The organism is Aureimonas sp. SK2 (genome assembly GCF_029813115.1).
Lineage (GTDB): Bacteria > Pseudomonadota > Alphaproteobacteria > Rhizobiales > Rhizobiaceae > Aureimonas.
This window is the reverse complement of sequence record NZ_JAPZDS010000002.1, coordinates 1-57,671: the sequence shown is the minus strand read 5'-3', so window position 1 is coordinate 57,671 and position 57,671 is coordinate 1. Positions and strand designations below refer to the sequence as shown.

The following is a 57,671-nucleotide window of genomic DNA, read 5'->3' as shown; positions in this document are numbered from 1 at the left end:
CGCCCTGTCGCGGTGGAGCGGCGCGCGGAAGAAGAAGGCCTTCTCCTCCGGCTCGCCGTGGCAGGAGAGATAGAGGTCGGCGACGAGATCGAGCTTGGCGATGATGCGCTTCTGCGTGGCCTGGAACTCGGCCGGGTCTACCGCATAGGTCGAGCCGACCTCGCGCCGCAGCGAGAAGGTGACGCGCTTCGGCCCGCCTTCCTTGTGGCGGAGCGCCATCGCGCGGTCGCGGGCGCGGAACATGGAGGGGCAGCCGACGATCTCGAGATTGTGGATGCCGTTGCGGTGCAGCGTCTCGGCCGAGAAGGCGCCGCGCACGCCGATCGTGGCGCGCTCGGCGATCATGCGCCACAGGCGGCGCCCCTCGGGCGGCAGGATGATCGGACGCTCGGTCTCGGCTTGCGCGCCCACCCCGATGCACAGGACCGGCAGCTCCAGCGCCTCGATCCACTGCGGGAAATGGCCCCAGTCCATCTCCTCGTGGATGTAGTTGGAGCCGCGCAGGAGGATGAAGTCGCAGGCGCCCTTGATGCGGCGCACCTCCGCCTCCGTCACCGGCTCGTCGATGTTGAGGAGCGCGCCGTCGCTGTAGTCCACGAGGCGCAGCGTGGAATCGTACACGCAGATATCGCCGGTGTTGTAATAGTCCTCCAACGTGTTCCGGAAGGGGACGTCGAACCACACGGCCTCATGGTTGTTGAGCCGCCGGCCGGAATACTTCACCAGGGCTGCACGCATGGGGGCTCAACCTTTGCTTGTGGTCATGCGATGAATAAAGGCCAGCGCATCATGGCCGGGAATGATTAAGCTTTGATGGGGATGCCCCGTCAGCCGCCGCCGAAGAGCCCGGCCTCGAAAGCCGGCGGGCGGCGCGGAACGGCGGTCGGCGCATGGATCAGGCGCATGGCCTGCGGCACGCAGAGGCTCGCCATGTCGTAGCGCGAGACCACGGTGCGGCGCGCGGCCGCACCCATGGCGGCGAAGCGTTCGGGCTCCGCCAGGACCCGCGTCACCGTGGCGGCCAGCGCCTGCGGGTCGTGGAAGGGGACGAGATGGCCGTTCGTCCCGTCGATCACCTCGCGCACCGGCGGCGTGTCGGAGGCCACCATCACGCAGCCCGTCGCCATCGCCTCCAGGCACGACCAGGACAGGACGAAGGGATAGGTGAGGTAGACATGGGCACGCGACACCTTGAGCACGTCGAGATAGCGCGCGAAGGGCAGATGCCCGAGGAAATGGACGCGGCCGAGGTCGATCTCGCCCGCCACCTCGTTGAGGAAGATGCGGTGCCAGCTCTCGCCCGTGGGCGGTCGCTGGCCGTAGGACACGTCGAAGCCGCCGACGACGAGCACGCGCGCCTGCGGCCGGCTCTTCAGGATCGCCGGTAGCGCCCGGCAGAAGACGTGGTAGCCGCGCAGGGGCTCGAGGTTGCGCGCCACGAAGGTGACCGTCTCCTCGCCGGCCCGCAGGATCGTCCCGTCGTCGAGCCGGAGCGTCGCGGAGGGATCGGGCGCGACGAGGCGCGTGTCGACGCCCTCGTGGACGGTGCGGATCTTCGGCCGGAACTCGGCCGGAAAGGTGGAGCGCTGCCAGAGCGTCGGCGAGATGGCGAGGTCGCAGTCGGACAGGGCGAGGAGGCTCGCCGCGTTGCGTGCATGGAGGCCCACCAGCCCGTCGAGGCCGAGTTCGGGGAACTCGGGGTCGAAGTTCACGTCGGAATCGCGCGGACGGTAGAAGTATTCGCAATAGACGACGAGGCGCGCGTCGGGAAAGACCGAGCGCAGCGGCATGGCCTCGCCCCAGCCGGAATGGACGACGACGATGTCGGGCGTGAAGCCCGAGGCGCGCAGCATGGTGGCGACGTAGAGCGCCTGCTCGGCCCGCCGCGCCTCGCCGTCGAAGCGCCGGGCGAACGGGTGCGTGGCGGCAAGCGAGCCGGGGGGCAGCGTGTAGCGGTGGAGGGTGACGCCGGGCAGCGGGCGCGAGCCCTCCGCCCCGATGGCGCGCACCTCGTTCTTCGGATCGGCGCCCAGATGCAGCGCGAGATGCCGGAACTGGGCGGGGAAGTTGTTGTGGACGAAGAGATACTTCATGCCGCGGCGGAGGCCCGCGCCTCCCCTTCTTCCGGCAGGTCGGGCGGCGGCGGGGCCGCGAAGTCCGACAGGTCGCCGAAGGCGAGGACGTCGAACAGGTCGCTGCCGTCCAGCGCGAAGTTCATCGCCTCCAGCGAGGCGAGCACGATGTCCGCGGGCTCGGCGAGGCGCGGCTGGGCGGCGACGGCGCCCGGCAGGCCCGGCGCGGGGCGCGCGGGAGGCAAGGGCAGGCGCTCGGGCCGGAAATGGCGGCGCGAGAAGAGGATCGCGCCGGCCACGTCCAGCGGCAGGAAGGAGCGCGTGGCGAGCGCGGCGGCGGCCCCGTCGTCGAGCGCGGCGAGGCGCGCGGCATCCACCGTGTGGTCGGCCGCGGGGTTGCCGGCGGGATCGCGCAGCGGCACCAGGACATTGGCGATGCGCAGGAGCTCCAGCGCCGCCGACAGCTTCACCGCGCCCGCCCGCATGGCGACGAGCGCCTTGTGGATGCCCGCCATCTCCTGCGACAGGACGGCGCCCGCCGGGTCGGCGCAGACCGGGATGCCCCAGGGGCCGACGAGACCGGCCTCCGCCACGACGTCGATCTCGTCGATCGGCCGCCCGCCGCGCCGATTCGACAGGACGAAGGGGTGCGTGCGCAGCGCCAGCGGCTTGTAGCTCGCGGCCCAGGCGCCCTGCTGGTCCAGGACCGGCCGCCACACGAAGGCGGGATGCACCAGCGCGCCGAGGCGCGGCATGCCGCCGAGCATGCGCACGGCCAGCGGCAGGTGATGGGCGGTGAGGTGGAACTCGGTGTCGTTGACCGGAATCCAGGCGAGCGAAGCGGCGAAGCCGAAATGCTCGGGCGGGCGGAAGCGCGCGCCCGCCATGGACGACAGGGGGGTGAGCGTCATCGTCATCGCGGCGCGCTCCCCGAGGCGGCGGCACGCGCGGCCGTGAGGAGCGCCGCGGCGCGAAACAGCGACAGCCGGTGCGAGGAGAGGAGGCGCGCCGCCGCGATGCCGAAGCGCGCGACCACCGGCTCGAGGCGCGGCGTGTCGAAGGCGGCGGCCGTGACGACGACCAGTCCCTCGATGTCGCAGCTCCGCCCGCCGCCGAGATCGAAGCGCAGCGGCCAGGGCTCCAGGAGCCCGAGTTCGCCGAGCGTCCGGCCGATCGCGGAGGTGCGGGAAAAGTCGCGCTCGAAGAGGGACAGGGCGCGCAGCCGCAGCTCCGCCCCCTTGGTGAGGCGCCCGTCGGCGGAGGTGATGGGTGCGCCGGCATCCGTCGGCAGGTCGGCGCCCGCGACGTCGAGGAGGCGCGGGTTGTCGCTCTCGCGCAACGGGCCGGTCGGGAACACGAAGGGATAGGCTTGGAGAAGAAGTGGCAGGAGCGGCAGCGCCTGCCCCGTGCCCGGCGCGAAGCCCGAGCCGTCCTCGAAGAAGGATCGCAGGACGCAGAGCCGCGGCCCTTCCTCGCCGCGCTGCCAGACGACGGGAAAGGCCGGGGCCAGCCGCTCGGCCTCGGCGGCGACGATCGGCACCAGCCCGGCCTGGCGCGGCAGCGGGTAGGAGAAGGGCGAATAGATGCGCGAGACCATGCGCTCGCCCGTCAGCGGCTCGGCGCGCTCGGAGATCACCGCCGCTCCTCCGGCCGGCAGGGCACGAAGGCGGTGAAGGGCATCGAGCCGTCGCCGGCGCGAAAGCCCGACGTGGCGTCGAGGTCGAGAAGCAGCAGCGTGCGGCCGCCGAAGGCGTATTCGAGCCCGGCCGAGACATCCGCCGGGGCGCCGCCGAGATGGGAGCCCTCGACCACGTCGATGCGGCGCTCGGCCGGCGACCAGAGGCCGATGGCGGGGGGCGCGTGAGGGAAGGCCTCGCGCACGGCGCGGCGGATGGCGGGCAGGTCGTGGCCGCGCACCCCCTCGCGGATCTCGCAGTCGATCGTGGTCTGGAGGTAGAGCTCCAGAAGGTCGGCCGCCTGGAGGGCGACCTCGTCGCAGACCGCGCGCGCGTCGCGGCCCCGGCGCTCGAGGCCGAGCGTCATGGGGTGGGCGCCGAAGCGGGCAAGGCCCCGCAGCGCGTCGTGCTGCGCCTGCGCCAGCCAGCCGCGCCCGAGCATCCAGGACAGGGCGGCGGGATCGCGCCCCTGGCGGCGGCGATCCTCGGTGAGGGACTCGCGCGGGGCGAGCGCGGAAGAACCCTGCTTCAGGAGCAGCGTGCCCCCGTCGAGGCGCACGTCGATGACGCGCGGATCCTGGCCGGGGCCGAGCGCCACGGGAAAGCCGAAGCCGACGAAGCCGTCGCCGAGCCCCGCATCGGCGAGATCCTGGCGGAACACCTCCACCGTGCCGCCGCCCACGCACTGGTCGTCGTGGAAGGCGAGCACCGTCGCCCCGCGCAGGCGCAGCCGGTCCGAATGGATCCAGCCCTCGACGCGCGCGCGCGTGGCGAGGTCGATATGGCCGCGGATCACTCGGCCGCCTCCAGGAGCGGGGGCGCGACCTCGATGCCGAAAGCCCCGCAGTAGCGGCGCGCCATCTCGGCCGCCGAGATCACGGGCGGCAGGCCGGCGCGCAGCACGGCGGCGTTGTTGGGGTCGGCGGCGAGCCGCAGCGCGCGCAGGAGGTCGGCGGCGTCGCCCAGGCGGAAATGGAGGCCGGCCACCCCGTCCGGCACCTTCTCGGCCATGCCGCCTATCCCGGTGCAGATGACGGGCGCGCTGGCGCCGAACGCCTCCTGGATCACGACGGGCGAGTTTTCCCACCACTTGGAGGGAATGACGACATAGTCGCATTCGCTCATGAGACGATGCACCGAGCGGTTGTCGTAGGCGCCGGCATAGGAGAGGAACGGATGGGTCTTGAGGCTCTTCTCGAAGCGCTCGGTGAACTCCGCCGTCTGGCCGATCAGGTTGCCGTGGATGCGCAGGCGCATGGACGAGGCGAGCGCCTTGTCGGCACCGATGAGGTCGGCGACGTCCAGCAGCACGTCGACGCCCTTGAACGGGTTGATCTGGCCGAAGAAGCCGAAGGTCCAGCTCTTGTCGCGCTTCGGCTTGCGGATGGGCTCGGCCATCGCCAGAAGCCCGTTCTCGATGACGCTCATGCGGGCGGCATCGAGGCCCCAGTCGGTGAAGCGGTCGGCAAGGAAGCGGCTCGGCGAGACGAAGCCGTCGAAGTCGCCGAAACTGTCGAGCATCGTGTCGCGGCGCATGGCGAACTGCGAGCGCAGGTGCTCGGGGAAGCAGGTGGCGCAGGCCTCGTTGGAGGCGCCCTCGCACAGGATGCGGGCCTGGCGCGTGATCATCTGCCCGTGGTTCTGGCAGATCGCTAGGAACTCGTGGATCGTGAGGTAGGTGCGCATGCCCGGCATCGCCTTGACGGCGCGCAGGGTCCCGAGGCCGAGATGGTAGAAGTGGTGGAAGTTGGCGAGCGTGACGCCCTCGCGCGTCAGGATCTCGACGAGCTGGTCCGACACCGAGCGCGGGGCCAGATGGTAGAAGTGGTCGTAACGCTCGGCGTCGTGGAAGACGGCGAACTCGTTCTCGTCGGCAAAGGCGAGGCGGTGGCGCGTCGAGGAGGCGCAGGCGCCGATATAGATCGCGTCCACCCCGATCTGCCGCAGGCCCCGGAAGAGGGCATAAGCCGAGATCTCGGCGCCGCCCTTGGAGAGCGAGGGATGGCTGTGGGAGATGACCGCGACCTTGGGAGCGCCGCGACCGGCTTCCATACCGACGAGATTGACGTTGGCGGGGATCATGCGGCCTCGTCTCCCCGACCGGCGAGAAGGTCGGCGTCGATCATGTCGGCAAGCCGCGAGACGGCGGCGCGCTCGATGCGCAGCGCGCAGGAGGCGTGGCGCCGGTCGCGGGCGGGCGAGACCGGCAGTCCGCTGTCGCCGAAGAGGCCGCGCGTCAGCGCCGGGGCCTCGGCCGCGAAGGCGAGGTAAGCCGGCGCACTCCAGCCGAAGCAGGCGGCCCCATAGGCGCCGTCGACCCGGTCGGGCCGGCCGGCGTCGTCCAGGATCTCGAAGCGGTCGAGCCCGTGGCCGGCGCGCGAAAGGCTCGCGGCCATCGCCCGCCAGCCGGCCGCGTTCGGCACGACGCCCCGCCCGACATGGACGAAGCGCTCCGGCGTCAGACGGGCGAGAACGAAGGGCAGCTCGGTGAGGATGTCGTGGCCGTGCGGCACGGCCAGAAGCGAGAGCGGCGCCTGCGTGCCGGCGCGCAGCTCCTCGAAGCGCATCAGCGCCTCGGCCCGGCCGCGCCCCTGGTCGGCGACGACGCACAGGCCCGTGTCCGGTTCGAGGTCCGGCAGGTGCCGGGCCAGCCGGTCGAAGACGAGGTTGAGATTGCCGATCTCGCCGGGCAGGCGCACCACGACGAGGCGCGGGGCGGGCTCGGCCCGCAGCACCGCCGGCTCGCGCCGGGCCTGGCCGAGATTGCGGCGCTGGGCGGCGAGGAACGCGTCCCAGAAGGGCTCGTGGCGGATCGCGGGGAAGAGGGTGAGCAGTTCCTCGCCGTCGGCGACGGGATCGAGCCGGCGCAGGAGCTTGGGCTCGACGCGCAGGACGGCGCCCGTGTCGTCGTCGTGGACGACGCGCAGGAGCGGCGCGCCGCCGGCATCCCTCGGGAGCGCGCCCTGGAGCACCGTGGAGAAGCCGGCGCGCGCCGTGGTGCCGCCGCCGCCGAAGACGGAGGCGAGGTCGGCGCGCGGGCGAAAGCTGGTGGCGGCCTCGTCGGCGGTGAGCACGCAGTCGCCGATGCGCATCTGGAAGGTCTCGATGCGCTTGGCGGGGCTCACCGCCCAGCCGTCGGCGAAGCACCCGAAGCCCGGCACCATGAGGAGCTTGTCCAGCCCGCCCTCGGCGGCGATCCCCGCGGCCGCGGCGTTGCCGGCCATCCAGTTGGCGCCGGAATGGAGGACGGCCGCCAGCGCTTCCGGGTGGCCGCCGATGGCGAGCGGTTGCGCCTGGCCGAAGGCCGCCAGGAACGCGTCGGCCTTCAGCACCCGCGTATAGGCGCCGAAGCGCATGTGGTACTGCGCGCCGAAGCCGAGATAGACGAACCCGTCCCGCAGGGCGGGCGGCGGTTGCCAGCCTGTGTCGAACAGGCCGACGACGCCGACGCAGGTGGAGTTGAGGTCGGGCCGCTCGTAGCGGAACACGGCGCCGCCCGCCGGCAGCTTCTCGCGGTCGGCGATGACGGCCGAGAAGTCGTTCTCGGCGCCGCGCTTCATCCAGCCGACGAACCAGACCTGACCCTCGGCGCCGGGATGGATCGCGTCGATCTGGCCGATCTCGTTGTCGGAGATCGGGCGCAAGGGGCGCTCGCGAAGGCCGAGCGCCTCGGCGCGCAGGCCTGCGAGCCGGCGCAGCATCCGGCCGCCGCGCGTTTCCTCGGGGCCGGTTCCCGACAGGCTGGCCAGGACATGGTCGCGCCAGGCGGCGACGAGTTCGCCCACCGTCGGGTCGCGCCCGCCCGGCGGCATGAGCCGCACGTCGCTGCCCGCCACCCGCACGCCGACGCGAAGGCCCGCGCGGCGGGGCGACAGGCGCGCCAGCCGGGCGAAGACCTCGGGGCCGAACCGGAAGGCGGCGCGCGTGGTGCGGCCGAGGCGCAGGTCGCTCGGCGGATGGGGCAGGCCGCTGGAGCCGAGTGCGAAGGCGTCTTCGCCGACGGTCAGTTCGAGCTCGGTCGCCGCTTCCGGCGCCTCCACCGACAGGACCCAGCCCGACAGGCCCTCGGCGGGGTCCACGCGCTCGATCCGCCCGCACCAGCGCCCGGTTTCGAGCTCCACCAGATCGGTGGGCGCATAGGCGGAGAGGGGAAGGACTTGCAGCATGGGGCGTGGCGCCGGTGGGGAACAGGCCGCTGGGCGTGGGGCTGGATCGTCAGACGGCCGGTTCGGCGCGCACGATCTCGACGCTCGCGCCCTCGCCCATCTGGATCTCGGAGCGCGCGCGCGCGTCGAGGATCAGGAGCTGCTCGCCCGTCAGCGGATAGTCGGTGAAGGGGGCGGCCTGCGCGCCCTCCGAGTCGGCGACGTGCGAACCCTCCGCCACGCGCACCGTGGCGCGGCCCGACACGAAGAGCGCGACGACCGGCGACGCGCCGGGGCGGGCCGCGATGTCCGCGAGCGCGGCGGAGAACTCGGCTGGCGTGCGCACCGTCTCGGACGCCGTGCGGACGTCGGTGCCGGCATAGGACTCCAGGAGCGCGGCCGCGACGGTGGCGGGCTTGTCCACCACCACGGCCTCGTCGCCCGCGCTGCGGCGCAGGAGGCCGCGCTCGTAAGCGCCGAAGGACCAGAGGATGCGCAGGAAATCGAAGTCGGCCTGCGACACGCGGCCGTGCTTGAGCGCCCATTTCAGGGAGGCGAGGCGCTCGCGCACCTCGTCGCGCGACAGGCCGGCGCGGGCGGCGGAGGCGCTGGCGACGAAGGCGTTGCCCTGCAGGATCACCGCGTCGCCGCCCTCGAGACGCAGGACCACCGAGCCGACCCGGTCGGGCGCGACGGAGATCGGGAAGCTGAAGCCGAGATGCCCGTCGCCGATGCCGGCGTCGGCGAGGTCGCCGCGGAAGGTGTTGACCTTGCCCGCGCCCACGCACTGGTTCCCCTCGAAGGCGAGGAGGGTATAGTCGCGCACCCGGCCGTCCGATGTATGGATCCAGCCCTGGATCTGATCGGCACTGACGAACTCGATGCTTCCCCGGATCATGACTCAGGCGCTCCCAAACGGAATTCGTCTACATTATGAAAGTCATTCCTTACATATCCGTAACCAAGAATTACCGGCGCACCGGCGTCCGGCCGCCGTCCCCGGCGCCGCTCCGGAATGGTCACCGAACCATAAACTTAAGACGAATTTGACATCACCTTTCACGAGACCTAATCCTCGCGCCGTTGCTTCATATGTTGTTTTCCTCGACTCGATGAAGAGCTTTCGTTAACTTGAATATCGTCGCCCATCCGCGTTTCCTGCAGCAGACGAAATGGATGGAGCGGACTGTGAGCGGATCCGAGCGACGCGCGACCTTGAGAGTGGAACGGGGCCTATCGGCCCTCTCCTATCGCGGGGATCCGCTGGCGGCGGGCGAGGCGCCGGAGGTGGAGGTGCTGGCCGTGTCGCCGGGCGTCTCGCTGCTCTGCGCGCCGGGCGAGCGGCCGGGCATCCTGACGACGCCCGGCCAGGTCCTGGTCGTAGTGGCCGAGACGGCGGGCGCGATCGACGTTGTCATGCGCGCTTCGGGCGCCACCGGAACGCTGCCGCTGGGCCTCGACCTCAAGCGCATGGGCGCGGACGCCGACGCGGCTCCCGCTCCCAGTCCCGCGCTGCGGCTCCGGCCGGACCTTCCCGAGGGCGGCGTCGAGTTCCTCCTGCGCGCCCACGTCTCGCTGCGCGGCGACATCGCCGCCCCGCGCGGCCACTGGATCTGCGGGCCGGACACGCCCGGCCGGATCGAGGGCATCGAGATGCGGGGCGTGGCGGCCGAGCTGCCGGTGGAATACCAGGTGGCGACGGGCGGGCGCGGCGCGGGCTGGTCGCCCTGGACGCCGGCCGGCGCCTATGCCGGCACGCGCGGCCGGGCGCAGCCGCTGATCGGCCTGCGCGTGCGCCTCCTGCCCGAGGCCGCGCCCGGTCTCGCCCTCCGGGCCGACGGCGTGTTCCTCGGCTCCTCCGTCTCGACCCGCCAGGGCCGCGAGATCGAGCTCGTCGGCCCGACGCCGCTCGACCCGATGGTGGGCGTACGCCTCGACTTCGTGACCGCCGGTCTCCAGACCGGCGCGGCTCCTGCCTCCACGCCCGTGCGCCAGCCGAGCCGCCTGCGGATCTTCCGCCGGCCGAGCCCGGTCGTGGACGCGGCCGCCTGACGTTTTCGCCCCGGCACGGCCCCCTCGGGCAGGCCGGACCCTGAAGGCCATGAATGGCTGAGATCTACACCACCTCGGAAGCATCGGCCCTGGGACACCTGTCCCAGGATGCGACCGACCACATCAACAGCCTGCTGTCCGACCTCGGGTTGGGCGGCACGACCGATGTGTAGGTGCAGACGCATGCCGACGGCGTGACGGCGAAGCCGGACGACGCCGTCGCGATCGCGCTTCCGCACGAGGGGACGGCCGCCACGGTGGACGTCGGGTCGAACCCGGTCGCGGTAATCGTGGGCGGCGCGGGCGAGGTGAATCTCGCGGGCAGCGGGCCGGCCACCGTCTTCGCCAGCAACGAGGGCAACACCATCACCGCGGGGGCGGGCGATGCGACCATCCACGGCGGCGCGGGCGCGGACCAGCTGTCCGGGGGGACGGACGGCGGCAACCATGCGCTCCATGCCGCGGGGAGCGGCGACACGCTGATCGGCGGCCTCGGCACGGACACGCTCTGGGGCAGCAGCACGGGCGCCTCCCTGCTCGTCGGCGGCCAGAACGGCGGCACCGAGATCCATGCCGGCACGGCGGGCGGCGACACGATCCGCTCCTCGGGCGGCATGGAGACGATCTACGGCGGCAACGCCACGATCTACGCCTCCGGCCATTCGGCGACCATCCATGCCGACGGCGACTCGGTGCAGGCGAGCGGCGAGGGCGCCACCATCGACGGGTCCGCCTCGGCGCAGGCCCTGCATGTGGAGAGCGGCGGCGGCTTTGCCGACATCCTGGGCGGCGCCGGCAACGACACGATCGTGCTGCACGACACGTCGGGCGGCCACAACACCATCGTCGCCGGCGCGGGCGACGACCATCTCACCGCCTCCGCCGCCGGATATAACCACCTGGACGGCGGCGCGGGCGACGACAGCTTCTTCGGGCACGGCATGTCCGACAGCATGGTGGGCGGAGACGGTTCGGACTATTTCACGATCTATGGCGGCGGCACCGGGTCCGACACGCTGGACGGCGGAGCGGGCCACGACAGCGTGTGGTTCGAGAGCCGCTACTCCACCGATGCGCAGATCGACCACACGACCGCGGGAATGCACCTGTCCTTCGACGACGGCTACAGCGCGACGTTGAACGGCATCGAGAACATCCGCTTCGAGGACACGGTCCTGTCGGGCTGACGCGCCGGCCGTCCGGTTTCCAGCAGGCAGCGGCCCCCAAGGCCGACATAAGCGGAGCCTTAAAGAATCGCAGGCACTGTGTCGCCGTCCCCCTGGCCCCGTCCTTCGAGAGCCGCCGACCCGATGTCCCTCGCCCGACCGCTCGACCCGCGAGCCGACGCCCTGGCCGCCCGCGCGGCGGGCGATCGGGTGCGCGCGCTGGCGCTGTTCCGCGAGGCGGGCGATCCCTGGAGCAGCAACGACGCCGCGCAGGAACTCCTCGCGCTCGGCAGGGTCGAGGAGGCGCGGGACGCGGCGGAGCGTCTGGCGCAGGAGCGGCCGGACTTCGCACCCGCGCGGCGCACGCTCGGCCTCCTTCTGCGCCGGGCGGGCGACCACGACGCCGCCCTCGGCCATTTCCGCGCGGCCGCCGCGCGCGACCGGGCGGACCTTTGGAGCGCCTACGATGCGGCGCAGGAACTGCGCGCCCTCGGCCGAGGAAACGAGGCGGAGGAGACGCTGCGGGCGCTGGCCGGCGCGACGCCCCTGCCCCACGCCCTGCGCACGCTTGCCGGGGCCGCGCGCGAGCGGGGCGACGGGGAAGGCGCGCTCGCCGCCCTGCGCGTCGCCGCCGATCTCCTGCCCGCCGATCCCTGGTTCGCCCTCGACCATGCCGAAGCCCTGATCGCGGCGGGACGCCCGGACGACGGAGAAGCGGCGCTCGCCGACCTGCGCCGCCGCCACCCGCAGTTTGCCGGCGCCGCGCGCGCCCTCGCCCGGCTCGCCGCGCGCCGGGGCGACGGGGCCGCGCGCATCGCCCATGCCCGCGACCTCGCCCGGCTCGACCCCGACGCCGGCCCGCTCGATCTCGCCGAGGCGCTTCTCGACGGCGGCCAAACGGCGGAGGCCGAGACGTTGGCCGCCCGGCACCTGGCCCGCCGAGGCCCCCTGCCCCGCGCCCTGCGGCTCCTGGCGCGCGCCGCCCGTCTGGCCGGCGACCGCGAGCGGGCCTTCGATCACGCCCGTGCCGCGGCCGACCTCCTGCCGCAGGACCCCACGCTTCGTGCCGACCTCGCCGCCGACGCCCTCGCCCTCGGCCGCATCGGGCAGGCGGACGAGGAGGCGCGGGCCGCGCTCGACCTCGACCCCGCCTGCCGCCCCGCGCGCCGCGTGCTGGCGCTCGCCGCAAGGGCGCGGGGGAATGAGGCGGAGGCGCTGGCGCTCGCGCGCGCCGACTGGGCTGACGGGGCAGGACCGATCCAGGCGGGCTTCGACCTCGGCGCCGACCTTCGCGCGGCCGGCGCCCTTCACGACGCGCGCGCCGTCTACCAGACGCTGGCGGACCGCCCGGACGCAGCGCCCGACGCCTTCGTGGAACTGGCCCTTCTGGCGCGCCGCCTCACGGGCGTCGACGAGGCCCGCGCCCTTCTGCGCGCGGCGCTGGATCGCGCCCCCGCCCATCCCCGCGCGCTCCTGTGCCTCGGCGACATCGAGCGCGAGGCCGGTCGCCTGGATGCGGCCGAGACCGCCTATGCCGCGGCCCTTGCCGAAAGGCCCGGCTTCGGCTGGGCGCATGTCGGGCGGGCGCTGGTCCTTGAGGCGCGAGGCGAGGCGGGACGCGCGGACGACGCCTGGCGCGCCGCCGTCGCGGCCGACCCGTCCGAGGCCCATCCGCGCATCATCCTTGCACAGCGCCTCGCCGAGCGGGGCGAGGGCGAGGCCGCGCGCGCGCTTCTCGCCGCCGTCCCCGGCACCTCGCCCCGTGCGGCCGAAGCCGCCCTGGCGCTCGCCCGGATCCGGCGCCTTGAGGGCGACGGACCGGGGGCGCTGGCCGCGCTCCGCCAGGCCGCCCGCCGCTGGCCCGACCGGCCCGACAGCTTCGTGGAGGCCGCCGACGAGGCCCTGCGGCTCGGCCGGCCCGACGAGGCTCTGGCCCTCCTGGCGGAGGCGGAGGCCCGTCACCCCCGCCATCCCTCCCTTCTGGAAGCGCGCGCCCGGCACGCCCTGTCGCGCGACGACCTCGACCCCGCCGCCGCGCTGTTCGAAGAGGCAGGGCAGGCCGATCCGGGACGCCTCTGGCCGCAGCTCATGCAGGCGCGGCTCCTGGCGATGCGGGGAGAACCGGCGGAGGGGCTGGCGCGGTTCGAGACCATCGCCCGACGCTTCGGAGAGCGGCCGGAGCTGGCCATGCTCCATGCGGAGACGCTGCGCCAGCTCGGTCGGATCGAGGAGGCCGAGGCCCGGCTGGATGGCGCGCCGCCGACGCCGCAGCTCGCGCTGGCGGGCGCCCTGTCGGCGATCGAATGCGGCCGTCTGCAGCGCGCGCAGGCGCTCCTCGACGGCCTCTCCACGGGCACACGTGCGGAAACGGCGCGCCTCCATTTCGCCCGTGCCCAGCTCGCGAGCGCCCGCTGGGACTTCGATGCCGCCATCCGGGAGGGCGAGGAGGCCGTGCGCCTCCAGCCGCTCGACGGCTGGTATCGCAACCGCCTCGCCCATGCCGCGCTCCTCGCGCTCGACATGCCCCGCGCCGCCCACGTCCTTGCCGAGGCCGCCGCGCTGGACGCCGGCGCCAACGCCCTGCGCGGCAAGTCGGCCAACCCTTCGCAGAGCCATTACGGCCAACTCCTGGACGAATTCCGCCTGGACGGCGAGGCGCTCGCGGCCTTGAGCCGGGCGCTGGAGGAACCGGCCCCGGTGCGCGTTGCGGCCATCGCCGCGACCGTGCGCGCCTTCCCCGACTACACGCCCGCCGCGATCCTCCACTTCATCGAGGCACGGCGCCAGGGCGCCCTGCCGCAGACGCTGGGGACCGGCGATGGCGGCGTTCCCCGCGCGATCCACCAGTTCTGGACCGACGATGCCGTCCCCGCCGACGTCGCCGCCTACATGGCGACCTGGCGCGAACGCCATCCGGCCTTCCGCCACACGGTCTGGAGCGAGGCGACGGCGCGTGCCTATCTCGCGGCGCACGGTCCGCCGGAGGCGGCGGCCGCCTTCGAGCGCGCCCGCGAGCCGGCCATGAAGGCGGACCTCTTCCGCCTCGCCCTCCTTTCGCGGGAGGGCGGGATCTGGGCCGACGCCGACGACCGGTGCCTCGCGCCCGTCGAGCCGCTGCTCTCGCGCGGCGCGGGGCTCGTCGCCTATCAGGAGGATCTCGGTTCGCTCGGCAACAACTGGCTGGCGGCGCGCCCCGGGCACCCCGTCCTCAAGCGCGCGCTCGCCGAGGGGGCGGCGGCGGTGAACCGGGGGGACGGCGACATCCTATGGCTCGCCACGGGACCGGGTCTCCTCACCCGCGTCCTCGCCCGGGCGCGATGCGGCCAGACGAGCGAGGGGGCCGGCGACGCCCTCGTCCTCGACCGCTCGGAATTCCTTCGCTTCGTCGCCATCCATTGCCTCGCCGCCTACAAGGCGAGCGAACGCCACTGGAGCCGCACCGCCTTCGGGCGCGGCACCCGGGCGAAAAGCCGGCGAACCGGCTGACGGGTCAGGCGACCAGGTCGGCGTCCTCGCGGAAGCGGGCGAGGGCGCGGGCCTCCAGCGCCCGGCGGATCGCCTGGGGCACCTGACGGCGGGACTTGGCGCGCGGCCGGTCCATTTCGGCGACCGGCGTCGCCTCGCCGACCAGCGCCTCGCGCTCGGACCAGTTGTCGAAGCCGAGATGCTCGAGGTTGTCCACGAAGCTTTCCGCCGGCAGTCCTTCGGCGAGGATCAGCGCGTGGCGGGCGAGCTCGACATGGAGATAAAGGATCGTCTCGCCGGCCACCGGCTCGCGCAGGACGCCGAGCCCGTCCACCAAAGCCGAGGCATGGGCGAGGACCGGCCCGAGCCCGATCGCATGGTCGGGCGAGACGAAGAGATCGCGCGCCGGCACGCCGTCGGCCACCGCGCCCGCCCGGATGCGGATCGGCTGGACGCGCAAGGGATCGGAAAAGCGCGTCGAGACGGTCTGCCGTCCGACCCAGCGCACCGGCTCCGCCGTGCCGTCGACCGTGAGGACGAGATCGCCCGGTCGGAGGTCTTCGACCGCCGTCTCGCCCGATGGCGTCGCGATGCGCGTGCCGGGCCGGAAGCAGACCGGGTTGATCTCGATCCTCGACGGCGTTCCCGCAAGATTGCCGCTCGTACCGCCGGCGGGCCCCGCCGCGGCCGTCGTGCCGGTCGCCGCCGTCGAAGGGGCGGACGAGCCGCTGCCTCCGCCCGACGACCCGCCGCCCCCGACCGGACCGGAGGACCCGCCCCCGGACGAGCCGCCGCCGGCCCCCGCATCGGACGATCCACCGGCCGCGCCCGCCGCCGCGTCGGCCGCAGCCCTGCCTGACGAACCATCGCCGCCGCCGCCGCCCGAGCCCGAGGCCGAGCCGCCCTCGCCGCCGCCGCCGCTCGCGTCCGAGCCGGAACCTTCCCCGCTTCCCGAGCCGCCGGACCCACCGCCCTCACCCGACGCGCTGCCGGCTTCGGACGAGCCGGCGTCGCCGCGCTCCCCGCCCCCGCCGTCGGAGCGACCGCCCGCACCGCCGCCCTGCGCGGCACCCGGCGCCCCGCCCGACGCCCCGCTCCCGCCGCCCTGCGCGCCGCCGACGCCCGTGCCGCCGGCTGGGCCGCCGCCCGCGCCGCCGATGCCGACGGAGCCGTTCGATCCCGCCGGCCGGGCACCGCCGCCCGCTCCCGGGCCGCCGGCCGCAGGTCCCATGCCCTGCGCCGCCTCGCCCGAGCCGCCCCCGGACGCATGGTCGTCGCCCGGGCCGTCCTGCCGTCCTTCGCCCTGAGAGGACGCCGCCTCGCTGCCGCTCCGCGCGGCGCCGGCCGACGATGGGGCAGCCGCCGCCGCGCCGGGCGCGGCCGTCGCCGAGGCGATGCCCGTGGACATGGCGACGGCCGCCGAGGCCGAGGAGCCGGCGGACGAGGAAGAAGAGGAAGAGGACGACGAGCCGCCGGGGCGGCCGTTGCCGGTATCGGAGCCTTCTCCGGTCTGCCTGTCGTCGGTGTCGCTCATGGTGGTCGTCCCGCCGGGCGCATGGGTTCGACGTTACCATGCTGGCGTCGTCGCCCTCCGGCAAGCAAGAGCTGGGAACAGGGCAAGCAAAGGGTGAAGACCCGAGGGGTCAGGCCGCCGCCAGCCAGCCTTGCGATGGAAGAAGGCCCGATCACCAACCACCCCCGCGCCGGAACACGCGATGGACTGGACCGAACTCCTGCGCGCCGACCCGGCCCTGGCGATCCCCGAGCGCCATGCCGAGGCGCTGACTCGCGCGGCCGCCCGCCGTTTCCGCGAGGGCGCGCCGCAGGACGCGCTCGCGCTCCTGCGCCGGCGCATGCGCCTGTCCGAGCCGCCGGCGGCCGCCGAGCGGGCGCTCCTCGCCCTCGTTGCCTCCGCCGCCGGCTCGCGCGCGGAGGCGGAGACGGCGCTGGCCGGCGCGCTCGACGCCGATCCGCTCGACCCGGCGACCGGGCTCATCGCCCTGCGCCTCGCCGCCGGGCCGGACGCCGCGATCGCGGCCGCCCGCCGCATCTTCGCCAGCCCCGTCGCCACGGACGAGGCGCTGGCGCAGGCGCTCTCCGCCCTGTTCATCGCGGGCGAGGAGGCCGCGGTGCGGTTCGACTTGTGCGACGGGCGGCTGACCGGCTGGGCGGTCTGGCGCGGCCCGCAGGCGCCGGTCCTGTCGCTCCACGGCCCGCAGAGCGAGCGCCGGCAGGCGCTCGTCCCCTGGCCGGATCTCGCCTTCCTGCCGGCCGGTGCCTCCGGCGCCCGCGTCGATGTCCCGGCGCACGGGATCTTCGCCGGCTGGCGGCTGGAACGGGACGGTCGGATCCTCGCCCACGGCCCCCTCCACGCCCGCTCGCGAACGGGCCGAAATTCGGGCGGTGCGCGCCCAGGCGCCGCTCCGCGCACGGTGCCCGAACGGCGGCCGGTGCGCGTGGTGATGCCGGTCCACGGCGATCTCGACGCCACGCGCGAGGCGCTGCGCGCCGCCGTGCTGGAAGCCGGCCGCCATCCCGGTGCCCGCCTGGTCGTGGTGGACGACCGCTCGCCCGTGCCCGAGATCGTCCAGCTCGTCGAGACCATGGCGGAGCGGAACTTCATGGAGCTTCGCCGAACCCCGGCCAATCTCGGCTTTCCCGGCGCCGTGGCGCTCGGGCTTGAAGGGATGGACGGGGCGGAGGACGCGCTGGTGCTCAACGCCGACGCGCTCCTGCCGGCCGGCGCCATCGCGCGGCTCGCCGACGCCGTCTACGGCGCGCCCGACATCGGCACCGCGACGCCCTTGTCCAACAACGGCGAATGGACGAGCTGGCCGCGCCTCGGGCAGGCCGCGCCCTTGCCCTCCCCCCCGGAAGCGGCACGCCTCGACGCCACCGCCCGGCGCCTGGCGCTCGACCCCGTGGACCTTCCCAACGGCATCGGCTTCGCGCTGTTCGTGCGCCACGACTGCCTCGCGGCCATCGGCGCCCCATCCGCGATCTACGAGCGCGGCTATTTCGAGGACCTGGAATGGACGCTGGAGGCCGCGCGGGCGGGCTTCCGCAACGTCGCCGCGCCCGGCCTCTTCGTGCCCCATCACGGCTCGCGCTCCTTCGGCGCGGACAAGGCGATGCTGGTGGCGCGCAACCTGCGGCGCCTGCGCCGCCGCTATCCCGCCATTCGCGCGGCAAGCGCCGCCTTCCGCGCGGCCGATCCCCTGCGCATCGTGCGCGCCCGGCTGGAGGAGGCCTGCCCGCCCGCCGGCCGCCCGGCGCTTTTCGTCGGCCCGGCGGGAAGCCCGACCCTGGCCGAGCGGCTCTACCGGCAGGGCGAGGCGGGCGGCGTGGTTCTGCGCTGGCGCCGCGCCGGCGCGGTCCTGCGGGCGGAGCTTGCCGGTCTCCACGGCGCCGCGCCCCAGTCGCTCGGCTTCGACGCCGCCGAGGAGCCCGGCGCGCTGGCGGCCTGGCTCGCCGCGCTCGACCCCGCCCGCATCGAACTCGCCGGCCCGCCGCCGCCCCCTTCCATCCTCGACGCCCTCCTGCGTCTCAACGCGCCCTTTGCGATCCTGGCCGGCGACCCGATGCCGGACCGTCCCGCCCCCCTGGCGCAAACCGTCGCCGACTGGCGCTCCGCGCTCGGCGAGCGCTCGCACCGGGTCCTGGCGCAGGACGGCGCGACGCTCGCCGTCCTGCGCCGGCAGCTCGCCGACGATCCGGCCGCCGAGGGGCTGGAGGCCGTCCTGCCCGAGGCGGTCCCGCCGCCCTCGTCGGCGGCGCCGGCCGGTGCGCCCGCCCGGATCGGCCTCCTGATGGGCGTTCCCTCGCCCGCCTCGCTCGCCTTCGCGGCGGCGCTCGACACGGCCCTGCGGGCGCGCGCCGTCGCGGCGAGGCTGGAGGCGATCGGCGCGAGTCTCGACGACCTCGCGCTCCTCGGCCGCGGCATCGGCGCCTCCGGCCCGCTGGAGCCGGGCGGCCACGCCCGGATCGCGGCCGGCGCGACGGCCCTCGTCCTGCCCCCGGCTGATCCCTCGCTCGCCCTGTTCGAGCGGGTGCTGGCCGAGACCGGCCTGCCCGGCGCCTGCCTCGACTGGAGCGACGGCGCCCTGGAGAGCCCGTCGTCCCTTCACCTTCTCCCGAGGAACCGCGATGAGCGAGACACCGTCCAAGCCCTCGTCGATTGGATCGCTGGTCGCCTCGCGGCGTAGGCGTCTGGCCGGGGCCGCGCCGGAGGCGGGCCTCCGACCGCCCGAGGACAGCGCCATGCGGCTGGCCGCCCGGCGCAGCGGCGAAACCCTGATCGAGGGATGGGCGGCCGATCCCGCCGACCCCGAACGCCGCTTCGTGGTGGAACTCCTTCTCGACGGCGTTCCCGCCGCGCTGGCGCGCGCCGAACTGCGGCTCGGCCCCCTCGGGCCTGGCGAGGCCATGCCGGTCGGCGACGGCTGCCACGGCTTCGCCTTCGCGCTGGATCCCGCCGTCCTGCCCTTCGCGCGCACGGCCTCCGTGCGCCTCGCCAACGGCGGCGAGGCGGTGGGCGAGCCGATCGCGCTGCACGAAGCCCAAGCCTTCGCCCCCTCGCCCGCGCCCACGGCCGAGGCGCGCTGGCTCGGCGGCCTCGACCTCGCCGGCTGGGTGCATCGCCCGGCCGGCGAGGGCGCCCCGCCCCGGATCGAGGCTCGCATCGACGACGCGGTGGTGGCCCTCGCCAGGGCCGACGGCTGGCGCGAGGTCGTGCGCGCGGGTGCGGTGCGCGCCGAGCCCGCCTTCCGCCTGCGCCTGCCCCCGCGCTTTGCCGACGGGCGCCTGCACGAGGTGGAGCTCTTCGCCGACGGCCAGCCCCTGCCCGGCGGGGCGATCCCGGTCCTCGCCTTCGCCGACGGCCTCGCCGCCCATCTCGAAGCCGAGGCGGAGACGGACGGGGAGATCCTGCGGGCCGAGCGCTTCGACCGCTGGTTCCCGCGCGGCGTGCCTTTCTCCGACGTCGCACGCTGGGAAGCCCGCTTTCCCGCGCAAAGGCCCGCGATCGCGGCGGCCGTGGCCGTCGCCGTCGCCGGCGAGGACGGGGCCGAGGCCAGCCTCTCCGCTCCCGCGCTCGACGCCCTCGGCGACTGGATCGGTGTGGTGCTGCCCGAGCGCGACGGCGGCTTCGAGCCGACCGATCTCAGGAGCTTCCTGGAGGGCGAGGCGGAGGCCTGCCCGATCGTCCTCCTGATGCCGGCCGGCACCGTGGCGCGGCCGGGGGGCGCGGAGCGGCTGGTGGCCGCGCTGGAGGGCGAGCCGGCCGCCGCGATCGCCTATGGCGATCGGATTCTGGCCCTCGACGGGGGCGGCACGGCGCCGCTTCTGGCCACCGCCTTCGACACCGAGCGGGCGCTGGAACAGGGATGCGCCGTCGCGCCCTTCGCCATGCGCCGCGAGGCGCTGCTCGCCGCCCTGCGCGAGGGCGCCGGCGATCTCGACCGGATCTTCCTCCACCCGCTGGATCGCGGCTTTTCCGGCTCCCCGCTGCATCTCCACGTGCCCGGCTTCGGCTTCGCCGTCCCGCCCGCCTCGGCCAGCGCGGCCGACCGGCTGGAGGCCGCCGTCGTGGCGCATCTTGCGGCGCGCGGCGTGATGGCGACCGTCGAGCACCGCCCGCCCGCCACCTTGCCCGCCGTCCGGGTCCGGCGCGAGATCCGCCTCGGCGCCTGCGCCATCCTCCTCGACGCCGGCTGGCGCGACGAGGCGGAGATCGCCGGCGCGCTGGAGGCGCTGGAGGCGACGCGCCGTCGCCGGGGAACGTCCGTCCTCGTCTCCTCGCCCCGGCTGGACGAGCGGGCGGCGGCGCGCCTGCGGCTCGGCGGCGTCGAGGTGCGGCTGGCACCGGGCGCGCGCTCGCCGGCGCGCCGGCTGAACGAGGCGGCGGACCACACGAACGCCGAGGTCCTCTGCATCCTCGACGCCGGGCTGGCGCCGCTCGACGACCGGTGGCTGGACGAGCTTCTCGGGCGCCTGTCGGACCCCGGCACCGGGCTCGTCGCCCCGGTGATCGTCGGACGGAACGGCGACGTCCGCGAGGCAGGGCTCGTCCTCGAATGGGGACGGGCGCCCCGGGCGCGCTACGCGGGGCGGGGGGCGGAAGACCCCGGCCATGGCGACGGGCTCCTCGTCGCCCACCAAGTCTCGGGTGTCGGCCCCGGCGCGCTCGTCACCCGCCGCGCCGACCTCCTGGCGCTCGGCGGCTTCGACCCGGTCCTGTTTCCCCGCCATTTCGGCGCCGCCGACTATGCCCTGAAGCTGCAGGCGCTCGGGAGGCGCGTCGTGGTGGCGCCGGACGCGCGCCTCCTGCGCGAGGCGCCGGACGAGCCCGCTTCGCCAATCCTCGGCCCCGGCCTCGCGCGCGAGGCGGAAGCCCTGGCCTCCCGCTGGCCCGGCGTCACGGCGGCCGATCCGTTCGGCAACCCGCTGCTCCAGCGCGGCGGCGACGGTTTCGAGGGCCTGGCCTGGCCGCCCGGCGCCTGCGAGCCGCGCACCGCCTTCGTCGCCCCGCCCCGTCCCGTGGCGCCGGGCTGGTGAGGGCGCCGGATCGTAGGGAAGGCTGAAGGTCAACGCGATCGTGAAGGATCGTGAGCGCCTCCGCGCCGGTTCATGCCAATATCGTCTAGTCTTCTAGTAGATATTTTCTCGTGGCGGGCCGCTCGGCCGTTCTAGCCTTCGGGCATGACGGTCCGGCGGCGCTCCGCTCCTCCGGCGCGTCGCCCCCTCGCCCCGAAGGAGTTCGCCGCATGACACGACACGTCGCCATCCTCGCCGCCGCCACCGCGGCCCTCCTCGCCTCCGCGGCGCCGGGCCGGGCGCTGGACGCGCCGGAAGGCCCGCTGGTCACGACCGAGTGGCTGGAAAAGAACCTCGGCGACCCGGCCCTTCGCCTCGTGGAAGTGTCGGTGGAGCCCGGCGTCTTCGAGCGAGGCCATATCGAGGGGGCGCAGAACGTCGTCTGGCACACCGATCTCGTCGATCCCGTGAAGCGCGACATCGCCTCGCGCGAGAATTTCGAGGCCCTGGTGGAGCGCCTCGGGATCGACGACACCAAGACGGTGGTCCTCTACGGCGACAACAACAACTGGTTCGCCGCCTGGGGCGCCTGGGTGTTCGACACCTACGGGATCGACGTGAAGCTGCTCGACGGCGGACGCAAGAAGTGGGAGGCGGAGAATCTGCCGCTGACGACGCGCGCGACGCAGGTCGCGGCCACCGACGTCACCCTGCCGGAGCGCGACGAATCCTTGCGCGCGCGCCTGCCCGACGTCCTCCAGGTCGTGGACGGCCGGGCGCAGGCCAAGATCGTCGACATCCGCTCGGCCGACGAATATTCCGGCAAGATCTTCGCGCCGCCCGGCTCGGCCGAGCTGTCGGTGCGCGCCGGCCACGTGCCGGGCGCGATCAACGTGCCCTGGGGCACGGCGGTGGCGGCCGACGGCACGTTCAAGCCGGCCGAGGAGCTGAAGCGCATTTACGCCGAGAAGGGCGTCGACGGCTCGCAGCCCGTCATCGTGTATTGCCGCATCGGCGAGCGGTCGAGCCACACCTGGTTCCTCCTGTCCCGGATCCTCGGCTACGACGTGCGCAACTACGACGGCTCGTGGACCGAGTACGGCAACTCCGTCGGCTCGCCGATCGTCAACGTGTCCAACACGGTCTGGACCGGCAAGTAGGCCTTGGGAACGGATGCGGGGGCGGGTCCGGCCGGGTCCGCCCCCGCTCGCCGTCGGATCGAGCGAAGGGGCCGCAAAACATGTCGTCAACCGTCAGGGCGCAGGAGACCGGCGCACCGCGCAGCGGGTACGCGGCGACGCGCATCCTCCTGCCCGTCCTCCTTGCCGCCGCCCTGGTCCTGGGCGGCCTCGCCCTGTCGCGCGCCGGCGCGCAGGGCGGCGCCCTGTCGCTCGTCTTCGGTGCCGCCTTCGGCCTCGTGCTCCAGCGCTCGCGCTTCTGCTTCTACTGCGCGATCCGCGAATGGCTGGAGGAGCGCGAGCCGGACGGCGTGCTCGGCCTCCTCACGGCGCTCGCCGCGGGCGCCGTCGGCTATGCCCTCGTGTTCGGCGCCTGGATGCCCGATCCCGGCACCGGGCGTCTGCCGCCCGATGCCTTTATCGGTCCGCTCGCCTGGACGCTGGTCTTCGGAGGCCTCGCCTTCGGCGTCGGCATGGCCGTCTCCGGCTCCTGCCTGTCGGCCCATCTCTACCGCCTCGGCGAGGGGTCGCCGACGGCCCCCTTCGCGCTTCTCGGGGCCGTGGCCGGGTTCGTCCTCGGCTTCCTCACCTGGAACGACCTTTATCTCGCCTTCGTGGCGGAGGCGCCCGTGGTCTGGCTTCCCGCCCGGCTCGGCTATCCCGGCTGGCTGGCCTTGACGCTGATCGCCCTTCTCGCCCTCGCCTGGGCGCCCCTGCAGCGCGGCTCGTCGCGCCGGGCGGAGCAGGCGCAGGCGCGCGCAGCCCTGCCGCCCGGCCCGCTCCGCCCGCTTCGATCGGTGTTTTCCGGACGCTGGCCGGGCTGGCTCGGAGGTTTTCTCGTCGGCGCGCTCGGCACCTTCGCCTATCTGCGCGTCGCACCGCTGGGCGTCACGGCCGAACTCTCCGCGCGCTCGCGCGACATCGGCCATGCCGTCGGCATCCTGCCCGACACGCTTCTCGGCCTCGACACGCTGCGCGGCTGCATCTCGCTCGTCTCGCAGGCGCTTCTGTCGAACAACGGTCTCTTCGTCGCGGGCCTCGTCGCGGCGAGCCTTGCCGCCGCGCTGGCCAGCGGGCAGGCGGCGGCGCAACGCCCCCGCCGCGCGCATGTCTGGCGCGGGCTGGCGGGCGGCTTGCTTCTCGGCTGGGGCGCGACGGTCGCGCTCGGCTGCTCCGTCGGCACGCTCCTGTCCGGCATCCAGGCCGGCGCCCTGTCCGGCTGGGTCTTCGGTGCGGCCATGCTGGCCGGCATCGTGGCCTGGCGCGCGGCGGAGCGGCGGCTGGGACGGCGCTGAGGCCGCCCCGGTCAGAACAGGATGTCGTCGAAGTCGTCGGCGGCGGGTTCGGCCGCCGCGGGCGCGTCCGGCGCTGGGGTCGCCGCCGCCGTGCCGAAGGTCCGGGCGACGACGTCGCGCTCCTCCTTCATCGTGTAGCGCGTCGTCAGGACCGCATCCAGGCGAGCGGCCTCCTCGGCCGGCAGCGCCTCGCCGCCCGTGCCCGCCGCCAGCGACCCGATCGCGACCGAGAGGGCAAGCATCATCTGCGTGCCCTCCTCGTGAAGGGCCATGAGCTGCAGGACGGCGCGGATCTCCCCGCTCATGCCCTCGGACGCCTCCGCGCTCTTTGCCAGCGCCGCGCGGCTCTCGGCCTCCGCCTCGGCGAGGTCGCCGCAGGCGGCCCGCAGGTTGGCGGTAATGGTCTCCTTGGCGGCCGCGATCTCCGGCAGGAGGCGGGACGACAGGTCCTGCGTCACCGAGGCCGCCTCCTCGCTGCCGGATCGGATCGCGTCCACCTCGAGGCGCGCCAGCGAGGACTGCTCGCGGATCACCCGCGCGATGTAGCCGATCGTCTCGTCGCCGCCTTCCACATGGGCGGCCTGGATGGCGGCGTTGAGGCCGGCCAGATTGAGATGGAACTCGAGCCCCGTCATCTGATCGGTCATCTCGATCAGGAGGGCGGTCCGCTCGACGCTGCGCGACAGGCTGTCGGAGAGGGTCCGGCGCGCTTCGGCACCGGCCTCGATATAGGCATGGAGACGCTCGGCCGCCGCTTCCAGCGCGGCCAGCCCGCCTTCGGAATCGGGCATGCGCAGACGCGCCAGCACGTCGGCGCAAAGGTCCAGCCGGTCGGCGATGGCAGCCAGGTCGGCGGCGAGCTTGTCCATCAGCCCGCCATAGGTCTCGGCGAGGTCGGTGAGCTGGGCCACCTCCAACTGCGCGATGCGCCGGACGGCGGCCTGGCGATGGGCGGGCGCCAGCGGCGCCTCGCCCTCGCCGAACGTTCCGTCGCGTCCGATCGGCCCGATCAGGCCGAGATTCTCCACCGTGTGCTCCAGCCGCTGGCGCGCCATGTCGTGGGCCTGGAGCCCCATCACGGCGCCGGCCACGGCCTGGCCGACCGCGGTGAACGCCTCCTGCGCCTCGGCGCGCCGGGCGGCCGCCGCGCCCTGCTCGGCTTCCATCCGCTCGATCAGGGCCATGAAGCCGTCGCCGAGGTCCCAGTCCTCGCTCGCGCGCGTCCGGCGCGCCGCGATGGCGCGGCTGTCCTGGATCGCGCTGGCCAGGGACTCCATGCGCTCGTCGATCGCCTGGGCGACGGAGGTGCCGGACGTGACGAGATCGTCCACCGTGCGCGAGAAGGACACGAGGTCGCCCCCGGCCCCCTTCATGCTCTCGACCTGGGCTCGCGCGATGACGACGATGTAGTCGAGCACCCGGAACACCGTCTTCAAGGACGCGCTGCCCGAGCGGGCCTTGTCCACGGCCGCCTGGAGGGCGAGGATCCGATCGCCGCGCTCCTCCGTCAGCCGTTGCACCGTCGCGACCTTGTCCACGGCCACGAGAAGGCCGTCGCGCGCTCCGACCATCACCGGTTTGGTGAAGATCTCGGTGGCGCGCGCGATGCCCTCGCGCACCTGGGAGATCCGGCCATGGGCGGTGCGCAGGCGCTCGCCCGCGTCCAGGAAGACGCTCTCGCTGGCCGTGGTCCACCGGGTCAGGCCGACCGCGAGCCGCTCGAATCCGCCGGAATCGGCGGTGTCGTGATCCGGCAGCGGTCCGGCGTCGGTTTGCGTGTCCGGGCGCGCCGTCATCGTTTTGCCCCCGCCGGCTTGAAGGCGGGATCGGCGGCGAAGCGCAGGATCTCGGGGGGCATGCGTTCCAGGGACATCTCGGCCTCCACCGCGCCGACCTTCATCGCTTCCTTGGGCATGCCGTAGACCACGCAGCTCCCCTCGTCCTGACCGATCGTATGGGCACCGGCGGTCCGCAGTTCCAGCATGCCCTTGGCGCCGTCGTCGCCCATGCCCGTCAGGATCACGCCGAGCGCGTTGGCGCCGGCCGCGCGGGCGGCCGAGCGGAACAAGACGTCGACGGACGGGCGGTGGCGCGTAACCAGCGGCCCGTCGCGCACCTCCACGTGATACTGCGCGCCCGAGCGCTGGAGCAGGAGATGGTGGTTGCCCGGCGCGATCAGGGCGAGGCCCGGCACCACGCGGTCGCCCGTCACCGCCTCGCGCACCTCCATGCGGCACAGGCTGTCGAGCCGGCGCGCGAAGGCGGAGGTGAAGCCGGCCGGCATGTGCTGCACGATGACGATGCCCGGCGAGTTCTCCGGCAGCGCCTCCAGGAGCTTGCGCAGCGCCTCCGTGCCGCCCGTCGAGGCGCCGATCACGACGACCTTGTCCGTGGTGCGGTCGATGGGACGGCCGGAGGCCGGCGGCAGGACGGCGTCGGCGGTCAGCTTCTTCTGCACGTCGATCGTCGCGGTGCGCGCCACGACCTTCGCCTTGGAGGCGGCACGAACGGCATCGCAGATCCGGGTCTTCGCCTCCATCAGGAACTGAGGCGTTCCGACACGCGGCTTGGTGATGATCTCGACGGCGCCCGCCTCCAGCGCCTGCATCGCCATCTTGGAGCCGGCCTCGGCGAGCGAGGAGCAGATCACGACGGGGATGGGGCGCTGGCTCATCAGCTTCTGCACGAAGGTGATGCCGTCCATACGGGGCATCTCGATGTCGCAGACGATGACGTCCGGCACCGCTTCGCGCATCCGCTCGGCCGCGAAATAGGGGTTCGACGCCGTGGCGATGACCTCGATGTCCGGCTCGGCGTTGAGGATCTCGGTCAGGATCGTCCGCACGCTGGCGGAATCGTCGACGATGAGGACGCGGATGGATTTCATCGACCTCACTCCGCGTGGGCGTAGATGTTGCTGCGGATCAGCCGCAGCGGCAGGTGGTTGGAGCGGATCGACTCCGCATGGCCGAGGAACAGGAGCCCGCCCGGCCTTAAGTGGGCGAGGAGCTTGCCGATCACGGCCATCTGCACCTCCGGCTGGAAGTAGATGAGGACGTTGCGGCAGAAGATGATGTCCATCACCTGGCCGGGCCGGTACTGGTCGTGCATCAGGTTGATCTGGCCGAGGCGCATGTTGCGGCGCAGGTCCGGCGTCACCTTCACCTGCTGCTCGGCGTTGCGGCCCGTCGGCACCAGATATTTCTGGCGCAGGCGCGCGGGCACGTTGCGCGCGGCCTCCGTGCCGTAGACCCCTTCGCGCACCGCGGTCAGCATGCGCACGGAGATGTCGGTCGCCGTGACCGACCAGGGGAACAGGGTGCCGCCGTTCGACACGTCGTCGGCGATCATGGCGAGGCTGTAGGCCTCCTGGCCGCTCGAGGAGGCCGCCGACCAGATGCGCAGCCCCCGTTCGCGGCCGCCCTCGGCCAGGCGCCGCAGCTCGTCGGGGGTGAGATACTCGAAATGCGGCGGCTCGCGGAAGAACGAGGTCTCGTTGGTGACCACGCAGTCGGTAAAGGCCTGGAGTTCTCGCTCGCGCCCCTCGGGCGTGCGGAGCAGCTTGAGATAGGCGCGGAAGTCCTCGACGCCGCTGGCCGTCAGGCGTCGGCGCAGGCGCGTTTCCAGCATGACGCGCTTGGCATCGCTCATGACGATGCCGCAGGTCTCGTCCACCAGCCTGGCGAGCTCGCGGAAGGTCGCCATGTCCAGGGTCGCCGAGAAGGCGAGATCGGCCGGGCTGGGCTGTGGTTTGGTCGCGGGACGCGCCATGGAAATGTCCGGTCTGGCCAGGGATGGGGATGCGGCCCGCCCTGGCGGGCCGCGAGATGGTGGCGAAGACGGCTCAGGAGAACTCGAAGCGCTCGGCCTCGAAGAGCTTCTGGATGTCGAGAAGAGTCAGGAACGTTTCGCCGCGCCGGCCGAGGCCCGTCATGAAGGCGGAGTTCCAGTCCTCGCCGAACTGCGGGGCGGCCTCGACCTCCTCCTCCGAGAATTCGGTGACCTCGTGCACCGTATCGGCGATCACCGCCACCGTGCGCCGCACGCCGCCCGCCTCGAAGTCGAGCACCACGATGCGGCTGTCGGTGGTGGGCTCGCCGTCGCCGAAGCTGCGCATGCGCAGCTTGGCCTTGAGGTCCACCACCGGCACCCCGCTGCCGCGCACGTCGATCATGCCGAGCAGAAGCGGCGGGGCGTTGGAGATGCGCGCGATCGGCTTGTAGTCCAGGACCTCGCGGACATGGGCGACGCGGATGCCGAAGGTTTCATCGCCGAGACGAAAGGTCAGGATCTCCCGTGCGGCTTCCTCCTCCGCCCCGTCCGGGCCGGAAAGGTCGTCGGAGAAGTTGCTGGCGGCGCTCATGCGCTCATCCTTTCGAAATCGCCGTCGCGGGTCTCGGTGCCGAGGTCGAGGTCGAAGCCGCCCTTGGCCGCCGGGCGGGACGCCGGCTTGGCGGCGGCCTTGGCGGGAACGCGGGTCGCGGCGAACTTGTCCACCTTGGCCTGGAGGGCGCGCACGTCGCGGCCCGGCCCGGACGCCTGGCGCTTGGCCTGCTCCTCGATGCGGAAGAAGCCGGCGCGGTCGTTGAGGCGGCCGGCCTCGGCCGAGAGCTGCTCGGCGGTGGCCGACATCTCGTTGGCGGCCGCCGCGTTCTGCTGCGTGACCTGATCGAGCTGCTGGATCGCCTGGTTGATCTGTTCGGCGCCCGCGTTCTGCTCGCGGCAGGCGGCGGAGATTTCGGAGACGAGTTCGGCCGTGCGCTGGATGTCCGGCACGAGCTGCTGGAGCCGGCTGCCGGCGTCCTCGGCGATCTTGAGCGTCGAGCCGGACAGCTCGCCGATCTCGGAGGCCGCGATCTGGGAGCGCTCGGCGAGCTTGCGCACTTCGGATGCCACCACCGCGAAGCCCTTGCCGTGCTGGCCGGCGCGCGCCGCCTCGATCGCCGCGTTCAGCGCCAGAAGGTCGGTCTGGCGGGCGATCTCCTGCACGATCCGGATCTTGTCGGCGATGGTGCGCATCGCCTCCACCGAATTGGCCACCGCCTCGCCGCTCTGGATCGCGCTGGTCGAGGCCTGGGTGGCGATCTTCTCGGTCGTGGTGGCGTTCTCGGAGTTCTGGCGGATGTTGGCGGCCATCTCCTCCATGGCCGACGAGGCCTGCTCGGTGGCGGCGGCCTGCTCGGTCGAGCCCTGGCTGAGCTGCTCGGCCGTGGCCGAGGACTGCTGGGCGCCGGCGGCGACCTGGGATGCCGATCCGGTGACGTCGGAGACGATCTCGCGCAGGTTCTCCGTCATCGCGTTCATGGCGCGCAGGAGGTCGCCGATCTCGTCCTGGTCCTTGGCGGCGACGGTCTGCGTCAGGTCACCCGCGCCGATGTCCTCCGCCAGCTTTACCGAGCGCGACAGGCCGCGCGAGATGGAGAGCGACATCCAGGCAGCCGCCGCCGCGCCGATGGCGATCGCGCCGAGCACGATGGCGATCAGCGTGTTGCGGGTGGTGTCGTAGGTGGCCTGCGCATCCGAAATGTACCGGGATGCCGTTCCGTTCGCACGATCCACCAGGTCGGCCAAGCGGTCGGAGACCTTGTTGGCCTCGGGTACGATGTTGTTGAACTGGTAGTCGAGGGCCTTGTCCGCCAGCGCCTCGACCCCTTGGTCGGCAAAGTCGGTGCTGGAGCCGACGAAGGCCTCCCAGTCGGTCCGGATCACATCGAGAGCCGCCTGCGTGATGCCCGGGGCGCCGCGCAGCCGTTCGACAGCGGCGCCGAAAGCCTGAACCTGCCTGTCGAGTTCGGCGCGGGCGGCGGCGATCGACTGCGCGTCGTTGAGATCGAGGGTGGAGACCATCGCAAGGCGCGCGGCGTAGACCGCCTCCCGCGCCGCCGCGACGTCGGCGGCTGCTGCAGTGCCGACCGGCGCAAGCCCGCCCAAATCCTGACGCAGCTTGTCGAATGCGGGCTCCGTCTTGGCGAGCGCCTTGCCCGAGAGCTGGAGATCGGCCTTGCGGAGCAGGTCCATGCCCTTGTCCGAAGTCTGGCGCAGGGCGTCGAGAGCCGGCTTCAGGTCGGCCACCTCGCTCTGCCGGCTCGGATCCACGGCGGCAAGAAAGGTCGCGTGGTTGGCGCCGATACGCTCCCAGCGCGCGGCATAGTCCGCCATCTGCTTTTCGAGCGCGCCCGGGTCCGTTTCGAGATAGACGCGGAACATCAGGCGACGCAGGTCCATGATGTCGGACGAAATCTGCTGGACGCTCTTGACCTGAACGAACGGGCCGCTCGAGAACCGCTGCATCATGTCGTTGGAGGAACCGAGGCTGGAAATTCCGAAATAGCCTGCGGTTCCCAGGAGGGCGAGGACGGCCCCGAACGAGCCGATCAGCTTGGTCTTGATGGTAAAGCGCATGGGGATGTGACCTTTCGGGACGTTCGGCAGTCCGGGAATGGAGTGGAAGGGGGCCGGCGGCGCTCGGGCCGCCGGGCCGGACGCGTCAGGCGCTCATCTTCTCGAAGCTGCTGCCGCCTTCGTCGCCGCCGAGATCGAGGTCGAACCCCTTGGTCGGCGTCTTGGGGGCGGCGGGCTTGGCCGGTGCCTTGGCCGCCGGCTTCGCCTTGGCGGCACGGCTCTGGGCGAAGCCCTGGACGTCCGCCTGCAGCCGGCGCACGTCCGCCTTCGGCTTGGCCGCGGCGACCGCCGGGCGAGCCGGCGTGCCGTGCTCCAGGCGGAAGAAGGAGACCCGGTCGTTGAGGCGCGAGGCCTCGGCCGCGAGCTGCTCGGCGGTGGCCGACATCTCGCTGGCCGCAGAGGCGTTCTGCTGGGTGACCTCGTCGAGCTGACCGACCGTGTCGTTGGTCTGCTGCGTCACCTTGTCGAGCTGCTGGATCGCCTGGTTGATCTGTTCGGCGCCCGCGTTCTGCTCGCGGCAGGCCGCCGAAATCTCCGCGACGAGTTCCGCCGTGCGTTGGATGTCCGGCACGAGCTGCTGGAGCATGCCGCCCGCCTCCTCGGCGATCTTGAGCGTCGAGCCGGACAGCTCGCCGATCTCGGAGGCCGCGATCTGGGAGCGCTCGGCGAGCTTGCGCACTTCGGACGCCACGACCGCGAAGCCCTTGCCGTGCTGGCCGGCGCGCGCCGCCTCGATCGCCGCGTTCAGTGCGAGAAGGTCGGTCTGGCGGGCGATCTCCTGCACGATGCGGATTTTGTCGGCGATGGTACGCATCGCCTCCACCGAGTTGGCCACCGCCTGCCCGCTCTTCTCGGCGCTGGTCGACGCCTGCGCGGCGATCTTCTCGGTGGTCGAGGCGTTCTCGGAGTTCTGGCGGATGTTGGCGGCCATCTCCTCCATGGCCGACGAGGCCTGCTCGGTGGCGGCGGCCTGCTCGTTGGCGCCCTGGCCGAGTTGCTCGGTCGAGGCGGCTTGTTCGGTGGCGCCCTGGCTGAGCTGCTCGGCCGTGGCTGCGGACTGCTGGGCGCCGGCGGCGACCTGCTCGGCGGAACGGGTCACCTCGGAGACGATGTCGCGCAGGTTCTCGGTCATGGCGTTCATGGCGCGCAGGAGGTCGCCGATCTCGTCCTGGCCCTTGGCCTCGACGGTCTGTGTCAGGTCGCCCGCGCCGATGTCCTGCGCCAGCTTCACCGAGCGCGACAGACCGCGCGAGATGGAGATCGCCATCCAGGCCGCCGCCGCCGTGCCCATCGCGATGGCGCTGAGCACGAGGATCATCAGCATGGCGCGGGTGCCCTCATAGGCGGCCTGCGCGTCCGCGACATAGGTCTCGGCGTTCCCGGTCGCCTGGGCGTTGAGCTCGTCGAGGCGCTGGCTGAGCCGGGTCGCGGCGACCGTGACCTCGTTGTCCATGATGGTCTGGGCGGCCGAGAACTCGTTGCGCAGGCCGATCTCGGCCTGCTGCTGGATGACGGCGGAGGCCGCGTTCCATTCCGCCGCCATCTGTTGAACAAGCGCGGCCTGCGCCGGCAGGGCGATCGTCGCCAGGCGCGAAAGATCGGCGCGGATCTCGGCGTCGATTGCCTTGGTTTCCGCCGCCGCCGCCGAGATGGCATCCTCGGGGGTACGGACCACGGCGGAGACGGCCGCGAAGCGGGCGTCCTTGACCTTGGATGCGACGGTTTCGGCCAGCGCCGCGGCCGATCCGCCGGTAACGGCCAGGGACCGCAGATCGGCGAGAAGCGGCCCGACGACCTTGTTCGTTTCCACGATGGCGGCGTCGCCCGCCTCGTTGTTCGCGAGAGCGACGCGCTCCGCCGCGCCGTCGACGACGCTCCTGGTCTGCGTCAGGAGCGGCTTGAGGTCGGAAAGGGCGTCGCGCTGGTCGGCGGGGGTGGCGGCCAGGAGCGTGTCGATCCGCGCGTCCATGTCACGCCAGTTCGCGTCGACGGAGCTCTGGAGGCTTTCGAGCATCTTCGGGTCGGAGGTGATCAGCATGCGCCACATGGCGCGGCGGATGTCGGTGAGCTCCTGCTTCACGACCGGGCCGTTGGCGACCTGGACGAAGGGGCCTTCCGAGAAGCTGGTCATCGCCTGGTTCGTCTGCCCCAGGCTGGAGATGCCGAAGTAGCCCGCCGCTCCGAGGAGGGCGAGAACGACCCCGAACGAGCCGATCAGTTTGGTCTTGATGGTCACGCGCATGGAAGGGACCTGTCGATCATTGGGGTGGGACAGAGGTTCGGCGGATCGGCCTTGGGTCGCCCGTTGGGCGACAAGACGAGGTCGAAGAGACGAAAGGGGTTCAGTGGGTCGTGGCGGCGTCGCCCGGGCGCAGGATGCGCTCGAGATCGACGAGGATGACGAAGCGCCCTTCGCGGCGCACGACGCCTGAGAGGAACTCGGCCGGCCAGCGCGTGCCGTTCTCCGGCAGAGCCTCGACGGCTTCCGGCGCGAAGAACTGCACCTCGTGCACGGCGTCGGCCTTGACCGCCACCATGAAGCCGCCCGCAGCGTCCCCGATCCGCGAGACGATCACGCGAGAATGCTCCGTGTCGGTCGCGTCCTCCATCAGGAAGCGGCGGCGCAGGTCGATCAGCGGCAGGATGTTGCCGCGCACGTTGACGAGACCGGGCGCATAGGCCGGGGCGTTCGGCACCAGCGTCATCTGCGGCGGGTCGAGGACCTCGTGGACGAGATCCACGGGAATGGCGAAGAGGTCGTCGTCGATCGAGATGGTGAGGTAGTCGCCGCCTTCGCGCGCGGCCTCGGGTGCGGGGGTCGCCTGGGACATGGTGCACGAGCCTCCTTCAGGCGGCGACGGGGGTGGGCGCGGCGCGCAGCGCGCCGGCCTGGCGGAACAAGGGGTTCACGTCGAGGATGAGGGCCACCGAGCCGTCGCCCAGAATGGTCGCGCCCGTCAGGCCCGGCACGTCGCGGTGGAGCGGGGACAGGGGCTTGATCACCGTCTGGTGCTGGCCGATCACCTGGTCCACCACGACGCCGATGCGACCCGCATCGACCCCGCCGGCCACCACGACGATGCCGTCCTCGCCCGTGTCGCCGCCGAAGACGCGGTCCATCCAGAGGATCGGCACCATGGCGCCGCGGATGTCGACGAAGGAGCGGCCCTTGGAGGTGCGGCTCTCGATGGAGGCGTATTCGACGCATTCCTCGACATTGGCGAGCGGCAGGATGCACTTGGTCTCGCCGACCCGCACTAGGAGCCCGTCGATGATGGCGAGCGTCAGGGGCAGGCGCAGGGTGAAGCGCGTGCCCCGGCCGGGCTCGGTGGCGATCTCGATCGAGCCGTGCAGCTCGCCGATCGTGCGCCGCACGACGTCCATGCCGACGCCCCGGCCCGACAGGTTGGAGACGGCCGCCGCCGTCGAAAGGCCGGGATGGAAGATCAACTCGTCGATCTCGCGATCCGGGGGCGTCACGCCCTCGGCCACGATGCCGGCCGCGCGCGCCTTTTCGAGGATGCGGGCACGGTTGAGGCCGGCGCCGTCGTCCTCAACCGTGATGATGACCTCGGTGCCGGACTGGCGCGCCGACAGGCGCAGCGTACCGCGCTTGGGCTTACCCGCCTCCAGGCGCCTGTCCTGCATCTCGATGCCGTGGTCGATCGAGTTGCGGATGATGTGGACCAGCGGATCGCCCAGCCGGTCGAGCACGGTCTTGTCTAGCTCGGTGTCCTCGCCCGACAGGACGAGGTCGATCTCCTTGCCGAGGTCGGTCGAGAGGTCGCGCACGACGCGCCGGTAGCGGCTGAACAGCGAGTCGATGGGCAGCATGCGCATGTCCATCGCCGAGTCGCGCAGGTCGGCGGAGATGCGCTCGATCTCCTCCACCACGGCGGTCAGCACCGGGTCGTGGCGCTGGTGGGTGAGCGCGGTGAGGCGGGCCTGGGCGATCACCAGCTCGCCGACCTGGTCGAGCAGCGTGTCGAGGCGCGAGGCCGAGACGCGCACGCTGGCTTCCGGCTGGGCCTGGGCCTGGGGCGGCGCCTTGGCCTCGGCCTTCGGCGCCGCGACCGATGCGGCGGCGACCGGCGCAGGGGCGGCGGCCGGCTCCGCGGCCGGGGCCTCGGCGGCGACCGGGACAGCCGGGGCGGCGGCGGCGAGCGCCTCCAGCTCCTCGATCACGACGGCGCCGGGCTCGTCCACGAAGATGAAGACGTCCTCGATCGCGCCCTTGCCCTCCGACGTCGTCAGCACGACGCGCCAGGCGAGCCGAATCTCGGTCGGCGCGAGGAGGGCGAGTTCGGGAACCGCGTCGGTCAGCGCCTCGATCTCGGCCTGGCCGAGGGCCTGCAGCTCGTCGAGAAGGGCCAGCGGGTTGGTGCCGAAGAGCAGCGCGTTGGCCGGCAGGCGCAGCGTGATGGCGAAGCGGCGCGAGCCCGCAACGGTCGCGGACGGGGTCGCGACCGGGGCGTCGACCGACGCCGTCGCGGCGGGCGCGGCGCTCGCTCCGCCGACCTGCGCCTGGAGGGCCGCCACGAGCTCGGCGCTGCGGACCGCGTCGTTGGCGGAGGGTTCGAACAGGAGGCGGCGGATCTGGTCGGTGGCGGCGAGGAGCACGCCCACGAAGGCGGGCGTCAGCGGCACTTCGCCCTGGCGCACCTTCTCGAACGCGTCTTCCAGCTTGTGGGCGAAGGCGGCCATGTCGGGCGGACCGAACATGCCGCCCGAGCCCTTCAGCGTGTGGAGTGCGCGGAAGGTGGTGTTGATGAGTTCGGCGTCGTCCGGGCGCGCTTCGAGGTCGAGGAGCGCCGCTTCGAGCTGCTCCAGGAGATCGCGGGCCTCGTTGAGGAAGATCTCGACTGCGTTCCCGGCGTTCATGGATGTCAGGCCCCGATCAGCTTGTTGACGACGGCAAGAAGGCGAGTCTGGTCGAACGGCTTGACGATCCAGCCCGTGGCGCCGGCGGCCTTGCCGGCGACCTTCTTGGCCTCGTCGGATTCGGTCGTGAGCATGACGATCGGCATGCCGGCATGCTGCGGCATGGCGCGAATGCGGGCGATCATCGTGATGCCGTCCATGTTGGGCATGTTGAGATCGGTGATGACCAGCGAGAAGCGGCCCTGGTCGAGCTTGGACAGCGCATCGACGCCGTCGACGGCCGTGGTCGGCGAGTATCCGGCCGATTCCAACGTGAAGGAGACCATCTGACGGACGCTGGCGCTGTCGTCGACGCAAAGAACGGGCTTGCCCATGGGTTGGGACCTTTCGAAATGCAGAGGGCTCAGGCTCGGACCGTCTCGGCCCAGCTGGTCAGGCCGGTCCGCGCGAGAAGGCCGGAAACGGCCTGGGAGGGCATGAGCGTCATGGAGAGGTTGCGCGCGCCGGCGGTGTGCCGGGCGGCGACGAGAAGCTGGGCGAGGCTGACGTCGGCCTCCTCCACGCCTGTCGCGTCGATCACGAGGCCTTCGGCGGAGTGAGCGGCCACATGCTCGCAGAGGGCGGCGTGGAGTTCGTCGACCTGGGCCAGCGTGCAGGTGGATCCGAGGGAAAAAGGCGCCATCAACGTCTTTCCGATCACTTTGTTGCGTGCTGAATGGAATTTATGCCGCAAAGCTTAAAATTTATCGTTTTCGGAAATTGCTAACGATCGCGGCAACGCCCCGCTCGCGAGCTGGAACCGGGCCTTTCGGAACCGTCCGCGCAGGCGCCATATCCGGCTCGTCCCTTTGGAGACCGAGGCGGAACGGCGGCGGGGTCCGGCCGCCTTGCCGACCGGCGGCCGGCGTCGCGGAGGGGCCGGAAACCCTTCCTTCACCACGAATGCGAAAACCGCCGAGGAACATATGCCACGCGCGGATTCGGACGGAGCGCCGTTCGGGACTTAGAGTGCCTAACAAAACCTCGCGGGGTCGGTCTGACGGGTCTTTGCCGCCGATGCGTCGTCGCCGATGCTCGCCCATGCGCTGCATGGTCTCCGCTCTGCTCCTCGCCTCGACTACAAATCCCTCGCCAGCCCTCCGCCCGGAGGTATTGTTAGGCACTCTTAGCCGCGTCGCTCGTCCCGAAGGTCTGCGCATCGAAGACCTCAGGGCGACCCGTCGATCGCCGTCCGGCTGAGCCAAGCCAGGAACCTCGCGAAGGCCGGGCGCTGCAGGCTGCGCCGGGGGTGGAGCAGGCAATAGGGCTCGGGCAGCGCGAGGCTGCGCGGCGAGGCCAATGTCAGGAGGCCGCCTTCCAGCTCCCGTTCCACCGCGAAATCCGGCACCAGGGCGACGCCGAGGCCCGCCACCGCGCCCTCCACCACCATGGCGAACTGCTCGAACCGATGGCCGCGCAGGATGTCGCGCGCGTCGATTCCCGCCTCGCGGAACCATTCGAGCCACAGCGTCGGACGCGTCGCCTGCTGAAGGAGCGGCAGGCGCAGGAGCATGGCCTCGTCAGCGAGGTCAAGCCCAGCGAGGAGCTGCGGGCTCGCCACCGCGAGCAAGCGGTCCGGACACAGGGTCAGCGCCTCCAGGATGCCGGACGGCGGGCCGGATCGCAGGATCGCCGCGTCGAACCCCTCCGCCTCGAAGTCCACCGCCCCCAGCCGGGCGCTGACATTGAGGCTGATGCCCGGCTCGGCGCGCGAGAAGGCGACGAGGCGCGGGGACAGCCAGCGCGCCGCGAAGGTCGGCAGGACGGCGAGATTGAGGATCTCGCGCCGTCCGCCGAAGGCCATGGTCTTGACCGTCGCCTGGTCGAGCCGGGCGAGGATCGCGGCCGCGTCCACCGCGAAGAGCCGGCCGGCGTCGGAGGGTACGAGGCGCTTGCGCACGCGGTGAAAGAGCGGCACGCCGAGCTTCTCCTCCAGAAGCGCGAGCGAGCGGCTGACCGTGCTCTGGGTCAGATGGAGGCTCGCGGCGGCCTCCGTCACCGAGCCCCTGTCCATGCAGGCGACAAAGGCGCGAAGCTCGGCGATGGTCGGGTGATAGGCGGGTCGCACGGCGCAAGGTCATCGAATTTACGAATGTTTCCATCCGATAACATCGTTTGCGCGCAGGCACGAGCGCGCGCATGCTGCCGGGCGAAACGACAGGAGTAGCGATCATGTCCGCCCTGCCCGCCAGCGCCCCCGCCGCCCCGAAGCCCGCGTTCGATTGGACCGACCCGTTCCTCCTGAACGACCAGCTCACCGAGGACGAGCGGCTCATCGCGCAGACCGCGACCGATTTCGCCGAGGAGCGCCTGCGCCCGCGCATCGTCGAGGCCTATCTCAACGAGACGACCGATCCCTCGATCTTTCGCGAAATGGGCGAGCTCGGACTGCTCGGCGTCACGCTGCCGGAGGACTACGGCTGCGCCGGTGCGTCTTATGTCGCCTACGGGCTCGTGGCGCGGGCGGTGGAGCGGGTGGATTCGGGCTACCGCTCGATGATGTCGGTGCAATCCTCGCTGGTCATGTATCCGATCCATGCCTACGGTTCGGAGGAGCAGCGGCGCAAATATCTCCCTAGGCTCGCCAGCGGCGAATGGATCGGCTGCTTCGGCCTCACCGAGCCCGACGCCGGCTCGGACCCCGGCGGCATGCGGACCACGGCCCGCAAGGTCGACGGGGGCTACGTCCTCGACGGCGCCAAGATGTGGATCTCCAACGCGCCGATCGCCGACGTCTTCGTGGTCTGGGCGAAGTCGGAAGGCCATGGCGGGGCGATCCGGGGCTTCGTTTTGGACAAGGGCACCAAGGGCCTGTCGGCACCCAAGATCGAGGGCAAGCTCTCGCTTCGCGCCTCCGTCACCGGCGAGATCGTGATGGACGGGGTGGAGGTCGGCGAGGAGGCGCTCCTGCCCGACGTGTCCGGCCTCAAAGGTCCGTTCGGCTGCCTCAACCGCGCCCGCTACGGCATCTCCTGGGGCGCGATGGGCGCGGCCGAGGACTGCTGGCACCGCGCCCGCTCCTACACGCTGGAGCGTACCCAGTTCGGCCGCCCGCTGGCGCAGACGCAGCTCGTCCAGAAGAAGCTCGCCGACATGCAGACCGAGATCGCGCTGGGGCTCCAGGCGAGCTTGAGGGTCGGGCGCCTGTTCGACGAGGGCCGAATGGCGCCGGAGATGATCTCGATCGTCAAGCGCAACAACTGCGGCAAGGCGCTGGCCATCGCGCGGGAAGCGCGCGACATGCACGGCGGCAACGGCATCATGGGCGAGTACCACGTGATGCGCCACGCGCAGAACCTCGAGACGGTCAACACCTACGAGGGCACGCACGACGTCCACGCCCTGATTCTCGGCCGCGCCCAGACCGGGCTCCAGGCCTTCTTCTGATGGCGGACGCGCCGCTGAAGGGCCTCAAGGTCCTGGAGCTCGCCCGCATCCTCGCCGGACCCTGGATCGGCCAGACGCTCGCCGATCTCGGCGCGGAGGTGATCAAGGTCGAGGCGCCGGAGGGCGACGACACGCGCCGCTGGGGGCCGCCCTTCATCGAACGCGAGGGCGAGCGGACCGCGGCCTATTTCCACGCCTGCAACCGCGGCAAGCGATCCGTGATCGCCGACTTCTCCACTCCTGAGGGCCGCGCGCTGGTGCGGCGCCTGGCGCTGGAGGCCGACGTCCTGGTCGAGAACTTCAAGGTCGGGGGCCTGGCGAAATACGGCCTCGACTACGAGAGCCTCTCGGCCGAGAACCCGCGCCTCGTCTACTGCTCCGTCACCGGCTTCGGCCAGGACGGGCCTTACGCGGCGCGCGCCGGCTACGACTTCATGATCCAGGCCATGGGCGGGATCATGGACCTCACCGGCGAGCCGGACGGCGGCCCGCAGAAGATCGGCGTCGCCTTCGCCGACATCTTCACCGGCCTCTACGGCACGATCGCCATCCAGGCGGCGCTCGCGCGGCGCGAGCGGACCGGGCGCGGCGACCATGTCGACATGGCGCTGATGGACTGCATGACCGGGGTGCTCGCCAACCAGGCGCTGAACTACTTCGCCGGCGGCACCGCGCCGACGCGCCTCGGCAACGCCCATCCCAACATCGTGCCCTATCAGGCCTTTCCCGTCGCCGACGGGCATGTCGTGATCGCCTGCGGCAACGACCGGCAGTTCGCCCGGCTGATGCAGGTCATCGGCGAGGCGGCGCTTGCCGCCGATCCGCGCTTTGCCACCAACGAGGCGCGCGTCGCCAACCGGCAGGCGCTGGTCGCCATCATGGAAGGGCGGCTGCGCCTCCGCACGCGCGACGCGCTTCTGGCGGACCTCGAGCGCGAGGGCGTGCCGGCCGGGCCGATCAACACGGTGGCCGACGTCTTCGCCGACCCGCAGGTGATCCATCGCGGGATGCGGATCGAGCCGGACGGGGTGCCGGGCCTGCGCACGCCCATCCGCTTCCGCGAGGCCGCGCTGTCGCTGGAGACGCCCTCGCCCCGGCTCGGCAGCGGCGGGATGGAAGGCTTTACGAAGACCTAGAGCCCGCAGGCCCGGCGCAGCATCGCCCGCGCCTCCTCGCGCGGCACGTCGGCGCATCGCACCAGGGCCGCGCGCGCCTTGGCGTGGTTGCGCAGGATGTAGGACGCGTTTTCCGGATAGCGGCTGGCGCGCCACTCACTGACCGCGATCGTCATCGCCTGGCGCACCCCGACGAGGTCCGGCAGGAGGTCGAGCTCAAGCGCGGGCACGGGATGGACGGCGTGATAGGCGCCGACGAGGTCCGCCATCGGCTCGAACGGATGGCCCTCCTCCGGCACCTGATAGGCGCAGGCGATGGCGAGGTCGTAGATCGCGAAGGTCTCGACGAGGTCGCCGAAGTCGAGGATGCCGCTGATGCGATCGGTGTCCTCCTCCTCCACCAGGAGGTTGAAGGGGTTGAAGTCGTTGTGGACGACCTGGGCGCGAAGGCTCGGCTCGCGCGGCGCGATGGCGTCGCGGAAACGGGCGAACACCCCCTCCACCCGCGCGCGCAGTTCGGGATCGGCGATGTGGTGCGTCCGGACGAGAAGGCCCGGCGCATGGCGGAGGTCCCAGACGATCTCATGGGTCGCGGCGGGATGGGAGAAGGTGAAGAGACCCTTCGCCAGACGCCCCAGCGCCGCGCCGACGCCGCGCATCTGGGCGGGCGTGCGCTGCGTGCCGAAGAGCGGTCGGCCGGGCAGCCAGGTGAGGAGGCGGGTGAAATGGCGCTCGCCGTCCCGTTCGGCGAGACATTCCGGCTCGCCGTCGAGGGTCCTCACGAGGCGCGAGGCCGGCACGTCCGGCACCGTGCGCTCGATGTGCTCCAGCGCCCGGTTCTGGAACTCGGACACCGCGCGATCCTCGGCCGCGTTGGCGATCTTGAGCACGAACCGCCTGGCCCCCGCCGCATCCAGCCGCACGGTGAGGTCGCGCTCGCTGGTCAGCATGGAGGCCGCCGTGTCGATGCCGTATCGCTCGCGCACCAGCGTCTCGATCTCGGCGAGCGAGAAGTCGGGCGCGCGGGTGGTGAAGGCCGATCGCGCCTCGGCGGCTTCGGGTGTCGACATGGCCGGCCTTCTCGGGTCGGAGGGGCGGAAACGGGACGAGCCGGCAGCGACAAGCCGACGCAAAGCGTCTCCTCTTCGCAGCTTTTTCGATATACCATATACCGTTCGGAAACAAGCGGCGAGCCGGCAAACGCTTCGGGCGGGATGACCTAGACAGCTCTTGCCCAGCAAGACGAAGACGCTTCCCCCAATTTTTCCAACGGTATATCATGTATCGAATTTCGGGCGCACTGCCGTGCCCCCTCCCCGTCCGAGGAGCCGTCGCATGAGCACCGCCGCCGACCTGTCCATGCCCAACGCCTTCGTGCCCGGCCGCGGCGACCTCTCCCCGGAAAACGAGGCGCTGGTCGCCCGGCGCGCGCGCGTCCTCGGCCCGGCCTACCGGCTGATGTACGAAACCCCGCTCCACCTCGTGCGGGGGCAGGGCGTGTGGCTCTACGACGAGAGGGGCCGCGCCTTTCTCGACGCCTACAACAACGTCGCCTCCATCGGGCATTGCCATCCGCGCGTGGTGGAGGCGATCCGCGCGCAGGTCGGCGTGCTTGCCACCAACACGCGCTACCTCCACACCGCGATCCTCGACTATGCCGAGCGGCTGGTGGCGACCTTCCCGGCCGAACTGTCCCAGGTCATGTTCGCCTGCACCGGGAGCGAGGCCAACGACCTGGCGCTGCGCATCGCCAAGGCGAGGACGGGCGGCACCGGCATCATCGTCACCGCCAACGCCTATCACGGCATCACGGAAAGCGTGGCCGCCTTCTCGCCCTCGCTCGGGTCCTCCGTCGATCTCGGCCCCCACGTTCGCACCGTGCCGGCGCCCGACCGGTATCATCTCGGCGAAGCCGATGTCGGCGCGGCGTTCCGCGCCTCCGTCGAGGCCGCGATAGACGACCTCAAGCGCCACGGCATCAGGCCGGCCGCGCTGTTCGTCGACAGCCTCTTCACCAGCGACGGCGTCCTGCCCGGCCCGGCCGGGTTCCTCCAGGGCGCGGCGGAGGCGATCCGTGCCGCGGGCGGCCTCTTCGTCGCCGACGAGGTGCAGCCGGGCTTCGGCCGCACGGGCGAAGCGATGTGGGGCTTCGAGCGCCACGGCGTGGTGCCGGACATGGTCACGCTCGGCAAGCCGATGGGCAACGGCCATCCGATCTCGGGCGTGGTGATGCGCCCCGAGGTGGTCGAGAATTTCGGCCGCAACGCCCGCTATTTCAATACGTTCGGCGGCAACGCGGTGTCCTGCGCCGCCGCCATGGCGGTGCTCGAGGCCATCGAGGCGGAGGGCTTGCGGCAGAACGCGTTGGAGGTCGGCGCCCATCTTCTCGACCGGGTCGCCGAGATCTGCCGAGGCGACGGAGGCGTCGGGGACGTGCGCGGCGTCGGGCTCTTCATGGCGGTCGAGTTCGTGTCGGACCGGGCGACCAGAACGCCCGACCGGGCGCGCGCCTCGCGCGTCGTCAACGCCATGCGCGAGCGCGGCGTCCTGATCTCGGTGTCGGGCAAGGACCACAACAGCCTGAAGATCCGCCCGCCCTTGGTCTTCACGCGCGAGAATGCCGACCTCTTCGCCGAGGTCCTCGGCGACGCCCTGAAGGCCACCGCCTGAGGGTGGTCAGGCGGTCGCGCGCTCGCGTCGGCGCGCCGCCTCCACCGCTTCGAGATGGGGAACCAGGAAGCTGCCGGCGACGGTGAGGTCGGCGACGACGCCGGCCCGCGCCGCCGCCCCGTCGCCTGCCTCCAGCGCGGCCAGGATCGTCCGGTGCGCCTCGTTGGCCTTCGCCTCGTAGGCGGGCGCGCCGAACAGCTCCTTCATATAGGGGCCGGTCTGGCTCCAGAGATCGCTGATGAGTTCGAGGAGACGCGGCGAGGCGGCTTCGGAATAGACGGCGAAATGAAAGGCCCGGTTCTCGCGGCGATAGGCGTCGTGGTCACGGCTCGCGAGGCTCTCGTCCATGTCGTCGGCGAGCCTTGCCAGCTTTCGCAGGACGCCCTTTCTCACGCGCGGCGCGGCCAGCTCCGCCGCCAGCCCCTCCAGTTCGCAGCGGATGCGCGCCAGCTCGGCATACTTGGCCGCCTCCAGCGCCGGCACGGCGATCGAGCGGTTGGGCAGCAGCACCAGGAGCCGCTCGGCCACGAGGCGCTGCAGGGCCTCGCGCACCGGCGTCGTCGAGATGCCGTAGGTCTCGGCGAGGGTGCGGATCACCAGCACCTGGCCGGGGTCGAAGCTGCCCGCCATGAGACCGTCCCTGATCCGATCATAGGCAAGGTCGTTGAGGGTCCGGTACTCGATCTTGGTCACAAGGGGCCTCCGCAGCGCGGCCAGCATATCATATACGCCCGGCGCGCCAACGGTCGCCCGCCCGCCCCGGCCGCCGTCGCACCCGTCTGGCACGCATCCTGCATCCCCGCATCCGGCGGAGCCTGGGCCACCAAGCCTCTTCAATCGCCGCCGGATTGATGGTGAACTTCCTCCGGGTCGGCTCGGGACCGGATGGGGAGGGCATGCGATGCGGATCACCTATTCCACGGCGGACGTCGCCCCCGGCCTGAAGCACGCGTTCTGGCAGGAGACCGTCGCACGCACCTACTTTCCGCTCGACCTCCGGTTCCGCGGAGGCCGGGAGTTCGACGGCGCCCTCGATGTCTGGTCGCTCGGCGACGTGTCCATCTCGCGCAACCACTGCGACGGGCTCCTGTACCGCCGGCAGGAGCGCCATCTCGCGTCGGAGCGCGAGGAAAGCTATCTCATCACCGTGCCCGACATCGCGGAAATCCGCTTCCTGCAGGACAACCGCGACGTGACCTGCCGGCCCGGCCAGTTCCTGATCGAGCGAAGCCACCTCCCTTACGAATTCAGCCACCGCGAGCGGGCAGCCCTCTGGGTGATGAAGGTGCCGAACGCGCTCCTGCGCTCGCGCATCGCACGGCCCGAGCGCCTCGCGACGCTCCAGTTCGACGCCCGCCACGGCATCGGCGCCCTGTTCGTCGACATGCTGCGCATGACGGCCCCCCGCCTCGACGAAATGGACGCCCCCGCGCGCCGCCTGATGGGCACGCATCTCGTGGACCTCCTCGCCATGGCGGTGGAGGCCGACCAGCGCGTCCTGACCGGCCAGTCCTCCTCCGTGCGCAACGCCCATCTCCACCGCGCCGAGCACGTCATCCGCACCCGCCTTCGCGAGCCCGAGCTTTCGCCGCGCCGAGTGGCCGAGAGCTGCGGCATCTCGCTGCGCTACCTCCATCAGCTCTTCGAGGCGGAGGGCACGACCGTCTGCGCCCATATCCGGACCCAGCGCCTCCTGATGTGCGACACCCTGCTGCAGGATCCGGCGAACCGGCGCGCCATCGCGGAGATCGCCTACGAATGGGGATTCGTCGATCAGGCGCAGTTCAGCCGCGCCTATCGCGCCCGGTTCGGCCGCAGTCCGAGCGAGACCCGCAGCCGCGCGCGCCGGGCCGGCTGAGCGACACGCGCCGCCGGCCTCCGCGCTCGCCCCGTCCCCGATCGCGGCCATGCGCAAGCTTTGATGCGCTCCACGACAAGAGCCTGTGGCCGAAAGCCCCTTTAATCCCCCGAACAGCTTTCGCAACAGCACCGACCGAGCCGATCGGACGGGACGGATCGCACCGGTCCGCCCTGCCGCCGGATCGGGCGAAGCATGGGGATCGGCCGCCTTGCAGAACCTTCGCGTCGCCGTCGATGTGGGCGGCACCTTCACCGACATCTGCATCATGGACGAGGACACCGGCCTCATCCGCATCGAGAAGACGTCCTCCACGAAGGACCCGATCGAGGGCATTCTCGGCGGCGTCGCCAAGGCCGGCATCGACCTGTCCAGGGTGGCGCTCTTCAGCCACGGCACGACGGTCGCCACCAACGCCCTGATCACCCGCCGTCTGCCGCGCACGGCCATGGTCTGCAGCGCCGGCTTCCGGGACGTCATCGAGATCCGCCGTGCCAACAAGGAGGACCTCTGGGACGTCTACAAGGACGTCGTGAAGCCCTACGTGCCCCGCCGCGACCGGCTGACCGTGCCGGAGCGCGTCGATTCGGCCGGCCAGGTGGTCGAGCCGCTGGACGAGGCCGCCGCGCGCGAGGTCGCCCGCATCCTGAAGAAGCGCGGCGTCGAGGCGATCGCGGTCTGCTTCATGAACGCCTATCTCAACGGCGACCACGAGCGCCGCATGCGCGAGATCCTTCTCGAGGCCATGCCCGACGTGCCGGTCTCGATCTCCTCGCAGGTGCTCCCCGAGATCTTCGAGCACGAGCGCTTCTCGACCACGGTCGCCAACGCCGCCGTCTCGCCCGTCGTCGTCAGCTACACGAGCCGCCTCGGGGAGGAACTGGCGAGCGGGGGCTATACCCGCGACCTCCTTCTCCTTCACACCGGCGGCGGCGTGATGACGCCGGCCGGCGTCAAGGACTATGCCGCGCGGCTCGCCGGCTCCGGCATCGCGGCCGGCGCCATCGCCTCGCGCCACATCGCCTCGCTCTGCGGCTTCCCGAACTCGATCGGCCTCGACATGGGCGGCACGTCCACGGACGTCTCGCTCGCCTACGAGGGCCAGTCGCGCGTCACCAAGGACTGGCACATCGAGTTCGGCTATCCCATCCGCTTCTCCTCCATCGAGGTGCTGACGATCGGGGCCGGCGGCGGTTCGCTCGCCTGGACCGACGAGGCCGGCTCGCTTCGCAACGGCCCGCAGTCGGCGGGTGCCTTTCCCGGCCCGGCCTGCTACGGCAACGGCAACCGCCAGCCGACCAACACCGATGCCAACGTCACGCTCGGGCGCCTCGGCACGAGTCTGGCCGGCGGCAAGGTGCGGCTCGACGCGGGCCTTGCGAGGGCGGCCGTGGACGAGGGCGTCGCCAGACCCTTCGGTCTCTCCGTGGAGGAGGCGTCCGACGCGATCCTGCGCGTCGCCAACGCCAACATGTCGGACGCCGTGCGGCTGATCTCGATCAGCCGCGGCTACGACCCGCGCGACTTCGCCCTCGTCGCCTTCGGCGGGGCAGGCGCTCTGCACGGGGTGGACGTCGCGCGCGAGCTCGCCATCCCCACCGTCATCGTGCCGCCGAACCCCGGTGTCACGTCGGCGCTCGGCTGCCTTCTCGTCGACATGCAGCACGACTTCTCCGAGAACTGCATGGTGGAGGCCTCGCAGGCCGAGCCCGCCGACATCGAGGCCCGCTTCGCCCGCATCGAGCGCGAGGCGCTGGACCGATTGACGCACGAGGGCGTGGCCGAAGCCGACATCGTGCTCCAGCGCTCCATCGACATGATGTATCGCGGCCAGTGGCGCTCGCTCGCCGTCTCCGCGCCCCGCCCGATCAGCTCGATCGAGGCGCTGGTCGCCGAGTTCCACGCCGAGCACCAGCGCGAGTACAACTTCCGCCGCGACGAGGCGCCGGTGTCTTTCTTCCGCATCAACGTCAAGGCGATCGGCGTGGTCCGCAAGGCCGAGCTCGCCGTCCACGAGCCGACGGGCGCGGCCCCCGAGCCCGCGAGCCGCCGCACGGTCTGGTTCGACAACGTGCCCCACGACACGCCCGTCTTCCGGCGCGACGACCTGCCCTGCGGCTTCTCGTTCAAGGGGCCGGCGATCGTCGAACAGGTGGATTCCACCACCGTCGTCCCGCCCGGCTCGCTCGCCGAGGTCGACAGATTCCTGAACATCATCATCCGCGTGAAGGGCTGAACGAGATGGCCGGCGAACAGACGCTCGATCCCGTGACCTTCGAGGTCCTCAAGAACTCCTTCATCACCAGCGTCGACCAGATGGGCGAGCAGGTGCTGCGGACCTGCTATTCCTTCGTGATCTACAACCACGACTTCTCCTCGGCCCTGCACGACGCGAACGGCGAATGCGCGGCGCAAGGGAACCAGGACATCGCCGTCCACGTCGGCACCCTGCATTTCACGTGCAAGGACGTCATGCGCGCCTTCGAAGGCGACATGCACGAGGGCGACGTCTTCGCCACCAACGACCCCTATGCCGGCGGAACTCATTTCTCCGACGTGCGCCTGATCCGTCCGATCTTCTCCGGCGGCGAGATCATCGCCTTCGCCCAGTCCAACGGCCACTGGTCGGACATGGGCGGCTCGGTGCCCGGCTCCTTCGACGTGACCGCCCGCGACATGTTCCGCGAGGGCCTGCGCATCACGCCGGTCCGGCTCTACGACAAGGGCGTCTTCCGCCGGGACGTCGCCAACATGATCGCCGCCAACACGCGCGATCCCGCTTCGATCATCGGCGACATCCAGGCCCAGGCGCAAGGCACCGCCGTCTGCGCGCGCGAGATCGGCCGCCTCGTCGAGAAATACGGGCGCGACACGGTGAAGACGGGTCTCGCCGAGGTGCAGGACTATGTCGAGCGCGCCGTGCGCGGGCGCATCGCCGCGCTGCCGGACGGCACCTGGGAGACGGTGGACTACATCGACCGCGATCCCGCCGGCGGCGAGGGCATGATCCCGATCCGCATCAAGATGACGATCAAGGGCGACAAGGCCTATTACGACTTCTCGGGCAGCCACCCGACCATCGCCACGATCTACAACTCGGCCTTCGGCGCCACCTTCTCGGCGGTCGCGGCGGGCATGAAGACCTTCTTCCCCGACCTGCCGCTCAATTCCGGCTTCTACCGCGCCTTCGAGCTCAGCGTCCCCGAGGGCTCGATCGTCGATGCCCGATGGCCGGTCGCGGTGACCGGGTTCCTGATGCCCTTCGAGAAGATCATGAACTCGATCTACGAGATCTGGTCGGACCTCATGCCCGAGCGCGCCCTCGCCTGCACCTTCAACCTCGAATACCTGCTGACCGGCGGGCGCGACGCGCGTGTCCCCGACAAGCCGATCTTCATGTTCTACGACTGGCTGCCCGGCGGCTGGGGCGGGCGCAACGGCAAGGACGGCGCCAACGTCACGACCTCCTGCTTCGGCGTCGGCCTCATGTCCCAGCCGATCGAGGGACAGGAGCGCACCACGCCGATCCTGATGACCGAGTGCCAGATCCAGACCGATTCCGCCGGTCCGGGCCAATGGCGCGGGGGCGTCGGGGTGCTCAAGGGCTCGAAGCTCCTGCAGTCGGAGGACACGGTGATCTCCTACATCTGCGACCGCGAGCGGGCGATCGTCTGGGGCATCGAAGGCGGCCTTCCCTCGACGCCCCACGGGCTGACGCTGAAGCGCGCGGACACCGACGAGACGGTGCGGCTCGGCACCATCTTCTCCGACGTGCCGCTGAAGGAGGGCGACCGGTTCTGGCGCCCGACCGGCGGCGGGGGCGGCTTCGGCGACCCCTTGAAGCGCGACCCGTCCCTGGTCCTTGCGGACGTCGCCGACGACTACGTCTCGGTGGAGCGCGCCGCCAAGGACTACGGCGTCATGATCCGCGTCAACGACGCCGAGCTCTGCGACTACGAGATCAACGAGGCGGGCACGCGGGCGCTGCGCGCCGAGATCGCCGCGAGCCGCGTCGACTGGGCGCGCGCCGATCCCGAAGCGATCGCGCGGGGGTACCGGGCCGGCGAGATCGACATGCTCGACGTGATCCGCCGCCATGCCGTGATTCTCGACTGGGGCACCGGCGAGCTGCTGCCCGAATCGACCCGTCAGTTCCGCGAGAGCTTCGAGCGCCGTTCGGTCGCCAAGTGGGAAGCCGCCTGACGAGGGCCTGAAGGCCGGGCGGGGGCCGCGGCGCGCCCTTGCCGCGTCAGCGGAAGAGCTCCGGCTTCTCCAGCCGCAGCGCCGCGGCGCGCCGGTGCCCTTCCAGCCCTTCCGCCGCGCTCTGGCGGGACGCCGGCGGCGCGACGGCCGCCACGCCCGCATCGTCCAGCCACTGGTGCGTCGCGATCTTGACGTAGGAGCCGACCCACAGCCCGCCCGTATAGCGCCCGGCCCCCATGGTCGGCAGCGTGTGGTTGGTGCCGCAGCACTTGTCGGAATAGACGACGCTGGCCTTGGGTCCGATGAACAGCGAGCCGTAGCCCGACAGGCGCGCCGCGAAGGCCTTGGGGTCGCGCGTGTGCACCTGGAGATGCTCGGCCGCGATCCAGTCGGAATAGGCGATCATGTCCTCCTCCGAGGCGCAGACCGTCACCTCGCCCTGCGCGGCCCACGAAACGCGCGCGACGCTGGCGGTGGACAGCGTTTCGAGCTGCCGTTCCACCTCCGCGACCACGGCTTCCGCCAGGGCGCCGTGCGTCGTGATCAGGCCGACGCGGGTGTGGACGTCGTGCTCGGCCTGGGCGAGGAGATCGGTCGCGATGATCTCGGCGTTGCCCGTCTCGTCGGCGAGCGTGTAGATCTCGCTCGGACCCGCCAGCTGGTCGATGCCGACCGGACCGAAGACCTGGCGCTTGGCCTCGTTGACATAGGCGTTGCCCGGCCCGACGATCTTGTGGACCGCCGGAATGGTCTCGGTCCCGTAGGCCATCGCCGCGATCGCCTGTGCCCCGCCGACCCGGAAGATGCGGTCGGCGCCCGACAGGTGGCAACCCGCGACCATGGCTTCCGCCGCCGTCGGCGGCAGGCAGGCGATCACCTCCGGGCAGCCTGCCACCTTGGCCGGCACGATGGTCATGATCGGCGCCGACAGGAGCGGATAGCGCCCGCCCGGCACATAGGCGCCGACGCGCGCGACGGGGATGACGCGGTGCCCGAGATGGAGGCCCGGCCTCAGCTCGATCTCCAGCGGCAGGATGGTCTTCAGCTGCGCCTCGGCGAACGCCCGCACGTTGGCGATGGCGAATTCGGTGTCGGCGCGCGTCTGCGGGTCCAGCCGCGCGACCGCCGCCTCGCGCTCCTCCCGGCTCACCTCGAAGGCCTGCGGCTCCACCTTGTCGAACGCGGCGGAATAGCGCCGCACGGCCGAATCGCCCTCGCCCCGCACCGCCGAGAGGATGCCCGAAACGGCCTCGGCGACGCTCGCCTGCGTCCCGCCCTGCGGCTGCGGCGCCTTCACGAAGCGGAGGCGGGCGCGAAGCGTGTCGATCTCGTGGGCCATGGGTGCGTCCTTCCTGCTGGATTTGCGCGCAGGACGCTCGCAGAAGCGGCATGCACGGGCAAGGACACGCGGCGCTCCGTTCATTATGATGAGCGTTCGAGCCCGACCGAAAGGAGACCCCATGCCCGCCATCGGAGCCGCCATCCGGGAGCTGCGCCGCCGCCGCCAGCTCTCGACGCGCGAGCTGGCCGCCCGCTCCGGCATCGCCCATTCCACCATCTCGCTCCTGGAGCGGGACCGGATGAGCCCGTCGGTCGATACGCTGGGCGCGATCCTGGAAGCCATGGGATCGACCCTGACCGGCTTCTTCTCCGAGCTCGGAGAGGCCCTGCCCCACTCCCCCTTCTACCGCGCCGAGGACCTGCCCGAGATCGGGCGGGCGGACGGGATCTCCTATCGGATGGTCGGGGTCAACCATCCCAACCGCAAGCTCCTGATGCTGCGCGAGACCTACCAGCCTGGCGCCGACACGGGCGAGGCCTTCTCGCATAAGGCGCAGGAGGCGGGCATCGTGCTCAGCGGCGCGGTGGAGGTGAGCGTGGGCGAGCGCACCCGCCGGCTGGAAGCGGGCGACGCCTACTATTTCGACAGCGAGACGCCGCACCGTTTCCGCAACCGGGGCACCGAGCCGGCCGAGATCGTCAGCGCCATCACCCCGCCGACCTATTGAGAGGCTGTTTCGGACCTCCGCGGCGAGGATCGGCAACGACGGCCGGGGCGAAAAGCACCGTCGAGCCGAACCGGCGGACGTCCGGAACAGCCCCCGATCGTGGAAACTATTCCGAGCAGCCGCGCGAAGGGTTTTGCGCTTTTGCCCTTTCGTGCTTGAAATTCGAACGGTTCAACATTGGGGGAAACAGGTCATGTCGCGGACTGCCATCGCAAGCATCATGGGCGGCCTTCTCGCCGCCACCCTCCTGACGGCGGCGCCGGCCGCCGCGCGCGACCTCACCGTCGTCTCCTGGGGCGGCAACTACCAGGACGCGCAGCGCGAGATCTACTTCAAGCCCTTCGCCGAGAAGACCGGCAAGCCGGTGCTCGAAGAGTCCTGGGACGGCGGCTACGGCGTGCTCTCGGCCAAGATGCAGGCCGGAACGCCGAACTGGGACGTCGTCCAGGTCGAGGCCGAGGAACTCGCGCTCGGCTGCGCCGACGGCATCTACGAGCCGGTGGACTGGTCGAAGCTCGGCGGCGAGGACAAGTTCATCCCCTCGGCCGTCAACGAATGCGGCGTCGGCGCCATCGTCTGGACCACGGGCCTCGGCTACGACGCCGACAAGCTGACCGAAGCGCCGAAGAGCTGGGCCGACTTCTTCGACACGGCGAAGTTCCCGGGCAAGCGCGCCCTGCGCAAGGGGCCGAAATACGCGCTCGAATTCGCCCTCATCGCCGACGGCGTGGATCCCAAGGAGGTCTACACCGTGCTCGCCACGCCCGAAGGCGTCGACCGCGCCTTCAAGAAGCTCGACACGATCAAGAAGGACCTCGTCTGGTGGGAGGCCGGCGCCCAGCCGATCCAGCTTCTGGCCTCGGGCGAGGTCGTGATGACCTCGGCCTATAACGGGCGCCTTGCCGGCATCAACAAGACGGAAGGCAAGAACTTCCAGATCGTCTGGCCGGGTTCGATCTACGCGGTCGATTCCTGGACGGTGCTCAAGGGCTCGCCCAACAAGGACGCCGCCTTCGACTTCATCGCCTTCGCCAGCGAGCCGGCCAACCAGTCCAAGCTGCCCGACTACATCGCCTACGGCCTGCCCAACAAGGAAGCCGGCGAGATGCTGAAGCCCGAGATCGCGGCCCAGCTTCCGACGGCTCCGGCCAATCTCGACGTCGCGATTCCCCTCGACACCGATTTCTGGGTCGACAACATCGAGGCGCTGAACACCCGCTTCAACGCCTGGGTGGCGCAGTAAACGCCGCTTCGGGGCCGGCGCCCGCCGCCGGCCCTTCGCCTTCCCGATCCCTGCGCCCAAGAGGCTCGATGACCTTCATCCATTTTCAGGACGTGTCGAAGTCCTTCGGTCAGACGCGGGTCGTCGAGAATCTCGATCTTGCCGTGGAGAAGGGCGAGTTCCTGTCGCTGCTCGGTCCGTCGGGCTCGGGCAAGACCACGATCCTGATGATGCTGGCGGGCTTCGAGAACGCCACGTCGGGCACGATCCTGATGGACGGCGAGCGCATAGAGGACCTGCCGCCGCACAAGCGCGGCATCGGCGTCGTGTTCCAGAACTACGCCCTCTTCCCGCACATGACGATCGCCGAGAACGTCGCCTTCCCGCTTCAGATGCGGGGCCTCTCCAAGGCCGAGATCGGCGATCGGGTAAGACAGGGCCTCGACCGCGTGCGCCTCGGGCACCTGGGCGACCGGCGGCCCGACCAGCTCTCGGGCGGCCAGCAGCAGCGCGTGGCGCTGACCCGCGCCCTCGTCTTCGAGCCCAAGGTGGTGCTGATGGACGAGCCGCTCGGCGCGCTCGACAAGCAGCTGCGCGAGGAGATGCAGCTCGAGATCCGCGAGCTCCACCGCCGCCTGGGCCTCACCGTCGTCTTCGTCACCCATGACCAGGGCGAGGCGCTGACTATGTCCAACCGCATCGCCATCTTCGACAAGGGCAAGATTTCGCAGATCGGCACGGCGACGGAAGTCTACGACCACCCCGAGAACGCCTTCGTCGCCCAGTTCATCGGCGAGACCAACCTCCTGAAGGCGAGCGCCGCGGCGTCCGACGCCTCCGGCACGACCCTCGTCTTGGAGGGCGGGGCAACGCTGCGCGCGGCCCCCGGCCCGACCTTCCGGCCGGACACGCCGGTGATGATGTCGGTCCGCCCCGAGCGCCTCCATCTCCAGGCCGAAGCGCGGCCGGACGCGCTGGAAATGCGCGTCGACGACGTCGTCTACCAGGGCGACCACCTGCGCCTCCACCTGTCGCGCGGCCCCTTGCGCCTCTTCGCGCGCGCCGAGCGGCGCCTGGCGTCTCCGCCCGTCGGCGGCACCGTGTACGTGACCGCCGATCCCGCCGACATCGCGGTCTTCCCCGCATGACGCGCGCCGGCTCCACCGCTCGCAGCGCGGCGCTCATCGCGCCGCTCTTCCTGTTTCTTCTCGTCTTCTTCCTCTGGCCGCTCTGGACCATGGTCTCGGTCTCGGTGCGCGACCCCGCCGTCGGCGCCGTCCTGCCCCGCACCGCCGCCGCCATCGCCTCCTGGAGCGGCGAGGGCGCGCCGGACGCCGAGACGCAAGGGGCGCTCGTCGCCGATCTGCGCCAAGCCGACGCCATCGCTCTCGGGGCCGCCGTGCGCCGGCTCAACAGCGACGTGTCGGGCTTCCGCACCCTCATTCCCAAGACCCAGCGCGCCGCGAAGGAAGCGGCCGAAGGTCAGCCGGTCGATCTCGTCGCACTCGACCGGCGCTGGGCGGACCCGGCCTTCTGGACCGCCATCCGCGCGGCCGCGTCCGCCTATACCGACCGCAACCTCCTCGCCTCGGTCGATCTCACCCGCAACGAGGCCGGCGCGATCGAGAGCCTTCCCCCCGGCGCCTCCGCCAACCGGCTGATCATCACCCGCACCTTCCTGATCGCCGCGTCGATCACGCTTTGCTGCCTCGCGATCGGCCTGCCCTACGCCATGCTGATGGCGGCCACCACCGGCTGGAAGCGCTCGGTCCTGATGATGGCCGTGCTCCTGCCGCTCTGGACCTCGCTCCTCGTGCGCACCGCCGCCTGGTTCATCCTTCTCCAGGACCAGGGTGTCATCAACGGCGCGCTGCAGGCGATCGGCCTCACGAACGGCCCCCTCCCCCTCATCTTCAACCGCACCGGCGTCGTGATCGCCATGACGCACGTCCTCCTGCCCTTCATGGTGCTGCCGATCTATTCGGTGGTGAACGGCATCCCGAAGACCCTGATGCCGGCCGCCGCCTCCATGGGCGCGACGCCGTTCCAGGCCTTCCGGCGCATCCTCCTGCCGCTCGCCATGCCCGGCATCCTCTCGGGCTGCCTTCTCGTCTTCATGGTGGCGATCGGCTACTACATCACGCCGGCCCTCGTCGGCGGCCCGAACGACCAGATGATCTCCTCCATCATCGCCTTCTATGCCCTCCAGACCGCGAACTGGGGCATGGCGGGCGCGCTCGGCCTGATCCTCCTCGTCGTCACCACGATCCTCTATCTCGTCTACGGCCGGCTCTCGCGCTCCGGCACGCCGCTGGGGGCCTAGGAGTCCGTTTGACACCTCGATCGGGTCGGTCCGACGGTCCTTTTCCGCCGTTGCTTCGTTGCCAATCCTCGCCGATGCCGCCGGCATCGACCGCGTTTGGCGCCTCGCGAGCGGCAAAAAATCCCTCGCCGGTCCTCCGCCGTCGAGCTGCCAAACGGACTCCGCCATGCTCAAGCCCGCTCAAGGCCTTTTCGGAACGCTCGCTGTCCTCTTCCTACTCGCGCCGCTCGTCGCCATCCTGCCGCTGGCCTTCACCGGCGGCATCTTCCTGAACTACCCCATCCCCTCCTTCTCCCTTCGCTGGTTCGAGGAGCTGGCGCGCGCCGACGCCTGGCGCCTGTCGATCGTCAACAGCCTGATCATCGGCACCGGCGCGACGGTGCTCTCCGTGGTGCTCGGCACGCTGGCGGCGCTCGGCCTGCGCAACGGGCTGATCCCCTTTCCCAACGTCTTCCGGACCTTCTTCCTCCTGCCCATGGTGGTGCCGGCGGTGGTGCTCGGCGTCGGGCTCCAGATTTCGCTGGGCGGTCTCGGGCTCACCAGCACGTATGCCGGCGTGATCCTGTCGCACGCCGTCCTTTGCGTGCCCTTCGTGGTGATCAGCGTCTCGACGGCGCTTCAGGGCATCGACCGCCGCGTCGAGCGGGCGGCGGCGAGCCTCGGCGCCTCGCCCGCCACCGTGTTCCGCCGCGTCACGCTCCCCCTCGCCCTGCCAGGCGTCGTCACCGGCGCGGTCTTCGCCTTCGCCACCTCCCTGGACGAGGTGGTGCTCACCCTCTTCGTCGCCGGACCGAACCAGCGCACGCTGGCGCGCCAGATGTTCTCCTCCATTCGCGAGAACATCTCTCCGGCGATCGCGGCCGCCGCCTTCGTTCTGATCGTCGGCACGCTGCTGCTCGCGGCCCTGGCTGCGCTCATGAACCGCCGCAAGCGGGTCGCGGCGGCGTCGTGAGCGTATCGGAATTTTCGATATGGCGATGAAGCAGGAAGAATTTCACAAAGCCTGCCCGACCGCGCGAGGATCGGCCGCGTCGACAACCCGACTGCCGGAAGGCCCGCGCCCATGGTGACCCTCAACTGCGACATGGGCGAGAGCTACGGCAACTGGCGCTTCGGCGACGACGAGGGGATCATGCCCCATGTCGACTGCGCCAACATCGCCTGCGGCTTCCACGCTTCCGACCCCGTCACCATGCTGCGCACCGTCCGGCTCGCGCTCCGGCTCGGAAAGCGCATCGGCGCCCATCCCTCGCTGCCGGACCGCGAAGGCTTCGGCCGGCGCGAGATGAGGCTCCAGCCGGAAGAGCTGACTGCGGCCTTTCTCTACCAGATCGGCGCGCTCGCTGGCATCCTCCGGGCGGAGGGCGGGACATTGTCACACGTGAAACCGCACGGCATCGTCTACGGCATGGCCGCACGCGACGCGGAGACCGCCCGCGCCATCGCGCGCGCCGTGAAAGCCTTCGACGTGCCGCTCTTCGGCCTGGCCGGCACGGCGCACGAGACGGCGGCGGACGAGATCGGCGTGCCCTTTCAGGGCGAGTTCTTCCCCGACCTCGCCTACGCGCCGGACGGCGCCCTGGTGATCCCGCGCGTCCAGTCGGCCATCGACCTCGCCCTGGTGGAAACGCGAATGGAGCGGGCGCTGCGGGACGGTCGGCTCGAGACCACCGCCGGAACGCTCCTGCCGGTCCGCTTCGAGACCGTCTGCATGCATTCCGACCCGCCCAACGCCCGCGAGGTGGCCGGCGTCCTGCGCCGCGTCATCGACCGGCATGCGCACGCAGTCTGATTTCCGGTTGCGATCGAGGCCGAAAGGGCGACAATCGCGGCCGGATCGGAGATCAGATCAAAGCCCGCCCGCGCGCCGCCCCGCTCGAAGCGCCCGGCCCACTTCCCTCCTCACCTCGAAATCCGGTGGTTTCCATGGACACGCTCTCGAATTCGCTCGCCGCGGCCGACATCGCCCACACGCTGCACCCCAACACCAATCTCCGGTCGCATGAGGAGAACGGCCCCCTGGTGATGGCGCGCGGCGAAGGGATCCGCGTCTACGACGACAAGGGCAAGGAGTATATCGAGGGTCTGGCCGGGCTCTGGTCGGTCGGTGCCGGCTTCTCGCAGAAGCGTCTGGCGGACGCCGCCTATGCCCAGATGCTCAAGCTCCCCTACTACCACACGTTCACGTCCAAGGCGAACGAGCCCTCCATCCGCCTCGCCGAGAAGCTCGCCGAGATCACGCCGGAGCCTTTGACGCGCGCCTTCTTTACCTCCTCGGGATCGGAGGCGAACGACACGATCGTCAAGATGGTGTGGTACCGTTCCAACGCGCTCGGCAAGCCGGCGAAGAAGAAGTTCCTGGCCCGCACCAAGGCCTATCACGGCATTACCATCGCCTCCGGCTCGCTCACCGGCTTACCCGTCAACCATCGCGCCTTCGACCTGCCGGCGATCCCGGTGCGCCACCTGACCTGCCCGCATTTCTACCGCTTCGGGCAGGAAGGCGAGAGCGAGGCGGCGTTCACCGAGCGCCTCCTCGCCGAGCTGGAATCGGTGATCGCCGAGGAAGGCGCGGAGACGATCGCCGCCTTCATCGGCGAGCCGCTGATGGCCGCCGGCGGCGTGATGCCGCCCCCGGCCGGCTACTGGGAGGGCGTCGAGCGCATCTGCCGCGCCAACGACATCCTCCTTGTGGCGGATGAGGTGATCTGCGGCTTCGGCCGGCTCGGCACCCCGTTCGGCTGCCAGAAATACGGCTTCACGCCCGACATCATGACGCTGTCGAAGCAGATCACCTCCTCCTACATGCCGCTCGCCGCCGTGATGATCTCCGATCACGTCTACGGGCCGATCGCCGACCAGTCCGCGGAGATCGGCGTCTTCGGCCACGGCTTCACCGCGTCCGGCCACCCGGTGGCGACGGCCGTCGGGCTGGAGAACCTCAAGGTCATGGAGGAACAGGACTGGACCGGCAACGCCGCCCGGCTGGAGGCGCAGTTCCAGGGGGCCTTGCGCGACTTCGCCAGCCATCCGCTGGTCGGCGAGGCGCGGGGCGACGGGTTGATCGGCGCCCTGGAACTCGTCGCCGACAAGGCGACCAAACGCCCCTTCGAGACGGTCGGCGCGGTCGGGCGCATGGCGGCCGCCATCGGCCACGAGGAGGGACTGATCTTCCGCGCCATCGGCGACCAGCTCGCCCTCTGCCCGCCGATGATCGTGACGGAGGACGACGTAGCGGAGATCATGACCCGTATGGGCCGGACGCTGGAAAGGCTGAACAACGCCGTGCGCAGCGAAGGCCTCCGGTGACGCGGCCCGAGGCCGAACCCGTCGTCCACATCGACGACGGACGCTTCCGGGTAACGGAATGGCGCTTCGCGCCCGGCGCCGAAACTGGCTGGCACATCCACGGGCACGACTACGTCATCGTGCCGCTCACCGACGGGCGGCTCGACCTGACGCTGCCTGACGGGGGCTCGGCCCAGGCGGAGTTGCGCCGGGGCGTGCCCTATTCCCGGCGCACCGGCGTCGCGCACAACGTCGTCAACGGCGGCGCGGCTCCGCTGGCCTTTCTCGAGGTCGAGGCGGTGGAGAGCGACCTCTCCGCCCGCCGCCTCGCCACGCTCGACCGCTTCCTCGCCGCCTGGAACGCGCGCGACGTGGACGGGCTGATGGACTGCATGGCGGAGAGCTGTGCCTTCCACAGCTCCGCCGGACCGGGACCGGAGGGTGCGCGCCACGAGGGCCGCGAGGCCGTGCGCGTCGCCTATGCCGCCCTGTTCGACGCCTTCCCGCAAGCCGCCTGGACACGGGGCCGGCACGTGGTCTCGGGCGACACGGGCCTGTCGTCCTGGCGCTTCGTCGGCACCGCGCGCGACGGGGGGACGGTCGAGGTGGACGGCTGCGACATCTTCGGCTTCGACGGCGAGCTGATCGCGCTGAAGGATTCGTACCGCAAGAACCGGAGCTGACGACCTAG

44 protein-coding genes (1 of these 44 running past the window's edge) are annotated in these 57,671 nt (G+C 71.6%); 21 read left to right on the top strand and 23 right to left on the bottom strand.

Features of this window, described 5'->3' with window-relative positions:
* From O5O54_RS02740 to O5O54_RS02705, 8 genes are all read right to left on the bottom strand, one after another.
* Positions 1-738, bottom strand: the 5' portion of a protein-coding gene (locus O5O54_RS02740; protein WP_279478809.1) for a polysaccharide pyruvyl transferase family protein. It extends 393 nt beyond the left edge of the window; 738 of the gene's 1,131 nt are visible here — the first part of the coding sequence; it begins with the start codon at positions 736-738; the stop codon falls past the left edge of the window.
* A gap of 89 nt (positions 739-827) precedes the next feature.
* The gene (locus tag O5O54_RS02735) at positions 828-2,093 is read right to left on the bottom strand and encodes a glycosyltransferase (protein ID WP_279478807.1); all 1,266 of its coding nucleotides are present in this window, start codon (positions 2,091-2,093) and stop codon (positions 828-830) included.
* Positions 2,090-2,989: a SapC family protein gene (locus O5O54_RS02730; protein WP_279478806.1), complete on the bottom strand. Its 900-nt coding sequence runs from the start codon at positions 2,987-2,989 to the stop codon at positions 2,090-2,092. Before O5O54_RS02730 ends, O5O54_RS02735 begins: the two co-directional genes overlap by 4 nt.
* Positions 2,986-3,708, bottom strand: coding sequence for a SapC family protein (locus tag O5O54_RS02725; protein ID WP_279478804.1), 723 nt, complete (start codon positions 3,706-3,708; stop codon positions 2,986-2,988). The genes O5O54_RS02730 and O5O54_RS02725 overlap by 4 nt, the downstream gene beginning before the upstream one ends.
* Positions 3,705-4,544, bottom strand: coding sequence for a hypothetical protein (locus O5O54_RS02720; RefSeq protein ID WP_279478802.1), 840 nt, complete (start codon positions 4,542-4,544; stop codon positions 3,705-3,707). The genes O5O54_RS02725 and O5O54_RS02720 overlap by 4 nt, the downstream gene beginning before the upstream one ends.
* Positions 4,541-5,830 (bottom strand): glycosyltransferase, encoded by a 1,290-nt coding sequence (locus O5O54_RS02715; RefSeq protein WP_279478801.1) that lies wholly within the window; start codon positions 5,828-5,830, stop codon positions 4,541-4,543. The genes O5O54_RS02720 and O5O54_RS02715 overlap by 4 nt, the downstream gene beginning before the upstream one ends.
* Complete coding sequence (locus tag O5O54_RS02710) at positions 5,827-7,914, bottom strand: hypothetical protein (protein ID WP_279478800.1); 2,088 nt, start codon at positions 7,912-7,914, stop codon at positions 5,827-5,829. Before O5O54_RS02710 ends, O5O54_RS02715 begins: the two co-directional genes overlap by 4 nt.
* Before the next feature lie 49 nt (positions 7,915-7,963).
* Entirely contained in the window at positions 7,964-8,791 is an 828-nt protein-coding gene (locus tag O5O54_RS02705) for a hypothetical protein (RefSeq protein ID WP_279478798.1), read from the bottom strand.
* Between the two features lie 290 nt (positions 8,792-9,081).
* On the opposite strand from O5O54_RS02705, the gene O5O54_RS02700 reads away from it, so the two are divergent.
* The 3 genes from O5O54_RS02700 to O5O54_RS02690 all read left to right on the top strand — a co-directional run bounded on the left by O5O54_RS02700 (position 9,082) and on the right by O5O54_RS02690 (position 14,597).
* Complete coding sequence (locus tag O5O54_RS02700; protein WP_279478795.1) at positions 9,082-9,945, top strand: hypothetical protein; 864 nt, start codon at positions 9,082-9,084, stop codon at positions 9,943-9,945.
* A 173-nt stretch (positions 9,946-10,118) separates the two neighbouring features.
* On the top strand, positions 10,119-11,132 hold the full coding sequence (locus O5O54_RS02695; protein ID WP_279478793.1) for a calcium-binding protein: 1,014 nt from the start codon (positions 10,119-10,121) through the stop codon (positions 11,130-11,132).
* A gap of 123 nt (positions 11,133-11,255) precedes the next feature.
* Positions 11,256-14,597, top strand: a complete 3,342-nt coding sequence (locus tag O5O54_RS02690; protein WP_279478790.1) for a tetratricopeptide repeat protein — start codon at positions 11,256-11,258, stop codon at positions 14,595-14,597.
* Positions 14,598-14,601: 4 nt separating this feature from the next.
* On the opposite strand, the gene O5O54_RS02685 is transcribed toward O5O54_RS02690, so the two are convergent.
* Positions 14,602-16,110, bottom strand: coding sequence for a Hint domain-containing protein (locus O5O54_RS02685; protein ID WP_279478788.1), 1,509 nt, complete (start codon positions 16,108-16,110; stop codon positions 14,602-14,604).
* A gap of 181 nt (positions 16,111-16,291) precedes the next feature.
* Between O5O54_RS02685 and O5O54_RS02680 the strand changes: the two genes are divergently transcribed.
* The 4 genes from O5O54_RS02680 to O5O54_RS02665 all read left to right on the top strand — a co-directional run bounded on the left by O5O54_RS02680 (position 16,292) and on the right by O5O54_RS02665 (position 23,583).
* Positions 16,292-18,781: a glycosyltransferase gene (locus O5O54_RS02680; protein WP_279478786.1), complete on the top strand. Its 2,490-nt coding sequence runs from the start codon at positions 16,292-16,294 to the stop codon at positions 18,779-18,781.
* Positions 18,723-21,131: a glycosyltransferase gene (locus O5O54_RS02675; protein ID WP_279478784.1), complete on the top strand. Its 2,409-nt coding sequence runs from the start codon at positions 18,723-18,725 to the stop codon at positions 21,129-21,131. The genes O5O54_RS02680 and O5O54_RS02675 overlap by 59 nt, the downstream gene beginning before the upstream one ends.
* Positions 21,132-21,340: 209 nt before the next feature.
* Complete coding sequence (locus O5O54_RS02670) at positions 21,341-22,270, top strand: sulfurtransferase (RefSeq protein WP_279478783.1); 930 nt, start codon at positions 21,341-21,343, stop codon at positions 22,268-22,270.
* A gap of 80 nt (positions 22,271-22,350) precedes the next feature.
* A complete protein-coding gene (locus O5O54_RS02665; protein WP_279478780.1) occupies positions 22,351-23,583 on the top strand; it encodes a YeeE/YedE thiosulfate transporter family protein in 1,233 nt (410 codons plus the stop codon).
* 11 nt (positions 23,584-23,594) lie between these two features.
* On the opposite strand, the gene O5O54_RS02660 is transcribed toward O5O54_RS02665, so the two are convergent.
* The 11 genes from O5O54_RS02660 to O5O54_RS02610 all read right to left on the bottom strand — a co-directional run bounded on the left by O5O54_RS02660 (position 23,595) and on the right by O5O54_RS02610 (position 36,973).
* Entirely contained in the window at positions 23,595-25,379 is a 1,785-nt protein-coding gene (locus O5O54_RS02660) for a hypothetical protein (protein ID WP_279478778.1), read from the bottom strand.
* Positions 25,376-26,470 carry a chemotaxis response regulator protein-glutamate methylesterase gene (locus O5O54_RS02655; protein WP_279478776.1) on the bottom strand — a complete coding sequence of 365 codons (1,095 nt, stop codon included), beginning with the start codon at positions 26,468-26,470 and terminating at the stop codon, positions 25,376-25,378. The genes O5O54_RS02660 and O5O54_RS02655 overlap by 4 nt, the downstream gene beginning before the upstream one ends.
* Positions 26,471-26,475: 5 nt before the next feature.
* Entirely contained in the window at positions 26,476-27,354 is an 879-nt protein-coding gene (locus tag O5O54_RS02650) for a protein-glutamate O-methyltransferase CheR (RefSeq protein WP_279478774.1), read from the bottom strand.
* Between the two features lie 73 nt (positions 27,355-27,427).
* Positions 27,428-27,946 carry a chemotaxis protein CheW gene (locus O5O54_RS02645; RefSeq protein WP_279478772.1) on the bottom strand — a complete coding sequence of 173 codons (519 nt, stop codon included), beginning with the start codon at positions 27,944-27,946 and terminating at the stop codon, positions 27,428-27,430.
* Positions 27,943-29,985 carry a methyl-accepting chemotaxis protein gene (locus O5O54_RS02640; protein ID WP_279478771.1) on the bottom strand — a complete coding sequence of 681 codons (2,043 nt, stop codon included), beginning with the start codon at positions 29,983-29,985 and terminating at the stop codon, positions 27,943-27,945. The genes O5O54_RS02645 and O5O54_RS02640 overlap by 4 nt, the downstream gene beginning before the upstream one ends.
* 85 nt (positions 29,986-30,070) lie before the next feature.
* Positions 30,071-32,227 carry a methyl-accepting chemotaxis protein gene (locus O5O54_RS02635; protein WP_279478768.1) on the bottom strand — a complete coding sequence of 719 codons (2,157 nt, stop codon included), beginning with the start codon at positions 32,225-32,227 and terminating at the stop codon, positions 30,071-30,073.
* Between the two features lie 100 nt (positions 32,228-32,327).
* Complete coding sequence (locus O5O54_RS02630) at positions 32,328-32,816, bottom strand: chemotaxis protein CheW (RefSeq protein WP_279478766.1); 489 nt, start codon at positions 32,814-32,816, stop codon at positions 32,328-32,330.
* A gap of 16 nt (positions 32,817-32,832) precedes the next feature.
* Positions 32,833-34,866 (bottom strand): chemotaxis protein CheA, encoded by a 2,034-nt coding sequence (locus O5O54_RS02625; RefSeq protein WP_279478764.1) that lies wholly within the window; start codon positions 34,864-34,866, stop codon positions 32,833-32,835.
* Positions 34,867-34,871: 5 nt separating this feature from the next.
* Positions 34,872-35,240, bottom strand: coding sequence for a response regulator (locus O5O54_RS02620; protein ID WP_279478763.1), 369 nt, complete (start codon positions 35,238-35,240; stop codon positions 34,872-34,874).
* Positions 35,241-35,269: 29 nt separating this feature from the next.
* Positions 35,270-35,548, bottom strand: coding sequence for an STAS domain-containing protein (locus O5O54_RS02615; protein WP_279478761.1), 279 nt, complete (start codon positions 35,546-35,548; stop codon positions 35,270-35,272).
* A 525-nt stretch (positions 35,549-36,073) separates the two neighbouring features.
* A complete protein-coding gene (locus O5O54_RS02610; protein WP_279478759.1) occupies positions 36,074-36,973 on the bottom strand; it encodes a LysR family transcriptional regulator in 900 nt (299 codons plus the stop codon).
* A 104-nt stretch (positions 36,974-37,077) separates the two neighbouring features.
* On the opposite strand from O5O54_RS02610, the gene O5O54_RS02605 reads away from it, so the two are divergent.
* Both O5O54_RS02605 and O5O54_RS02600 read left to right on the top strand, forming a co-directional pair.
* On the top strand, positions 37,078-38,292 hold the full coding sequence (locus tag O5O54_RS02605; protein WP_279478757.1) for an acyl-CoA dehydrogenase: 1,215 nt from the start codon (positions 37,078-37,080) through the stop codon (positions 38,290-38,292).
* Complete coding sequence (locus tag O5O54_RS02600) at positions 38,292-39,428, top strand: CaiB/BaiF CoA-transferase family protein (protein ID WP_279478754.1); 1,137 nt, start codon at positions 38,292-38,294, stop codon at positions 39,426-39,428. The genes O5O54_RS02605 and O5O54_RS02600 overlap by 1 nt, the downstream gene beginning before the upstream one ends.
* On the opposite strand, the gene O5O54_RS02595 is transcribed toward O5O54_RS02600, so the two are convergent.
* Positions 39,425-40,477, bottom strand: coding sequence for a phosphotransferase (locus O5O54_RS02595; RefSeq protein WP_279478753.1), 1,053 nt, complete (start codon positions 40,475-40,477; stop codon positions 39,425-39,427). The two genes, O5O54_RS02600 and O5O54_RS02595, sit on opposite strands and share 4 nt — an antisense overlap.
* A 283-nt stretch (positions 40,478-40,760) precedes the next feature.
* Here O5O54_RS02595 and O5O54_RS02590 point away from each other — a divergent pair, with 283 nt between their 5' ends.
* The gene (locus O5O54_RS02590) at positions 40,761-42,077 is read left to right on the top strand and encodes an aspartate aminotransferase family protein (RefSeq protein ID WP_407061660.1); all 1,317 of its coding nucleotides are present in this window, start codon (positions 40,761-40,763) and stop codon (positions 42,075-42,077) included.
* 6 nt (positions 42,078-42,083) lie between these two features.
* Here O5O54_RS02590 and O5O54_RS02585 read toward each other — a convergent pair whose 3' ends face one another.
* Positions 42,084-42,770 carry a GntR family transcriptional regulator gene (locus tag O5O54_RS02585; RefSeq protein ID WP_279478750.1) on the bottom strand — a complete coding sequence of 229 codons (687 nt, stop codon included), beginning with the start codon at positions 42,768-42,770 and terminating at the stop codon, positions 42,084-42,086.
* 208 nt (positions 42,771-42,978) lie between these two features.
* Here O5O54_RS02585 and O5O54_RS02580 point away from each other — a divergent pair, with 208 nt between their 5' ends.
* The 3 genes from O5O54_RS02580 (at position 42,979) to O5O54_RS02570 (ending at position 48,138) form a co-directional block, all read left to right on the top strand.
* A complete protein-coding gene (locus O5O54_RS02580; protein WP_279478748.1) occupies positions 42,979-43,935 on the top strand; it encodes a helix-turn-helix domain-containing protein in 957 nt (318 codons plus the stop codon).
* Positions 43,936-44,146: 211 nt separating this feature from the next.
* Positions 44,147-46,171, top strand: a complete 2,025-nt coding sequence (locus tag O5O54_RS02575; RefSeq protein WP_279478747.1) for a hydantoinase/oxoprolinase family protein — start codon at positions 44,147-44,149, stop codon at positions 46,169-46,171.
* Between the two features lie 5 nt (positions 46,172-46,176).
* The gene (locus tag O5O54_RS02570; RefSeq protein ID WP_279478745.1) at positions 46,177-48,138 is read left to right on the top strand and encodes a hydantoinase B/oxoprolinase family protein; all 1,962 of its coding nucleotides are present in this window, start codon (positions 46,177-46,179) and stop codon (positions 48,136-48,138) included.
* A 46-nt stretch (positions 48,139-48,184) separates the two neighbouring features.
* On the opposite strand, the gene hisD is transcribed toward O5O54_RS02570, so the two are convergent.
* Positions 48,185-49,477: a histidinol dehydrogenase gene (hisD, locus tag O5O54_RS02565; protein ID WP_279478742.1), complete on the bottom strand. Its 1,293-nt coding sequence runs from the start codon at positions 49,475-49,477 to the stop codon at positions 48,185-48,187.
* Between the two features lie 121 nt (positions 49,478-49,598).
* Here hisD and O5O54_RS02560 point away from each other — a divergent pair, with 121 nt between their 5' ends.
* From O5O54_RS02560 to O5O54_RS22335, 8 genes are all read left to right on the top strand, one after another.
* Positions 49,599-50,147: a cupin domain-containing protein gene (locus O5O54_RS02560; RefSeq protein WP_279478741.1), complete on the top strand. Its 549-nt coding sequence runs from the start codon at positions 49,599-49,601 to the stop codon at positions 50,145-50,147.
* A gap of 193 nt (positions 50,148-50,340) precedes the next feature.
* A complete protein-coding gene (locus tag O5O54_RS02555; protein ID WP_279478739.1) occupies positions 50,341-51,390 on the top strand; it encodes an ABC transporter substrate-binding protein in 1,050 nt (349 codons plus the stop codon).
* Between the two features lie 68 nt (positions 51,391-51,458).
* On the top strand, positions 51,459-52,517 hold the full coding sequence (locus O5O54_RS02550; RefSeq protein ID WP_279478736.1) for an ABC transporter ATP-binding protein: 1,059 nt from the start codon (positions 51,459-51,461) through the stop codon (positions 52,515-52,517).
* The gene (locus tag O5O54_RS02545) at positions 52,514-53,692 is read left to right on the top strand and encodes an ABC transporter permease (protein ID WP_279478735.1); all 1,179 of its coding nucleotides are present in this window, start codon (positions 52,514-52,516) and stop codon (positions 53,690-53,692) included. The genes O5O54_RS02550 and O5O54_RS02545 overlap by 4 nt, the downstream gene beginning before the upstream one ends.
* Positions 53,693-53,858: 166 nt before the next feature.
* Positions 53,859-54,644: an ABC transporter permease gene (locus O5O54_RS02540; protein ID WP_279478733.1), complete on the top strand. Its 786-nt coding sequence runs from the start codon at positions 53,859-53,861 to the stop codon at positions 54,642-54,644.
* Positions 54,645-54,755: 111 nt separating this feature from the next.
* A complete protein-coding gene (gene pxpA, locus O5O54_RS02535) occupies positions 54,756-55,484 on the top strand; it encodes a 5-oxoprolinase subunit PxpA (protein WP_279478731.1) in 729 nt (242 codons plus the stop codon).
* A gap of 134 nt (positions 55,485-55,618) precedes the next feature.
* The gene (locus O5O54_RS02530) at positions 55,619-57,001 is read left to right on the top strand and encodes an aspartate aminotransferase family protein (RefSeq protein ID WP_279478729.1); all 1,383 of its coding nucleotides are present in this window, start codon (positions 55,619-55,621) and stop codon (positions 56,999-57,001) included.
* Entirely contained in the window at positions 56,998-57,663 is a 666-nt protein-coding gene (locus tag O5O54_RS22335; RefSeq protein WP_347814866.1) for a nuclear transport factor 2 family protein, read from the top strand. The genes O5O54_RS02530 and O5O54_RS22335 overlap by 4 nt, the downstream gene beginning before the upstream one ends.
* Positions 57,664-57,671 lie beyond the last annotated feature (8 nt).

What these genes read in the sequence shown, in the direction of transcription:
- O5O54_RS02630 (WP_279478766.1), bottom strand. Translation starts at nt 32,816, where the DNA reads ATGTCCCAGGCGACCCCCGCACCCGAGGCCGCGCGCGAAGGCGGCGAC.
- O5O54_RS02560 (WP_279478741.1), top strand. Translation starts at nt 49,599, where the DNA reads ATGCCCGCCATCGGAGCCGCCATCCGGGAGCTGCGCCGCCGCCGCCAG.
- O5O54_RS02680 (WP_279478786.1), top strand. Translation starts at nt 16,292, where the DNA reads ATGGACTGGACCGAACTCCTGCGCGCCGACCCGGCCCTGGCGATCCCC.
- O5O54_RS02660 (WP_279478778.1), bottom strand. Translation starts at nt 25,379, where the DNA reads ATGACGGCGCGCCCGGACACGCAAACCGACGCCGGACCGCTGCCGGAT.
- O5O54_RS02650 (WP_279478774.1), bottom strand. Translation starts at nt 27,354, where the DNA reads ATGGCGCGTCCCGCGACCAAACCACAGCCCAGCCCGGCCGATCTCGCC.
- O5O54_RS02635 (WP_279478768.1), bottom strand. Translation starts at nt 32,227, where the DNA reads ATGCGCGTGACCATCAAGACCAAACTGATCGGCTCGTTCGGGGTCGTT.
- O5O54_RS02655 (WP_279478776.1), bottom strand. Translation starts at nt 26,470, where the DNA reads ATGAAATCCATCCGCGTCCTCATCGTCGACGATTCCGCCAGCGTGCGG.
- pxpA (WP_279478731.1), top strand. Translation starts at nt 54,756, where the DNA reads ATGGTGACCCTCAACTGCGACATGGGCGAGAGCTACGGCAACTGGCGC.
- O5O54_RS02530 (WP_279478729.1), top strand. Translation starts at nt 55,619, where the DNA reads ATGGACACGCTCTCGAATTCGCTCGCCGCGGCCGACATCGCCCACACG.
- O5O54_RS02675 (WP_279478784.1), top strand. Translation starts at nt 18,723, where the DNA reads ATGAGCGAGACACCGTCCAAGCCCTCGTCGATTGGATCGCTGGTCGCC.
- O5O54_RS02620 (WP_279478763.1), bottom strand. Translation starts at nt 35,240, where the DNA reads ATGGGCAAGCCCGTTCTTTGCGTCGACGACAGCGCCAGCGTCCGTCAG.
- O5O54_RS02705 (WP_279478798.1), bottom strand. Translation starts at nt 8,791, where the DNA reads ATGATCCGGGGAAGCATCGAGTTCGTCAGTGCCGATCAGATCCAGGGC.
- O5O54_RS02735 (WP_279478807.1), bottom strand. Translation starts at nt 2,093, where the DNA reads ATGAAGTATCTCTTCGTCCACAACAACTTCCCCGCCCAGTTCCGGCAT.
- O5O54_RS02640 (WP_279478771.1), bottom strand. Translation starts at nt 29,985, where the DNA reads ATGCGCTTTACCATCAAGACCAAGCTGATCGGCTCGTTCGGGGCCGTC.
- O5O54_RS02550 (WP_279478736.1), top strand. Translation starts at nt 51,459, where the DNA reads ATGACCTTCATCCATTTTCAGGACGTGTCGAAGTCCTTCGGTCAGACG.
- O5O54_RS02605 (WP_279478757.1), top strand. Translation starts at nt 37,078, where the DNA reads ATGTCCGCCCTGCCCGCCAGCGCCCCCGCCGCCCCGAAGCCCGCGTTC.
- O5O54_RS02545 (WP_279478735.1), top strand. Translation starts at nt 52,514, where the DNA reads ATGACGCGCGCCGGCTCCACCGCTCGCAGCGCGGCGCTCATCGCGCCG.
- O5O54_RS02710 (WP_279478800.1), bottom strand. Translation starts at nt 7,914, where the DNA reads ATGCTGCAAGTCCTTCCCCTCTCCGCCTATGCGCCCACCGATCTGGTG.
- O5O54_RS02670 (WP_279478783.1), top strand. Translation starts at nt 21,341, where the DNA reads ATGACACGACACGTCGCCATCCTCGCCGCCGCCACCGCGGCCCTCCTC.
- O5O54_RS02595 (WP_279478753.1), bottom strand. Translation starts at nt 40,477, where the DNA reads ATGTCGACACCCGAAGCCGCCGAGGCGCGATCGGCCTTCACCACCCGC.
- O5O54_RS02715 (WP_279478801.1), bottom strand. Translation starts at nt 5,830, where the DNA reads ATGATCCCCGCCAACGTCAATCTCGTCGGTATGGAAGCCGGTCGCGGC.
- O5O54_RS02665 (WP_279478780.1), top strand. Translation starts at nt 22,351, where the DNA reads ATGTCGTCAACCGTCAGGGCGCAGGAGACCGGCGCACCGCGCAGCGGG.
- O5O54_RS02730 (WP_279478806.1), bottom strand. Translation starts at nt 2,989, where the DNA reads ATGACGATGACGCTCACCCCCCTGTCGTCCATGGCGGGCGCGCGCTTC.
- O5O54_RS02600 (WP_279478754.1), top strand. Translation starts at nt 38,292, where the DNA reads ATGGCGGACGCGCCGCTGAAGGGCCTCAAGGTCCTGGAGCTCGCCCGC.
- O5O54_RS02615 (WP_279478761.1), bottom strand. Translation starts at nt 35,548, where the DNA reads ATGGCGCCTTTTTCCCTCGGATCCACCTGCACGCTGGCCCAGGTCGAC.
- O5O54_RS02685 (WP_279478788.1), bottom strand. Translation starts at nt 16,110, where the DNA reads ATGAGCGACACCGACGACAGGCAGACCGGAGAAGGCTCCGATACCGGC.
- O5O54_RS02555 (WP_279478739.1), top strand. Translation starts at nt 50,341, where the DNA reads ATGTCGCGGACTGCCATCGCAAGCATCATGGGCGGCCTTCTCGCCGCC.
- O5O54_RS02690 (WP_279478790.1), top strand. Translation starts at nt 11,256, where the DNA reads ATGTCCCTCGCCCGACCGCTCGACCCGCGAGCCGACGCCCTGGCCGCC.
- O5O54_RS02570 (WP_279478745.1), top strand. Translation starts at nt 46,177, where the DNA reads ATGGCCGGCGAACAGACGCTCGATCCCGTGACCTTCGAGGTCCTCAAG.
- O5O54_RS02625 (WP_279478764.1), bottom strand. Translation starts at nt 34,866, where the DNA reads ATGAACGCCGGGAACGCAGTCGAGATCTTCCTCAACGAGGCCCGCGAT.
- O5O54_RS02580 (WP_279478748.1), top strand. Translation starts at nt 42,979, where the DNA reads ATGCGGATCACCTATTCCACGGCGGACGTCGCCCCCGGCCTGAAGCAC.
- O5O54_RS02540 (WP_279478733.1), top strand. Translation starts at nt 53,859, where the DNA reads ATGCTCAAGCCCGCTCAAGGCCTTTTCGGAACGCTCGCTGTCCTCTTC.
- O5O54_RS02645 (WP_279478772.1), bottom strand. Translation starts at nt 27,946, where the DNA reads ATGAGCGCCGCCAGCAACTTCTCCGACGACCTTTCCGGCCCGGACGGG.
- hisD (WP_279478742.1), bottom strand. Translation starts at nt 49,477, where the DNA reads ATGGCCCACGAGATCGACACGCTTCGCGCCCGCCTCCGCTTCGTGAAG.